Origin of the sequence: Rhodospira trueperi (assembly GCF_900101965.1) — a bacterium.
Classification (GTDB): domain Bacteria; phylum Pseudomonadota; class Alphaproteobacteria; order Rhodospirillales; family Rhodospirillaceae; genus Rhodospira; species Rhodospira trueperi.
Window position 1 is genome coordinate 1 of sequence record NZ_FNAP01000015.1, and the last position, 57,671, is coordinate 57,671.

At 62.6% G+C, this 57,671-nt stretch carries 53 protein-coding genes, 1 tRNA gene and 1 pseudogene (1 of these 55 running past the window's edge); 51 read left to right on the plus strand and 4 right to left on the minus strand.

The features are described 5' to 3' along the window. The first annotated feature begins 571 nt into the window (after positions 1-571). Genes hsdR through BLS85_RS15825 form a run of 7 tightly spaced genes read left to right on the plus strand, consistent with a single transcriptional unit; the run spans position 572 to position 8,681 of the window. The gene (gene hsdR / locus BLS85_RS15800; protein WP_092787710.1) at positions 572-3,025 is read left to right on the plus strand and encodes an EcoAI/FtnUII family type I restriction enzme subunit R; all 2,454 of its coding nucleotides are present in this window, start codon (positions 572-574) and stop codon (positions 3,023-3,025) included. 9 nt (positions 3,026-3,034) lie between these two features. After that, positions 3,035-3,562, plus strand: a complete 528-nt coding sequence (locus tag BLS85_RS18825; protein ID WP_143027225.1) for a hypothetical protein — start codon at positions 3,035-3,037, stop codon at positions 3,560-3,562. A 3-nt stretch (positions 3,563-3,565) separates the two neighbouring features. After that, on the plus strand, positions 3,566-5,014 hold the full coding sequence (locus tag BLS85_RS15805) for a type I restriction-modification system subunit M (protein WP_092787711.1): 1,449 nt from the start codon (positions 3,566-3,568) through the stop codon (positions 5,012-5,014). Between the two features lie 41 nt (positions 5,015-5,055). Next, positions 5,056-5,370, plus strand: a complete 315-nt coding sequence (locus BLS85_RS15810) for a nucleotidyltransferase family protein (RefSeq protein ID WP_092787712.1) — start codon at positions 5,056-5,058, stop codon at positions 5,368-5,370. Then, positions 5,363-5,734 (plus strand): HepT-like ribonuclease domain-containing protein, encoded by a 372-nt coding sequence (locus BLS85_RS15815; protein ID WP_092787713.1) that lies wholly within the window; start codon positions 5,363-5,365, stop codon positions 5,732-5,734. Before BLS85_RS15810 ends, BLS85_RS15815 begins: the two co-directional genes overlap by 8 nt. Further along, complete coding sequence (locus BLS85_RS15820) at positions 5,731-7,467, plus strand: restriction endonuclease subunit S (protein ID WP_092787714.1); 1,737 nt, start codon at positions 5,731-5,733, stop codon at positions 7,465-7,467. Before BLS85_RS15815 ends, BLS85_RS15820 begins: the two co-directional genes overlap by 4 nt. Beyond that, the gene (locus BLS85_RS15825; protein WP_092787715.1) at positions 7,464-8,681 is read left to right on the plus strand and encodes a phospholipase D family protein; all 1,218 of its coding nucleotides are present in this window, start codon (positions 7,464-7,466) and stop codon (positions 8,679-8,681) included. The genes BLS85_RS15820 and BLS85_RS15825 overlap by 4 nt, the downstream gene beginning before the upstream one ends. Positions 8,682-8,747: 66 nt before the next feature. Here the strand turns inward: BLS85_RS15825 and BLS85_RS15830 are convergent, their stop codons facing one another. Next, positions 8,748-10,025, minus strand: a complete 1,278-nt coding sequence (locus BLS85_RS15830; RefSeq protein ID WP_092787716.1) for a tyrosine-type recombinase/integrase — start codon at positions 10,023-10,025, stop codon at positions 8,748-8,750. A 236-nt stretch (positions 10,026-10,261) separates the two neighbouring features. Here BLS85_RS15830 and BLS85_RS18830 point away from each other — a divergent pair. Next, positions 10,262-10,441 (plus strand): annotated as a pseudogene (locus BLS85_RS18830) (transposase); the annotation flags it as partial. Between the two features lie 202 nt (positions 10,442-10,643). Here the strand turns inward: BLS85_RS18830 and BLS85_RS15840 are convergent. Beyond that, positions 10,644-11,456 (minus strand): IclR family transcriptional regulator, encoded by an 813-nt coding sequence (locus BLS85_RS15840; RefSeq protein ID WP_176793805.1) that lies wholly within the window; start codon positions 11,454-11,456, stop codon positions 10,644-10,646. A gap of 243 nt (positions 11,457-11,699) precedes the next feature. On the opposite strand from BLS85_RS15840, the gene BLS85_RS15845 reads away from it, so the two are divergent. The 7 genes from BLS85_RS15845 to BLS85_RS19180 all read left to right on the plus strand — a co-directional run bounded on the left by BLS85_RS15845 (position 11,700) and on the right by BLS85_RS19180 (position 18,481). Continuing rightward, on the plus strand, positions 11,700-13,241 hold the full coding sequence (locus tag BLS85_RS15845) for an ABC transporter substrate-binding protein (protein ID WP_176793808.1): 1,542 nt from the start codon (positions 11,700-11,702) through the stop codon (positions 13,239-13,241). A 99-nt stretch (positions 13,242-13,340) separates the two neighbouring features. Beyond that, on the plus strand, positions 13,341-14,258 hold the full coding sequence (locus BLS85_RS15850; RefSeq protein ID WP_092787720.1) for an ABC transporter permease: 918 nt from the start codon (positions 13,341-13,343) through the stop codon (positions 14,256-14,258). Between the two features lie 3 nt (positions 14,259-14,261). Continuing rightward, positions 14,262-15,146 (plus strand): ABC transporter permease, encoded by an 885-nt coding sequence (locus BLS85_RS15855; protein WP_092787721.1) that lies wholly within the window; start codon positions 14,262-14,264, stop codon positions 15,144-15,146. After that, positions 15,143-16,006, plus strand: a complete 864-nt coding sequence (locus tag BLS85_RS15860; protein ID WP_092787722.1) for an ABC transporter ATP-binding protein — start codon at positions 15,143-15,145, stop codon at positions 16,004-16,006. The genes BLS85_RS15855 and BLS85_RS15860 overlap by 4 nt, the downstream gene beginning before the upstream one ends. Then, complete coding sequence (locus tag BLS85_RS15865) at positions 16,003-16,812, plus strand: ATP-binding cassette domain-containing protein (RefSeq protein ID WP_092787723.1); 810 nt, start codon at positions 16,003-16,005, stop codon at positions 16,810-16,812. The genes BLS85_RS15860 and BLS85_RS15865 overlap by 4 nt, the downstream gene beginning before the upstream one ends. 54 nt (positions 16,813-16,866) lie before the next feature. Next, on the plus strand, positions 16,867-17,979 hold the full coding sequence (gene menC / locus BLS85_RS15870) for an o-succinylbenzoate synthase (RefSeq protein ID WP_218128460.1): 1,113 nt from the start codon (positions 16,867-16,869) through the stop codon (positions 17,977-17,979). A 283-nt stretch (positions 17,980-18,262) separates the two neighbouring features. Then, a complete protein-coding gene (locus BLS85_RS19180; RefSeq protein WP_092787724.1) occupies positions 18,263-18,481 on the plus strand; it encodes a hypothetical protein in 219 nt (72 codons plus the stop codon). A 154-nt stretch (positions 18,482-18,635) separates the two neighbouring features. On the opposite strand, the gene BLS85_RS15880 is transcribed toward BLS85_RS19180, so the two are convergent. After that, positions 18,636-19,622, minus strand: a complete 987-nt coding sequence (locus BLS85_RS15880) for a 2-hydroxyacid dehydrogenase (protein ID WP_092787725.1) — start codon at positions 19,620-19,622, stop codon at positions 18,636-18,638. Positions 19,623-19,900: 278 nt separating this feature from the next. Here BLS85_RS15880 and BLS85_RS15885 point away from each other — a divergent pair, with 278 nt between their 5' ends. Next, a complete protein-coding gene (locus BLS85_RS15885; protein ID WP_092787726.1) occupies positions 19,901-20,380 on the plus strand; it encodes an LEA/WHy family protein in 480 nt (159 codons plus the stop codon). 24 nt (positions 20,381-20,404) lie between these two features. On the opposite strand, the gene rnd is transcribed toward BLS85_RS15885, so the two are convergent. Next, positions 20,405-21,592, minus strand: coding sequence for a ribonuclease D (gene rnd / locus BLS85_RS15890; RefSeq protein ID WP_092787727.1), 1,188 nt, complete (start codon positions 21,590-21,592; stop codon positions 20,405-20,407). Between the two features lie 251 nt (positions 21,593-21,843). Here rnd and cimA point away from each other — a divergent pair, with 251 nt between their 5' ends. From cimA to BLS85_RS16065, 35 genes are all read left to right on the plus strand, one after another. Continuing rightward, complete coding sequence (gene cimA, locus BLS85_RS15895; RefSeq protein WP_092787728.1) at positions 21,844-23,463, plus strand: citramalate synthase; 1,620 nt, start codon at positions 21,844-21,846, stop codon at positions 23,461-23,463. A gap of 181 nt (positions 23,464-23,644) precedes the next feature. After that, positions 23,645-23,884, plus strand: coding sequence for a hypothetical protein (locus tag BLS85_RS15900; protein ID WP_143027226.1), 240 nt, complete (start codon positions 23,645-23,647; stop codon positions 23,882-23,884). Between the two features lie 62 nt (positions 23,885-23,946). Then, positions 23,947-24,023: transfer RNA gene (locus BLS85_RS15905), tRNA-Arg, on the plus strand. A 216-nt stretch (positions 24,024-24,239) separates the two neighbouring features. Beyond that, positions 24,240-24,716: a winged helix-turn-helix transcriptional regulator gene (locus tag BLS85_RS15910; RefSeq protein WP_092787730.1), complete on the plus strand. Its 477-nt coding sequence runs from the start codon at positions 24,240-24,242 to the stop codon at positions 24,714-24,716. A gap of 276 nt (positions 24,717-24,992) precedes the next feature. Next, on the plus strand, positions 24,993-25,940 hold the full coding sequence (locus BLS85_RS15915; RefSeq protein ID WP_092787731.1) for a Gfo/Idh/MocA family protein: 948 nt from the start codon (positions 24,993-24,995) through the stop codon (positions 25,938-25,940). Next, complete coding sequence (locus tag BLS85_RS15920) at positions 25,937-26,527, plus strand: acyltransferase (protein WP_092787732.1); 591 nt, start codon at positions 25,937-25,939, stop codon at positions 26,525-26,527. Before BLS85_RS15915 ends, BLS85_RS15920 begins: the two co-directional genes overlap by 4 nt. Before the next feature lie 8 nt (positions 26,528-26,535). Continuing rightward, positions 26,536-27,630, plus strand: coding sequence for a DegT/DnrJ/EryC1/StrS family aminotransferase (locus BLS85_RS15925; RefSeq protein WP_281242567.1), 1,095 nt, complete (start codon positions 26,536-26,538; stop codon positions 27,628-27,630). Between the two features lie 42 nt (positions 27,631-27,672). After that, positions 27,673-28,674 carry an NAD-dependent epimerase/dehydratase family protein gene (locus tag BLS85_RS15930; protein ID WP_092787734.1) on the plus strand — a complete coding sequence of 334 codons (1,002 nt, stop codon included), beginning with the start codon at positions 27,673-27,675 and terminating at the stop codon, positions 28,672-28,674. 85 nt (positions 28,675-28,759) lie between these two features. Further along, entirely contained in the window at positions 28,760-29,641 is an 882-nt protein-coding gene (locus BLS85_RS15935) for an NAD-dependent epimerase/dehydratase family protein (protein ID WP_092787735.1), read from the plus strand. A 43-nt stretch (positions 29,642-29,684) separates the two neighbouring features. Further along, positions 29,685-31,583, plus strand: coding sequence for an asparagine synthase (glutamine-hydrolyzing) (gene asnB, locus BLS85_RS15940; protein WP_092787736.1), 1,899 nt, complete (start codon positions 29,685-29,687; stop codon positions 31,581-31,583). Then, positions 31,576-32,580: a lysylphosphatidylglycerol synthase transmembrane domain-containing protein gene (locus tag BLS85_RS15945; protein WP_092787737.1), complete on the plus strand. Its 1,005-nt coding sequence runs from the start codon at positions 31,576-31,578 to the stop codon at positions 32,578-32,580. The genes asnB (BLS85_RS15940) and BLS85_RS15945 overlap by 8 nt, the downstream gene beginning before the upstream one ends. A 5-nt stretch (positions 32,581-32,585) precedes the next feature. Next, positions 32,586-33,344 carry a glycosyltransferase family 2 protein gene (locus tag BLS85_RS15950; RefSeq protein WP_092787738.1) on the plus strand — a complete coding sequence of 253 codons (759 nt, stop codon included), beginning with the start codon at positions 32,586-32,588 and terminating at the stop codon, positions 33,342-33,344. A gap of 74 nt (positions 33,345-33,418) precedes the next feature. After that, positions 33,419-34,216 (plus strand): methyltransferase domain-containing protein, encoded by a 798-nt coding sequence (locus BLS85_RS15955; protein ID WP_092787739.1) that lies wholly within the window; start codon positions 33,419-33,421, stop codon positions 34,214-34,216. A 212-nt stretch (positions 34,217-34,428) separates the two neighbouring features. Continuing rightward, complete coding sequence (locus BLS85_RS15960; protein ID WP_176793810.1) at positions 34,429-35,208, plus strand: polysaccharide deacetylase family protein; 780 nt, start codon at positions 34,429-34,431, stop codon at positions 35,206-35,208. Between the two features lie 5 nt (positions 35,209-35,213). After that, positions 35,214-36,050, plus strand: coding sequence for a methionyl-tRNA formyltransferase (locus BLS85_RS15965; protein WP_176793812.1), 837 nt, complete (start codon positions 35,214-35,216; stop codon positions 36,048-36,050). Continuing rightward, positions 36,047-36,577, plus strand: a complete 531-nt coding sequence (locus BLS85_RS15970) for a GNAT family N-acetyltransferase (protein WP_092787741.1) — start codon at positions 36,047-36,049, stop codon at positions 36,575-36,577. Before BLS85_RS15965 ends, BLS85_RS15970 begins: the two co-directional genes overlap by 4 nt. After that, entirely contained in the window at positions 36,574-37,281 is a 708-nt protein-coding gene (locus tag BLS85_RS15975; RefSeq protein ID WP_092787742.1) for a WbqC family protein, read from the plus strand. Before BLS85_RS15970 ends, BLS85_RS15975 begins: the two co-directional genes overlap by 4 nt. Continuing rightward, a complete protein-coding gene (locus BLS85_RS15980) occupies positions 37,278-40,070 on the plus strand; it encodes a YfhO family protein (protein ID WP_143027227.1) in 2,793 nt (930 codons plus the stop codon). Before BLS85_RS15975 ends, BLS85_RS15980 begins: the two co-directional genes overlap by 4 nt. An 89-nt stretch (positions 40,071-40,159) precedes the next feature. Further along, positions 40,160-40,462 (plus strand): hypothetical protein, encoded by a 303-nt coding sequence (locus BLS85_RS15985; protein WP_143027228.1) that lies wholly within the window; start codon positions 40,160-40,162, stop codon positions 40,460-40,462. A gap of 211 nt (positions 40,463-40,673) precedes the next feature. Further along, positions 40,674-41,375 (plus strand): winged helix-turn-helix transcriptional regulator, encoded by a 702-nt coding sequence (locus tag BLS85_RS15990; RefSeq protein ID WP_092787745.1) that lies wholly within the window; start codon positions 40,674-40,676, stop codon positions 41,373-41,375. After that, complete coding sequence (gene nusG, locus BLS85_RS15995) at positions 41,372-41,872, plus strand: transcription termination/antitermination protein NusG (RefSeq protein ID WP_092787746.1); 501 nt, start codon at positions 41,372-41,374, stop codon at positions 41,870-41,872. Before BLS85_RS15990 ends, nusG begins: the two co-directional genes overlap by 4 nt. 191 nt (positions 41,873-42,063) lie before the next feature. After that, entirely contained in the window at positions 42,064-43,008 is a 945-nt protein-coding gene (fcl, locus tag BLS85_RS16000; protein WP_281242570.1) for a GDP-L-fucose synthase, read from the plus strand. A gap of 164 nt (positions 43,009-43,172) precedes the next feature. Continuing rightward, entirely contained in the window at positions 43,173-44,240 is a 1,068-nt protein-coding gene (gene gmd / locus BLS85_RS16005; protein ID WP_092787747.1) for a GDP-mannose 4,6-dehydratase, read from the plus strand. Between the two features lie 250 nt (positions 44,241-44,490). Further along, positions 44,491-45,294: an ABC transporter permease gene (locus BLS85_RS16010; RefSeq protein ID WP_176793814.1), complete on the plus strand. Its 804-nt coding sequence runs from the start codon at positions 44,491-44,493 to the stop codon at positions 45,292-45,294. Then, positions 45,284-46,669, plus strand: coding sequence for an ABC transporter ATP-binding protein (locus tag BLS85_RS16015; RefSeq protein ID WP_092787749.1), 1,386 nt, complete (start codon positions 45,284-45,286; stop codon positions 46,667-46,669). Before BLS85_RS16010 ends, BLS85_RS16015 begins: the two co-directional genes overlap by 11 nt. A gap of 13 nt (positions 46,670-46,682) precedes the next feature. Continuing rightward, complete coding sequence (locus BLS85_RS16020) at positions 46,683-47,375, plus strand: class I SAM-dependent methyltransferase (protein WP_176793816.1); 693 nt, start codon at positions 46,683-46,685, stop codon at positions 47,373-47,375. A 1-nt stretch (position 47,376) separates the two neighbouring features. After that, positions 47,377-49,227 carry an asparagine synthase (glutamine-hydrolyzing) gene (asnB, locus tag BLS85_RS16025; RefSeq protein WP_092787751.1) on the plus strand — a complete coding sequence of 617 codons (1,851 nt, stop codon included), beginning with the start codon at positions 47,377-47,379 and terminating at the stop codon, positions 49,225-49,227. A gap of 12 nt (positions 49,228-49,239) precedes the next feature. Continuing rightward, positions 49,240-50,307 (plus strand): methyltransferase domain-containing protein, encoded by a 1,068-nt coding sequence (locus tag BLS85_RS16030; protein ID WP_092787752.1) that lies wholly within the window; start codon positions 49,240-49,242, stop codon positions 50,305-50,307. Positions 50,308-50,430: 123 nt separating this feature from the next. Continuing rightward, the gene (locus BLS85_RS16035) at positions 50,431-51,447 is read left to right on the plus strand and encodes an NAD-dependent epimerase/dehydratase family protein (RefSeq protein ID WP_092787753.1); all 1,017 of its coding nucleotides are present in this window, start codon (positions 50,431-50,433) and stop codon (positions 51,445-51,447) included. After that, positions 51,444-52,265 carry a GNAT family N-acetyltransferase gene (locus BLS85_RS16040; RefSeq protein ID WP_092787754.1) on the plus strand — a complete coding sequence of 274 codons (822 nt, stop codon included), beginning with the start codon at positions 51,444-51,446 and terminating at the stop codon, positions 52,263-52,265. The genes BLS85_RS16035 and BLS85_RS16040 overlap by 4 nt, the downstream gene beginning before the upstream one ends. Then, positions 52,262-53,011, plus strand: a complete 750-nt coding sequence (locus tag BLS85_RS16045) for a glycosyltransferase family 2 protein (RefSeq protein ID WP_092787755.1) — start codon at positions 52,262-52,264, stop codon at positions 53,009-53,011. Before BLS85_RS16040 ends, BLS85_RS16045 begins: the two co-directional genes overlap by 4 nt. 21 nt (positions 53,012-53,032) lie before the next feature. Then, positions 53,033-54,202 (plus strand): DegT/DnrJ/EryC1/StrS family aminotransferase, encoded by a 1,170-nt coding sequence (locus BLS85_RS16050; protein ID WP_092787756.1) that lies wholly within the window; start codon positions 53,033-53,035, stop codon positions 54,200-54,202. A gap of 66 nt (positions 54,203-54,268) precedes the next feature. Then, entirely contained in the window at positions 54,269-55,252 is a 984-nt protein-coding gene (locus tag BLS85_RS16055) for a lysylphosphatidylglycerol synthase transmembrane domain-containing protein (RefSeq protein ID WP_092787757.1), read from the plus strand. Continuing rightward, positions 55,249-56,940 carry an ArnT family glycosyltransferase gene (locus BLS85_RS16060; protein ID WP_092787758.1) on the plus strand — a complete coding sequence of 564 codons (1,692 nt, stop codon included), beginning with the start codon at positions 55,249-55,251 and terminating at the stop codon, positions 56,938-56,940. Before BLS85_RS16055 ends, BLS85_RS16060 begins: the two co-directional genes overlap by 4 nt. After that, positions 56,937-57,671 carry the 5' portion of a glycosyltransferase gene (locus tag BLS85_RS16065; protein WP_092787759.1) on the plus strand. Its footprint extends 405 nt past the window's final position, so the window shows 735 of its 1,140 coding nt (coding positions 1-735); it begins with the start codon at positions 56,937-56,939; its stop codon lies off the right edge, out of view. The genes BLS85_RS16060 and BLS85_RS16065 overlap by 4 nt, the downstream gene beginning before the upstream one ends.

The window sequence follows — 57,671 nt, forward strand, 5'->3', positions numbered from 1 at the left end:
CCTCGGCGCCCCTGTCGCCTCCCCCGTGCCGAACCTCGCCGAACTCGTCACAGCGCGCTGCCAAGCCTGACCGCCCGCACTTCTGCCCCGGTTACGATTTGCCCAGCGTCGGCTCGAAGTCGTCGCGCAAGATGGTGCCTCCCCAAAACACATTGAACATCAACGAACTACGGAAAGGCCCCTCCACGCCCTTCCCAAGCCTCTCGAAAAAATGATGTGCAGGCAAGAGGATAGCCTCTACATGGAGGCTTTCTTTTATCTTGCCTTTTCTCCATTACCCTTCACATTCTACGATCTAATACTCTCTTATCCGACTTGGCGATTTATAGGCAACCGCAGGAAATCGCGGCGGAAATGGCAGTCCTTGCCTTTTTGGATGCCTCAATCCGGAATGTGAGCGCTGGTCTGACGGTTGCGGAGAACGCTGAATCCTCCGAATATGGCGCGCAAGGGTTGGCGGAAATCACGTCATGGGATGGCCTGCCTCCTGCATCGCCGCCGGCCTCGACGCCCCTCCCCGTGTGGTGCATCGCTCCACGGGCGACCCACCGACTGGGGATGGCTGATCGGGATGAACACGCGGGACCTCTCCGAACGCGACATCTGTACTCAGTTCATCACGCCGGCCCTGTATCATGCCGGCTGGGACGGGCCAACCCAGGTCCGCGAAGAGGTGAGCTTCACCAAGGGCCGCATCATCGTGCGCGGCAAACTGGTGACGCGTGGGCAGGGCAAGCGCGCGGACTACATCCTGTCCTACAAGCCGAACATCCCCATCGCCGTCATCGAGGCGAAGGACAACACCCACAGCGTGGGCGATGGCATCCAGCAAGCGCTGGATTATGCCGAGACGCTGAACATCCCGTTCGCGTTCTCGTCCAACGGTGATGGGTTCGTCTTTCACGACCGCACGGGCATGAGCTGCCAGCCAGAAGAAACCCTGCCCCTGGACGGCTTCCCGTCCCCCGCCGATCTCTGGGCGCGCTATCGGGCCTGGAAGGGCCTGGACGAACAGGCCGAATTGGTCGTGCTGCAGGACTACTACCCCGACAGCCCTGGCAAGAGCCCACGCTACTATCAGGTCAACGCGGTCAACGCGGCGGTCGAGGCCATCGCCAAGGGCCAGGACCGGGTGCTGCTCGTCATGGCCACGGGGACCGGCAAGACCTATACGGCGTTCCAGATCATTTGGCGCCTGTGGAAGGCGGGCCGGAAGAGGCGCATCCTGTTCCTGGCGGATCGAAACATGCTGATCGACCAGACCATGGTCAATGACTTCCGGCCCTTCGGCGGGGCCATGGCCAAGCTGTCAACCAATGCCCGAACCATCGAGAGGCCGGACGGAAGCAAGGAGGACCTGACCCTCGCCCTCGACCGCAAGCGACGGATCGATACCGCCTACGAAGTCTACCTCGGTCTCTACCAGGCGATCACCGGCCCGGACGAGCGGCAGAAGCTGTTCCGCGACTTTTCGCCCGACTTCTTCGACCTGATCGTCATCGACGAGTGCCACCGGGGCAGCGCCGCCGAGGATTCGGCGTGGCGCGAGATCCTGGAGTACTTTTCATCAGCCGCTCAGATTGGTCTGACGGCCACGCCCAAGGAAACGAGGTACGTCTCCAACATCGGCTATTTCGGGGATCCGGTCTTCTCCTACTCCCTGAAACAGGGCATCCGCGACGGATTCCTGGCCCCCTACAAGGTGGTGAAGGTCCACATCGACCGGGATGTCGAAGGATACCGTCCGGAAAAGGGGCAGCTCGACCGCGATGGCGACGAGGTCGAGGACCGCATCTACAACACCAAGGATTTCGACCGCACGCTGGTCCTTGATGACCGAACCAAACTCGTCGCACGCAAGGTCACACAGTTCCTGAGGGAGAGCGGCGACCGCTATCAAAAGACCATCGTTTTCTGTGTTGACCAGGAACACGCCGCCCGCATGCGACAGGCCCTGGTCAACGAGAACGCCGATCTTGTCGCTGAAAATTCGCGCTATGTCATGCGGATCACCGGCAGCGATGCTGAGGGCCAAGCGCAACTCGGCAACTTCATGGATCCGGAATCGACTTGGCCGGTTCTTGTGACAACATCCCGCCTGCTCTCGACCGGAGTCGACGTGCAGACCTGCCGGTTGATCGTCCTCGACCGCGAGGTCGGCTCGATGACCGAGTTCAAGCAGATCGTCGGGCGCGGCACGCGGGTCCATGAAGACACCCGCAAATTCTATTTCACGCTCATGGACTTCAGGGGCGCGACCAGCCATTTCGCCGATCCGGACTTCGACGGCGAGCCGGTCCAGATCTACGAGCCGGACGACGACGATCCCATCGACCCGCCCGAGGCGCCGCCGACGGACGAGGACGGCGTGCCGCTGCCGGAGGACCCGGGCGACGACGAGACGATCATGGATCGCCCTGATCAGCCGGGGTTGCCGCTCAGGCCGCCAGACGGGCAGCAGAGGAAGGTTTATGTCGATGGGGTCGGCGCCACCATCGTGGCGGAGCGGATCGAATACCTTGACGAGAACGGCCGGCTGATCACCGAATCGCTGAAGGATTTTACCCGGAGGGCGTTGCGCAAGCGCTTCGCCAGCCTGGACGATTTCCTGAGGCGATGGAACGCCGCCGACCGCAAGCGAGCCATCATCGACGAGTTGGAGGCCGAGGGCCTGCCCCTCGACCCGATCCTGGACGAACTGGGCAAGGACCTGGATCCCTTCGATCTGATCTGTCACGTCGCCTTTGACGCCAAGCCATTGACCCGGCGCGAGAGGGCCGAGACCGTCAGGAAGCGTGACGTGTTCGCGAAGTACGGCGGCAAGGCCCGGGCCGTGCTCGACGCGCTGCTGGCGAAATATGCCGACGAGGGTGTACTGAACCTCGATGACGCCAACGTCCTCAAAATTCCGCCGCTGGACACGCTGGGGACACCCATCGAACTGGTCCGTACCTTCGGTGGTAAAGCCGGATACGATCAGGCTGTGCATGACTTGGAAGAAGCGATTTACCAAGAGATTGGTTAAGGAGGTACAATGCCAAATTACCAAGGGCAGCTAGACGGGCTTTGCGGCCCCTACGCTATAGTCAATGCTTTCGAGCATTGTGGCATAGATGCGCACCAAAATATATTCGAAACTGCTTGCGGCGCAATTTCACAAAAAAGATGGCCAAATGTTTTATGGGAAGGAACAACAATTGGAGATCTAAAAAGAATGATAAAGCGTTGCCGAGAGCGCATTGATGGTGCAGAACAAATAAAAACACGCTATCCATTCAGCCGGAACCCTCCGAAGAATAACAAAAAATATTGGGATAGATTTGACAATCTTTTCGAATCAAATGCCAATGTTCGGTGCATGATACTTGGACTGACTCGCCCTTCATATCACTGGATTGTAGCTTACTGCGGAGAAGGTACCCGCGTTAACTTTGTTGACACTGACCCAATGAAGCCTTTTCAACGAAAAAATCGCACAAGCCTGCATGCCGGTAGCCGGAACGGCAACCCAAACAAATGGATCATCGAGCCAAGAGAGTTAATCTTGTTTGAAAGTGAGTAAAAGTTGATCGTCCGCACCCTCGTCAAATCCATCCAGGACATCATGCGCCAGGACACCGGCGTCGATGGCGACGCCCAGCGCATCAGCCAGCTGTGCTGGATGTTCTTTCTGAAGATCATCGACGACCAGGACCAGGAACTGGAACTGCTGAAGACCGACTTCCGCTCGCCCATTCCCGAACGCCTGCAATGGCGCGCCTGGGCGGCCGATCCGGAGGGCATCACGGGCGAGGCCCTTCTGACCTTCATCAACGCCGACCTGTTCCCCGCCCTGAAAAACATGGCACCCACGACACCCCGCGCCCGCACGGTCCGTGATGTGTTCGAGGATGCCTACAACTACATGAAGTCCGGCCACCTGATGCGCCAGGTGATCAACAAGATCAACGGCATCGACTTCAACAACCTCAAGGAACGCCAGCACTTCGGCGACATTTACGAGCAGATCCTGAACGACCTGCAATCGGCGGGCAACGCGGGCGAATACTATACGCCGCGTGCGGTGACCGGCTTCATGGTCCGGATGACCGACCCGCGCCCCGGCGAAACCCTGTTTGACCCGGCGTGCGGGACCGGCGGCTTCCTGACCTGTGCCATCCGCCACATGCGCGACCATCACGTCCGCAAGCCGCACGATGCCTGGATGCTGGAAAACGGCCTGCGCGCGGTGGAAAAGAAGCAGCTTCCGCACATGCTGGCGGTCACCAACATGCTGTTGCACAGCATCGAAGACCCGTCGTTCATCCGCCGCGACAACACGCTGGCGCGGCCCTATGTCTCCTGGTCCAAGGACGAGCGGGTGGACATCGTGCTGACCAACCCGCCCTTCGGCGGCAAGGAAGAGGATGGCATCGAGGCCAACTTCCCCCAGCACTTCCGCACCCGCGAGACCGCCGACCTGTTCCTGGCGTTGATCATCCGCCTGCTGAAACCGGGCGGCCGCGCCGCCGTCGTTCTGCCCGACGGCACGCTGTTCGGCGAGGGCGTCAAGACCCGCCTGAAGGAACATCTGATGACCGAATGCAACCTGCACACCATCGTGCGGTTGCCGAACTCGGTCTTCCGGCCTTACGCCTCCATCGGCACCAACCTGTTGTTCTTCGAGAAAGGCCGGCCCACCCGGGACATCTGGTTCTGGGAACACCGCGTGCCGGAGGGCCAGAAGGCCTACTCCATGACCAGACCCATCCGCCTGGAGCACCTGGACGACTGCGCCGCGTGGTGGGGCGGCCCGAAACGCGAGGGGCGCGTGGAGACCGAGCGCGCCTGGAGGGTCACGGCCGAGGAGGTCAAAGGCCGTGGCTACAACCTCGACATCAAGAACCCGCATACGGTGGCCGAGGACCACGGCGACCCGGAGACCCTGTTGGCCGACCTGACCGCCGCCGAAGCCGAGGTGGCCGCCCTGCGCGGCCAGATCAAGGCCGTCCTGGCGGAGGCGCTGACGCGATGAGCGCGATCGGGTAACGTGGACCAGGATTTGCGGAGACACCCATGCATCCAGACCTTGCCGTGAAACAGTCCGAGATCCGGGACCTCTGCCGCCGGTACGGGGTGACGCGGCTGGAGGTGTTCGGCTCCGCCGCGCGCGGCGAGGGCTTCCAGCCGGGCCGCAGCGACGCGGATTTCCTGGTGACCTTCGCGCCGGATCGACGCGATGATCTCGCCGCCTTCGCCGACCTGAAGGACGCACTGGAAGCGATGCTGGGCCGCCCCGTGGATCTGGTCGAGCGCGAGGCTGTGGAATCGAGCCGCAATTTCATCCGCCGCCGAAGCATCCTGGCCGACGCCGAGCGGATCCATGGCTGACCCGATCCCGAACCGCGACGCGGCCCTGTTGCTGGACATGCTGCTGGCCGCGCGCGATGCGGTCGGGTTCGTGGGCGACCTTGACGAGGCGGACTTCGCGGCCAGCCGGCTGCACCAGAACGCCGTCATCCGCTCCCTGGAAGTGATCGGGGAGGCTGCTGGCAAGGTCTCCACGGAAACCCGCGCCACGCTAACCGATGTTCCGTGGCGCGAGATCATCGGCATGCGCCATCGCCTGATCCATGGCTATGCCGAGGTCCGGATCGACCTCGTCTGGCGCGTTGCCACGGAACGCCTTGCGCCCCTGATCGCGGTCATCGAACCCCTGATTCCGCCTCCGCCAGAGGACGGTGCGACGACATGAACGCCGACCGTCTGTTGACGCTCTATGATCGGGTGGCCGACGCGCCGGACGCGGTCGCACGCCTGCGGCGGCTGGTGCTGGACCTCGCCGTCCGGGGCAAACTGGTGGAGCAGGATCCGAATGACGAGCCGGCATCGGAGTTGCTGAAGCGGATCGCAGCGGAGAAAGCCCGGCTGGTCAAGGCGGGCGCGCTGAAGGCCGAACGCAAACCCAAAGAACCATCTGCGCCTTTAGAGTTGTTCGATTTACCGATTGGATGGGCATGGACCAACCTTCAATCCATTTGCCTTTCAATAAGCGACGGCGACCATCAGCCGCCACCAAAGTCAGAGAACGGCGTGCCTTTCCTCGTCATCAGTGACGTGAGAACCAAGACAATTAACTATGATGCTGCGCGGAAAGTGCCGCAGGAATACTTCGACGGACTTGACCCGATCCGCAAACCTCAGTCGCGTGATCTGCTCTATACCCTTGTTGGATCGTTTGGAATTCCGGTGCCAATTCGAAGCGATGAGCCGTTTTGCATTCAGAGACACATCGGCATTCTGCGACCGACAAAGCAGGTCGATGTGGAGGTCCTCGCCATCTTCTTGGAAAGCGAGTTCGCCTTTCGGCAGGCTGAAGCAGCCGCCACCGGAATTGCTCAAAAGACGGTCCCACTTGCCGGTCTTCGCGCAATGGCGCTCCCCCTCCCGCCCGTGGCCGAGCAACGGCGGATCGTGGCCAAGGTGGACGAGCTGATGACGCTGCTGGACCGGCTGGAGGCCGCGCGATCCTCCCGCGAGGCCACCCGAGACCGCCTGACCGCCGCCACCCTCGCCCGCCTGACCGCGCCGGAAATGGACGCTGAGGCCCTCGCCGACCATGCCCGCTTCGCCCTCGACGCGCTGCCCGCCCTGACCACCCGCGCCGACCAGATCAAACCCCTCCGCCAGAGCATTCTCAATCTTGCCGTTCGGGGCAAGCTGATGCCCCAGGACCCGACCGACGAACCGGCATCGGAGTTGCTGAAGCGGATCGACGCCGAAAGAATGCGACTGCTCATGGCGAGGTTGGTCCCTCGTCAAAAGGCGCCTTCAACTGATTCTGAACGCGAATTTGCGCCGTTGCCTATTGGCTGGAACAGTGTCGCGCTTGGCGATGTGATCAATTTCGTGACGAGCGGTTCGCGCGGATGGGCAGAGTATTACTCCGACTCCGGGCCGTATTTCATTCGGGCGCAAAACATTCGATTCGGGCGCTTGCTCCTCGATGATCTCGCCCACGTGGAACCGCCTTCGAACAGCGAGGGTAGCCGAACACAGGTTGCACGGGGCGACCTCCTAATCGTCATCACAGGAGCCGGCGTCACGAATCCGGCGGTTCTCGAAAAGGATATTGGCGAAGCCTACGTGAGCCAGCATGTCGGTTTAGTTCGCCCCACTGATCCGGCAATCTCCGAGTGGCTGCTTCTTTGCCTTCTGGCGGATTGTGGTGCTAGGCGTGAATTGGTTGAGCGCGCCTATGGTGCCGGACGACCAGGACTGAATTTGGACAACATTCGCTCGTTAACTATCCCCCTCCCACCCCTCGCCGAACAACACCGCATCGTGGCGAAGGTCGAAGCCCTCATGGCCCTCTGCGACCGGCTGGAGGCCGCGTTGACCGATGCCGACACCGCCCGCGCCCGCCTGCTTGATGCCCTGATCCATGAGGCCCTGGAGCCCGAAGCGGAACAGGAGGTAGCGGCATGATGGTCCGGCTGGTCGATGCAGGGTGGGGTATGGAATTGACCGATGCCCTGCGCGCGGACGCCAACGCGCTTCGGATCATCTGCCCGTTCATCAAGGCGGGCGCCCTGGAACGCCTGCTACGCCTGAAGCCCGCCCGGATTCAGGTCATCACCCGCTTCAACCTTGCCGACTTCGCCGAGGGCGTCAGCGATGTCCCCGCGCTTCGGATATTGCTCGATGCCGGGGCGCGGGTCCGGGGCATCCGCAACCTTCACGCCAAGCTGTACCTGTTCGGGGCCAGCCGGGCGATCATCACCTCGGCCAACCTCACCAAGGCGGCGCTCGACAGCAACCACGAATTCGGGGTGGTCGCCAAGGATGCGGCCGTCATTGGCGCCTGCCGCGCCTATTTCGATGACCTTTGGCAGCGCGGCGGAGACGACCTCACGGCCTCGCAGGTCGACTCCTGGACGGAAATCGTCAACCGCTATAATGCCCTCGGTGGTCGTCAGAGCAACCAAACACCCCTTGAGGACTTCGGGGCCCATGCAAGCGTCGATCCGGCGTTGCCCGTTCAGGTTCCGACGGGGGCCCCCGGCGTGCCTTTGCCGCCGGCGGTCGCTGACGCGCCCCAGGCCTTCGTCAAGTTTCTGGGAGAAGGCAACGATCGCAAGCCGCTTAACATTACCACCATTTCCGAGATCGAGCGCGCTGGTTGTCACTGGGCTGTCGCCTATCCAGCCAACAGGCGGCCAAGCGGGGTTCAGGACGATGCGGTCATCTTCATTGCACGGCTGACCCGTGACCCGAACGACATTCGCATTTTTGGCCGCGCCATCGGCATGAAATACCAACCCGGACGGGACGACGCGACACCGGACGACATTGCTCGCCGAGCGTGGAAAGAGAAATGGCCGCGATATATCCGGGTTCATCATGCCGAGTTCGTCGCAGGGACGATGGCGAACGGCGTGTCCCTGAACGCACTGATGGACACGCTGGGCGCGGACTCGTTCGCGCCAACCCAGCGCAATGCGGCGCGCGGGGACGGGAACACCAACCCCCGCAAAGCATATCTGCAACAGGCGGCCGTCGAGCTATCGAAGGAAGGACGCTCCTGGCTGGCTGAACGGCTTCAGGCCGCGTTCGACGAACATGGCGTGGTTCCCCGGGATACGCTCGATCCGTTGGACTGGCCGATGCTGCCGGATGTGACGCCAGAGGGCGGTGGCTGAGCATGGGCGTTTACATTGTTCGTGATCGTGGTTTCGGCCCCCGCGCCCGATTCCAAGGCAGCAGCATCACCGCGCCTCCGCCAGCATGACCACGGTATCGTCGGCCTCCGTGTTCTGGACCAAAAGGTTTATGTGGTTGGCCCATGCCGTCAGGGCCGCGCGCTTCTCCGGCCCGAACTCGTGGCGCTGATACACCGAGACGATGCCCCGGAAGGTCCCGGACGTATGGCCCAGACACCGCTCGACCACCTCGACGCGGACACCGAGGGCCGCCGCGCCGCTGGCGAAGGTCCGCCTCAGATCATGCAGCGTCCAGGGTTCCAGCGGGTCGCCTTTCATCTCCGTTATGAAACCGTCCAGGCGGGCCTTCGCCTTCGATATGCCGGACACCGGGCTGTTGCCGGTCGTGCTGAACACGTACCGGCACCCCTGGATGCGCGGCACCGACCGCAACAGGTCCGCCGCGTGCGGTGACAGGGGGACGCCATGTTCGACACCGTTCTTCGCGCGCCGGGCGGGGATCGTCCAGGTCGGGGTTTCCCCGTCCAGGTCGGACAGTTCGGACCATTCCATTTCCGCCACCTCGGACCGCCGCTGGCCCGTGAGCAGCAGCACTTTGAGCGGCACCGACCACGGGAAGCCCATGCGGTCGGCCGCAGACCAGAACAGCCGGATCTCGTCATCGGTCAGAACACGGTCGCGGGCCTCCAGCTTCGCCGGAGCCTTGACGGTGCGGGCCGGGCTGTCCTCCAGGATGTCCTTCTCCACGCACCACGACATGACGCGCTTGATGTGCTGCAGGACGCGGTTCGCCAACGCCGGCTTGCCGGCCTCCACCAGCGCGTCCACCAGGTCCACAACCTCGCGCTTGCTGATCTCCCGGATCGGCCGCCCCCGCCATCGGGGGGTGACGTCCTTGCCCAGCACACGCTCCGCCTCCCGCCATGAGCGGTTGCGGGGTTTCGCGTACTGGCGGATGAACCGTTCGACCACCTGGTCCCAGGTGTCCGGGTCCGGCTGTTGCGCCTGTTCCGCCGCCGCCTTCGCGGCCCGTTGTTCCTCGCGGGGGTCGCGCCCGCACGCCACCTGATCCTGCCATTCGCCAGCCTGCCGTCGTGCATCGGCCAACGACACGCCCGGCCCGTCCTTCCTGGTCTGGGCGCGCCCGATCGTCAGGCGGGCCTTCTTTCCGTTGATGCGGGTCAACAGGATGAACGTCCGCACCCCCTTCGCCGTGACGCGAAGACCGAAGGCGGGGAACGATGCGTCGAAATAGTCCGTCTGCCCCACCTCAGGAGGCGGAAGGCGGGCGACCGACTGCGCCGTCAAGCGGGTCGTGGGCATGGCGAGAGGGTCCAGCCGAAAGAGAGAGGGTCGCTCAAGGTACCAACTGAGGTACCACAACGGCCCGGTAGGGGGTGGTACCTTCTGAGATATACCCTACCCTATCGAATGACCTCACTGCAATGAATTGAAAGACTTATAGCCGTTCCGGACCTTCTCCTTTGAGACCCTGTGATAGGACCGGATTGCGACTGTTCAGTGATTTACACCGAGAGGGTCGGCGGTTCGAACCCGTCATCGCCCACCAACAAAAACAAGGAATTAGAAGGACTTTCGACGCGCAAAATGCGGCGCTCAAGGGCGAGAAGACGCTGGCCGAATTGGCGCAGCAGTTCGACGTCCACCCGAACCTGATCGCGGCGTGGCGCCCCCAGCGTCTGGAGGGCGCCACGAGCGTGTTCGGTGAACCGGCAGCGGGGGGGGCTCGGCGTCGGCCATGGTATGGGGAGGGGAGATGTCCCCGGAGGCCCTGGCCGCCTGATCATTACCCTCCGGGGCCCGTTCCGGTCGGGCTCCGCCCTCCCTGCCGGAGCCGGAGCCCAAGGGGCGATCCACCCACGGCAGGCGATCCACGTAAAATCCGCCCGACGCTATCGCGACGACTCCGGCCACCTCTGATTACCCGGCCGCCTTCGACGAAATCGCGCGGGCGGCCGCCGTGATGGGCGCGACCAGATCCCGGCGCACGCGGTCCTCGTCCCACTCAGGCATGTAGACCGGCATGCTGATGGCCGCCACGGCGGTGCGATCCGGCCCCAGGATGGGGGCGGCCACGGCGATTTCCTGCAGCATCACCTGCTGCACCGAGATAACGAAACCGTCGTGCTTCGCCTGGGCGACCCGCCTGCGGACAATCTCCGGATCCTGCAACGTATAGGGGGTAACCGGCTCGGGCAGCCCGGCCGAGAGCATACGGTCGAGAACGTCCGCGTCGGAAAACGCCGCGATGACCTGCCCGATCGCCGTGACCGGTGCCGGCTGCCGGACGCCGATCAGCGCATTGTCGAACGCCACCGCCGAATGCGGGATCCGGTATTTGTAAAGCACCTCCGTTCCATCCAGGACGCCCAGGTTCACCGCGATGTTCATCGCGCGACTGGTCTCGAGCATGCGCGGCAGCGCCCGTTCGAGCAGGTCGTCGTGAATCAGGTAGGCATAGGACAAGTCGAGCATCTTCAGGCCCGGCCCGTATCGGCGCGTGCGCTCATCGCGGTCCAGATACCCGAGCCCGTGTAGCGTGTAGGTGAGCCGCTGGGCCGCGCTTTTTTCGAGCCCTGTCAGGCGCGTGATCTCCGACAGGCTCAACCCGTCCTGGGTTGAACGGAAAAGACGAAGAATCCGTAGCCCCTTCTCCAGCGTGGAGGAGAGCACCTGAGGACGAACTGCCGAATATGTGGTCATTGCGATGCCGACTGCCTTTTCGAAATGCACTCTTGACATCCTACGACCCTAACATATTAAAATGTGCCCAACAATATCGAATAATGATATGTGCGGCCATCGCCTCACCCGTTAAGGACAGCGCATGGCGGCGGACAGGACTTTTGATGGCGTGGACGATACGGCCAGACCCAGGCCCCGCCCGACGACGCTGGACCGACCCGGACCAAGCGTTCGCGACAAGAACGCGCCAAGACAGGTCACCCTCCCTTCGAACAGATGGAGCGTCAGAGAATGTCCAAAACAATTCTTGGAGTGACAGGCACGGCCCTGGCCGTTTGTCTGGTGCTGGACTCACCGGCGATGGCCGGCCCCGCCGACAACAGTCTGGTCTGGGCCGGGCCCAAGGAGGTCGCCGCCGTCGAGACGTACTACGACACCTCGCGGGAAGCCGTGATCCTGTCTCAGCACGTCTATGATGGACTGATCTACTGGGATGAGGAGAACGAGGAATTCCTTCCGCTCCTCGCGACATCGTTCCGCCAGCTCGACCCGGTTACCTGGGAATTCGACCTCCGTGACGACGTGACGTTCCACGACGGCAGCACCTTCGGGCCGGAGGACGTCATCTACACCTTCACCTTCGTCACAGGCGACGACAGCGGCATCCTGAATTCCAGCGATGTCCGCTGGTTCAAGAGCGCCGAGCAAACCGGCGAGCACACCGTCACCCTGACGCTGACCGAACCCTTCCCGGCCCTGTTGTCCAACCTCGCCCTGGTGCTGCCGATCCTTCCAGACGGACACTATGACGCCGCCGAAGAGGGCGCGGACGGGCAGAAGCGGTACGCGGCCGTGCCCCCGAACGGCACCGGCCCCTATACGGTCGCCGACTTCGCCCAGGGCGAGACGGTCACAATGGTGAAGAACCCGGACTACTTCGCCGATGGCCCGAAGGGACAGCCGGAGATCGACACGCTCGTCTATCGCACCATCGCCGACAGTTCGACGCAGGTCGCGGAACTGATGACCGGCGGCGTGGATTGGATCTGGGGTCTCGGCAACGACCAGACGGCGGGCCTGTCCGGCGCGCCGGGCATCACCACCCTCAACGCCCCGACCATGCGGATCAGCTACATCACGTTCGACATCAAGGGCACGAGCGGGACCAACGTCTTCACGGACGCGGCGGTCCGCCAGGCGATCGGATACGCCGTGAACCGGGAGCGCATCGCCACGTACCTGATGGGCGAGAATAGCGTGGTCGTGAACGCGGCCTGCCATCCGGTGCAGTTCGGATGCACGGCCGACGTGGCCACATATGCGTACGATCCCGACAAGGCGCGGGCTCAACTCGCCGAGGCCGGATATCCGGACGGATTCAGCGTCGAGTTCTACGGCTACCGCGATCGTCCCGTCACCGAGGCCATCATGGACGACCTTGCCAAGGTGGGCATCACGGCCAACCTCCGCTGGATGAAGTACGCGGCGCTGCGTGACCTGATCGTGAAGGGCGAGGTGCCAATCGCCAACATGACGTGGGGCTCCAACTCGATCCCCGATGTGTCCGCGATCACCAGCTACTTCTTCGGCGGCGGCTCCGACGACCCGGCCAACGATCCCGAGGTGCAGGCCGCCATCCGCGAGGGGGACAGCGCCGCCGATCCGGACGCGCGGCTGGCCGCCTACGAACAGGCCCTGCGACGCATCGCCGAGGAGGCCTACTGGATCCCGCTGTTTACCTACACCAAGAACTACGCGTTCAACGAGACCTTGGAGTTCGTCCCGACCGCCGACGAAATCCCGAAGTTCTTCGCCTCATCCTGGAAACAGTAACCGTCTGGCTGCGTGGCGCGCGCCCGCCTCCCGGCGGGCGCGGCCGTCGGCCAGCGTGACGCCGCCGACCTGGGAAAACAGCTGCCGAGGATCTCGTGCATGCTTCAGTTCACGGTCAAACGACTGGTCGTTGCCCTGCTGGTGGCACTCACGGTGTCCGGCCTGAGCTTCGGCCTGATCTTCCTGTCGGGCGATCCGGCCGTGGCCATCGCCGGCGAAGGCGCCCAGCAATCGGACATCGAGGCGGTACGGCACCGCTTCGGGTTCGACCGGCCGGTGGTGGTTCAGTATGTCGATTGGGTCGGCGATGTCCTCGCGGGAGACCTGGGCGACAGCTTCTATTTCAGCCGTCCCGTGGCCGATCTGCTGGCCGACCGCATTCCCGTCTCCGCCACCCTGGGCGGACTGGCGATCGCCCTCGCCATCGGTCTGGCCATCCCGCTCGGGATGACCGCCGCCGTCTACCGGAACCGGCTGGCCGACCGGATCTCGCTCCTGATCGGCACCATCGGACAGGCGACGCCCAGCTTCTGGCTCGGCCTGATGCTCGTCTGGCTGTTCGGCGTCAAGCTGCGCTGGCTGCCGGTGTCCGGGTCCGAGTCGCTGACCCACTTCATCCTGCCGGCGCTGGTCCTGGGGTACTACGCCGTCCCGTCGATGCTGCGCCTGTGCCGGACGGGGATGATCAACGCGCTTCAGTCCGACTACGTGCGCACGGCGCGGGCCAAGGGGCTGCGTCCACGTCAGGTTCTGTTCGGCCACGCCATCCGCAACGCCATCCTGCCGGTCGTCAGTGTCGCGACCGTGGAGTTCGGATTCATCCTGGGCGGATCCGTGGTGGTCGAGAGTGTCTTCAGCATCAAGGGGGTCGGCCTTCTGGCCTGGGAAAGCATCGGCCGCAACGACTTCCCCACAATACAAGCCATCATTCTTCTGTATTCGATGATCTATGTCTGGCTCACGTTCTTCGCCGACATCATCAATGCATGGCTTGACCCGCGAATTCGGGTGAGTTGACCGATGACAGACGTTGACGCCATCGACGGACCGAGCCCGCGCCAACTCATGCTGCGCCGCGCCCGGACGCATCCCGGCTTCCTCCTGGGTGGGTCGATCGTCGCGGTTCTCATCGTTTCCGCCCTGACCGCGCCGGTGATCGCACCGCACGATCCCTATGCCCAGGATCTCGCGAACCGCCTGCTGCCGCCGGTGTGGGCCGAGACCGGCACCTGGGACCACGTCTTCGGCACCGACGCGCTCGGCCGCGACTATCTGTCGCGCCTCATCCACGGCGCTCGGGTCTCGCTCCTCATCGGGGTCTGCGCGGCGACCGGCTCGGGGGTGATCGGGACATTTCTGGGGCTGGTCGCCGGCTATTTCGGCGGCCGCGTGGACAGCGTCGTCTCGTTCATCATCTCGTCGCGCCTAGCCCTGCCGGTCATTCTCATCGCGCTCGCCGTCGTCTCGCTGTTCGGCGGGCACCTGTGGATCGTGATCACCGTCCTGAGCCTGCTTCTTTGGGACCGCTTCGCCGTGGTCCTCCGGTCGGCCACGCAGCAGCTCCGGTCGCAGGAGTTCGTCACCGCCGCCCGCGCCATGGGATGCAGCACGCCCCGGATCCTGCTGGCGGAACTCCTGCCCAACCTGGTCGGCCCGCTGGTCGTCGTCGCTTCGCTGGAGGTCGGACACGCGATCCTGTTGGAATCGGCCTTGTCCTTTCTCGGGCTCGGCGTGCAACCACCGACCCCCTCCTGGGGTCTCATGGTGGCCGAGGGGAAGGACATGATCTTTTTCGACGCCCGCCTGATCGCCCTGCCCGGCGCGGCGATCGCCCTCACGGTGCTCGGCGTCAATCTGGTGGGCGACGGACTGCGGGACATCTTCGCGCCGGAGGGGCGCGCATGATCGACGGATCCCCGGTTCTGTCCGTGCGGAACCTGCACGTGACCATCCCCACCCCGACGGCCCCGTTCGTTGCCGTCGAAGGGGTCGACCTTGAGGTGAAGGCGGGGGAGACGCTGGGGATCGTCGGCGAGTCCGGCTCCGGCAAGTCCGTCTCCGCCCTCGCGGTCATGCGCCTGCTGCCACCGCCGATCATGGTCGAGGCCGACGACCTCCGCCTGGGCGACCTGGACCTCTCCGGCCTGACCGAACACCGCATGGCCGACGTGCGCGGCGCCCGGATCGGGATGATCTTCCAGGAGCCGATGACCGCCCTGAACCCGGTCCTCACCGTGGGGCGGCAGTTGACGGAAACCTTTCTGCGCCACCGGGGCGGGCGTCGGTCGGCGGCCCGGGATCGGGCGGTTCATTTGCTGGAGCGGGTGGGCATCCCCCAGGCGGCGGACCGCCTGCGCGCCTATCCGCATCAGCTCTCCGGCGGACTGCGCCAGCGGGTCATGATCGCGATGGCCTTGATGTGCGGGCCGGACCTGATCATCGCCGACGAGCCGACCACGGCCCTGGACGTGACGGTCCAGGCGCAGATCCTCGACCTGCTCGCCGGCCTGCAGACCGAGCACGGCATGGCGATGATCTTCGTCAGCCACGACATCGGCGTCGTCGCCCGCATCGCCCACACGGTTCAGGTCATGCACGCGGGCCGGACGGTCGAGGCCGGCTCCGTCCACGACCTGCTGGCCCGTCCCAGCCATCCCTATACGCGCGCCCTGCTGTCCGCCATCCCGCGCCCCGGCATGCGCTGGGGGCGCGATCCGCTCGGAGCGGTGACCTGGACCGATGATGGCGCGGAGGCGCCGTCATGACCCCGCCCCTGATGGACGTGCGGCGGGTATCGCGGACGTTCCGGGTGAACCGGGGCCTCTTCCGGCCTTCGGGCACCTTGGAGGCGCTCCGGGACGTCTCGCTGACCCTGTACCGCGGAGAAATCCTCGCGCTGGTCGGCGAGTCCGGCAGCGGCAAGAGCACGTTGTCGCGGATCATGCTAGGCCTGGATCGTCCCACCGCCGGGGATGTCCTGCTTGATGGAACCTCGGTCGGCACCATTCCCCGGCGGCGGCTGGCGGCGCGCGTCCAGCCGATCTTTCAGGACCCGTATTCGTCCCTGAATCCCTACCGGACGGTGCGGCAGATCATCGAGATGCCGCTGATCGTCAACAAACGGATGAGCGCCCCGGCGCGCCGCCGGGCCATCGCCGACATCCTCGACATCCTGCGCATGCCCCGAAGGACGCTCGAGGCCTACCCGAGCCAGATGTCGGGCGGACAGCGCCAGCGGGTGGCCATCGCCCGCGCCCTGATCGCGCGGCCGGAGATCGTCATCTGCGACGAGCCCACCTCGGCGCTGGATGTTTCGGTGCAGGCGCAGGTTCTCAATCTGCTCATGGACCTCAGGGCAGAGTTCAACCTGACCTATCTGTTCATTTCCCACGACCTCGCCGTCGTCGAGTACATCGCCGACAGAATCGCGGTCATGAAGTCGGGGGAAATCGTTGAAGTCGACAAATACGATGGACTGCTTCGAAATCCGAAGACGGAATACACGCGGACACTTATCTCATCCACGCTTCCTGTCCCGGAAATGAGCGCGTTCGAGCAAACTTGTGTTTAAGCCGGCTCATTGCGCGTGAAGTCTGTTCGTCTTTTTTTTTCACGGGAGGTGTGTGTGTACGCGAGCATCCGAATTGACGGCGCAACCCTGGAGCTTCTGAAGCTGCCCCTCGCCGGGCCGTTCACAGTGTCCACCGGAACGACCCACGAAAAGATTGTTCCGCTGCTGACTCTCCGAAGCGGCGGCCTGGAGGGATACGCGGAAGGCGTCGCCGATCCCCATCCGGAGTTTTTGGATGAAACGATCTCAGGGTCCGTCGCCCTGCTGCGCGAGACGCTTCTTCCCGGGATCATCGGCAAATCATTCGAAAACCCCTCGGCGCTCGAACGCGTGATGGCGGTCTGGCGCGGACACCAGATGACCAAGGCCATGATCGAGATGGCGTTCTGGGATCTGTGGGCGAAATCCCTCGGCATGCCGCTCAAGACGGCGCTAGGCGGCACCGGCGACCGCGTGGACGTCGGCGTGTCCCTGGGCATCGAAGCAATCCCCGAAACCGTCGAGAAGGCCCTTGAGCATGACGCCCTCGGGTACAAGCGGATCAAGCTGAAGATCCGGCCGAACCATGATCTCGACCTCGTCGCGGCGGTCCGGGTCGTCCTGCCCCATGCGCATATCAGCGTCGACGCCAACACGGCGTATAGCCTGTCCGATCTCCCGCTGCTCCAGAAACTGGACGACTTCGATCTCGACTACATCGAACAGCCGCTCGGCTATGACGACCTGCACGACCACGCGGTGCTTCAGTCCGTCCTGATGACCCCCGTTTGCCTGGACGAGAGCATCCGGTCGTCGGTGCAGGCCCGAAAGGCCCTACAGACCGGCGCCACGCGCGTCATCAACGTCAAGGTCGGCCGCGTCGGCGGCTATCAGGAAGCGCGCCGGATCCACGATCTCACGGCGGCCTGGGGCTTTCCCGTCTGGTGCGGCGGCATGCTGGAATCGGGCGTCGGGCGGGCCCACAACATCCACCTCGCCACCCTGCCGAACTTCTGCAGGCCGGGCGACACGTCGAGTTCGAGCCGCTACTTCGCCAAGGACATCATTCAGGAGCCCCTCGAAGCCGTCGACGGACAAATGCCCGTGCCGCCCGGTCCCGGCATCGGCGTCACGCTCGACCAACCGTTCATCCGGACGGTCAGCACGTATTCAGAGACATTCTGCTAGTCCCAATCACGCGCGTCGTCACGACCAGCCTGAAGAAAATTGTGAAAAACGATCACCGACCGAAGTCCGCCTGCGGCCAAAGAAACTGGCCGTGATGATACGGTGCCTTCGGGAGAGGGGGCGCCGTCCAGTTTTGGTGGCACAAGTCTCCGGCAAAAAACGTGGCGCATGGGCCTGTGTGGGCTTGAAAGTGGTAACGCTCCTGCGGTGATCCTGATTGGAGAATTGGTTTCGTTCACATGGCCCAGCCCCTCTCTGCTCTGAAAGAGACGGAGGACATGCCGTGGCACGCAGCAAGACCGGGGCTCTGGCCCCGATCCACGCGGATGCAGGGACCATCGACATCGGAGCCACCCTGCATATGGCGGCCGTGCCTCCCGACCGGGATCCAGATCCGGTGCGGGCGTTCGCGACGTTCACCGGAGACCTTCACCGTCTTGCCGAGTGGTTCACCCGATGCGGTGTCAGGACGGTGGCGATGGAGTCCACCGGCGTCTCCTGAGTCCCCGTCCACGAGATCCTTGAGCAGCAGGGGTTCAAACCCGTCATCGCCCTCCAGCCCCCATCATCGGCCATCATTGTCGGCGCCAGGAGGCCTGTCCGCGCGCTTGCGTCGCGCGGCGCAACACCGCGACATACGCCTCCGACCGCCCTTTTCACATCAGATTCGGCAGCACCCGATCCGGCGGACGATGGCCGTCGGCGAAAGCCTTGATGTTGACGATGACCTTCTCGCCCATGTCGATGCGCCCCTCGATGGTGGCCGAGCCCATGTGCGGGATGGCCACCACGTTGTCCATGCCCAACAGCTTGGGATTGACCGCCGGGGCCCGCTCGAACACGTCCAGGCCCGCCCCGGCGAGGTCCCCGGCCGACAGCATGCGCACCAGGGCGGTCTCGTCGATGACCTCGCCGCGCGCCGTGTTGACCACGTAGGCATGCCGCTGCAACAGCTTCAGGCGCCGCGCCGACAGCAGGTGGTAGGTCGCCGGCGTGTGCGGACAATGAACCGAAATCACATCCATGCGGGCGAGCATCTGGTCCAGGCTCTCCCAGTAGGTGGCCTCCAGTTCGGCCTCGATGTCAGGATGGACCGGGCGGCGGTTATGGTAATGGATGGCCATGCCGAAGCCGCGCGCGCGGCGAGCCACGGCCTGTCCGATGCGGCCCATGCCGACGATGCCCAGCCGCTTGCCCCAGATGCGGTGGCCCAGCATGTGGGTCGGGGACCATCCGGTCCAGCCGCCCGAATGCAGCAGACGCTCGCCTTCCACCAGGCGACGCGGCACGGCGAGGATCAGGGCCATGGTCATGTCGGCCGTATCCTCGGTCAGGACATCGGGCGTGTTGGTCACGGTGATGCCGCGCTGATGCGCGGTGCCGACATCGATATGGTCCACGCCGGTGCCGAAGTTGGCGATCAGCCGCAGTTGCGGCCCGGCCTGGGCCAGCACGGCGGCATCGAGGCGGTCGGTCACCGTCGGCACCAGGACGTCGGCCTCGGCCATGGCCCGGACCAGATCCTCCCGGCTGAAGGGCTGGTCATCCTCGTTGAGGCGCACGCGGAACAGTTCCGCCATACGGGTCTCGATCGCCTCGGGCAATTTGCGCGTCACCACGACAAGGGGCTTTGACGTCGGCATGCGGCCTTTCCTCTCCGGTTCGGTGGGGCGATTGGCGCGGGACCGGCGATTCGGTCGGACGCGGGGCGTCGGGTCAAGGTTAGTCGGGTCAAGGTTATCTGTATCCGCCGGCCGGGGCGCCTGTCCAGGAAGCAGCAGCGGCGGCACCGGATCCGGTGTCTTCACCCTGCCCGACCGGCACCCCAATTTGACCATGATGTAGGGATCACATAGGGGGCCTGTCCAGGCGGCACCGTTCACCACCGCACCGTCTGTTTGGACGCTCACAGGAGGATGCCATGTTGTCGCGCCGCGCCCTGGTCGCCCTCGCTCTCATGACGCCCTTGGCAGCCTGCGCCACCGCCCCGAGCGGGCTGGCGCCGCCGGATGTCGCCCTGCGCGACCTGCGTCTCGTCGGCGCCGGCCTGCTGCAACAGGATGTGGACCTGCTTCTGTCGGTGACCAATCCCAACAGCCGCGACATGCCGCTGAACGGACTGCGCGTGGCCCTGGATCTGAACGGCCAACCGCTTGCCAACGGATATTCGAACGCCTCGATGAAGGTCCCCCGGCTATCAACGGTCACGGTACCGGTGCGGGCCTCGATCAGTTCCCTCGATCTTGTGCGGCGGTTCATGGACCTGGGCACGCGCGGCGGCCTGGACTACGCGTTGCGGGGTGAGGCCCTGCTGGATTCCGTGGGCGACACGACCCTTCCGTTCGAAGCCTCGGGAACGCTGGACCTGACGGCCGACGCGCCCCCGCCTCGAACCCAATAGGACCGGGAGGCCCCGAACGCGGGTCTAACCGGCTGTTCCCCCATCGTCATCCGCAACCTCGACGTCCAGGGGTTCCACCCGGCGCCCGTCCTCGGAAACGGCCAGCGCCAGCCGCCCGTGCTTCAGCGCCAGCGCGGCGTCCCCGAACAGCTCCCGACGCCAGCCATCCAGCGCCGGCACGTCGGCCTCGTCATCGGCGGCGATGCGTTCCAGGTCGGCGCTGGAGGCCACCAGCTTCTGCGCCACGCCGGCGGCCTCGCACTTCATTTTCAGCAGCACCTTCAGCAGATCGATGATCGGCCCCAGCCCGTGCGGCAAGTCCTCACGGGCGGGCGGTTTGGGCAGATCGGCGATCGGCCGCGCGCGACCGCGCTCCAGCGCGTCCAGAATCTCGCGACCGTGCCGTCCCTCCGCCTGACCGCGCGACATGGACCGGACCTGAGCCAGGGCCTCGACCGTCTCTGGGTTCTGCGCGGCGATGTCCAGCAGCGCCTCGTCCCGCAGCACCCGCTGTCGCGGCAGGTCGCGGGCCTGGGCCTCGTGCTCGCGCCATGCGGCCAATTCGATGACGGCGGCCAGAAAGCGCTGCGACTTGCCGCGCAGCTTCATCCGCCGCCACGCCTGTTGCGGATCGGTTTCATAAGAGGCGGGATTGGTCAGGGCCTGCATTTCCTGGTCAAGCCAGCCGGCCCGGCCATTGGCGGACAACATCGCCGCCAGCTTCTCGTACACCACACGCAGGTGGGTGACGTCCGACAGAGCGTAGATCAGGTGCTTCTGTGATAGCGGCCGGCGCGCCCAGTCCGTGAAGCGCATGGTCTTGTCGACGCGCGCCTTGGCCAGCTTGCCGGCGAGCGTCTCGTAGCCCACCTGCTCTCCGAAACCGCAGACCATGGCCGCGATCTGGGTGTCGAACAACGGGCGCGGTAACTCGCCCAGCATTTGGTGAAAGATTTCCAGATCCTGCCGCGCCGCGTGGAAGACCTTGAGCACGCTCGTATCGCGCATCAGGTCCTTGAGCGGCTCAAGGTCGAGATCATCCGCCAGCGGATCAATGCAGACGGCGTCCTCCGATCCGGCAACCTGAACGAGGCAGAGCTGCGGCCAATAGGTCTTCTCGCGCATGAACTCGGTGTCCACGGCGATGAAGCGTTCTCCGCGCAACCGTTCCCGGAATGCGGCCAAGTCGTCAGATGTCTGTATCAGGGACATTCTTGCGTTCTATCCCGCAAGGCTCGTAAAGGCAAGATGCGGTCAGGGAAAAAACAATACCAGCCCGAAATGACCGTCTTTGATCTGACAGACGAGCCCGGTTCGCGCCCTCCCCATCCGTCATTGCGCCACCGCGCGCTCGTGGTGCATTGTCTCAGGCAATCGGCGACCGTCGGCGCGTGGAACATTGCCGCTCGCCCGTGGTTTTCGATTCCCCGCCCCAATGTCCCAACACGGCAGGATTGCCCCCCATGAGTTCCGCCCGCGTCCATCTGTTTGACAGCACCCTGCGCGACGGCGCGCAAACCCACGGCGTCGATTTCTCCACACCCGACAAAGCAGCCATCGCCGTGGCCCTGGACGCAATGGGCATTGACTACATCGAGGGCGGATGGCCCGGGGCCAATCCCACCGACGACGCCTTTTTCGCCGACCCGCCAAGTCTGGGTCGGGCGCGGCTGTGCGCCTTCGGCATGACGCGGCGTGCCGGACGCAGCGCCGACAACGATCCCGGCCTGCGCGCGCTGTTGGAGGCCAAGGCGCCTGTGGCCGTGCTGGTCGGCAAGAGCTGGGACTTCCAGTGCAAGGTCGCGCTGGGCGTGGAGCCGGGCGAGAACCTGCACATGATCGCCGACAGCATCGCCTTCATGAGCCGCGAGAAGGCCGAGGCGATGTACGACGCCGAGCACTTCTTCGACGGCTACAAGGCCAACCCGGCGTATGCGACCGCCACCGTCAAGGCGGCGCTGGAGGCCGGCGCCCGCTGGGCGGTGCTGTGCGATACCAACGGCGGAACCCTGGCGCACGAGATCGGCGAGATCATCACGGCCCTGGTGGCCGACGGCATCCCCGGGGACCGCCTGGGCATCCATGCCCATAACGATACCGGCAACGCGGTGGCCAATTCGCTGGCCGCCGTGCGCGCGGGCGCTCGTCAGGTGCAGGGCACCCTGAACGGCCTGGGCGAGCGCTGCGGCAACGCCAACCTCGTCTCCCTGATCCCCTCGCTGATGCTCAAGATGGATCTGGATGTGGGCCTGTCGCCGGAGCACCTGGTGAAGCTGACCGAGACCTCACGGGCGCTGGACGAGCGCCTGAACCGGGCGCCCGACCGCCGCGCGCCCTATGTCGGCGAGTCGGCATTCGCGCACAAGGGCGGGCTGCACGTCTCGGCGGTGGAAAAGGATCCGCGTTGCTATGAACACATCGACCCCGCGCTGGTGGGCAACAAGCGCCAGATCCTGGTGTCCGATCAGGCCGGGCGGTCCAATGTGCTGTCGCGCCTGCGGGAGATCGGGCTGACCGTCGATCCCGACGACCCCAAGATCGCCCGCGTCGTCGAGGAAGTGAAACTGCGCGAGTTCAAGGGCTATGCCTACGACGGCGCCGGCGCCTCGTTCGAACTGCTGGCGCGGCGGCTGCTGCACCGGGTGCCCGAGTATTTCCGCCTCACCAGTTTCCGCGTCATCGACGAGCGGCGCTGGAACGCCAAGGGCGAACTCATCACCCTGTCCGAGGCCACCATCAAGGCCGATATCGGCGGCGAGCATCACATGGCCGTGGCCGAGGGCAACGGCCCGGTCAACGCGCTGGACGCCGCGTTGCGCAAGGTGCTGGTGCCGGCCTATCCGCACCTCGCCGGGCTGCGGCTGGTGGACTACAAGGTGCGCATTCTGACGCCGGAGGCGGCCACGGCCGCCGTGACCCGCGTGCTCATCGAAAGTGCCGACAGAGCCGGGAACCGCTGGACCACGGTCGGGGTCTCACCCAACGTCATCGATGCCTCGTTCAACGCGCTGCACGATTCCATCACCTTCGCCCTGCTCGGCGCCAACGTGCCGGCAGCGGAGACCGCCACGGCGGCGGAATAGGACCGACCGGCACGAAATCCGGGTGCGGAATGCTGGTCAGGGAGACCGACGGGACGTATATCAACGGTGATCCCGCCGTGCAGGCGGAGCCCGGCAAGCGGCTGGACAAGGGCGCCGTCGAGCACGACAGATCGGGAGCCGCGCGGGCGACGTGCGGACCGACATCGGAATGGGCAACGAGATGAGCGACCATCCTGAGTCCCAGACGGACAGCCGGGAGTCCGCCGGCAGGCGGCAGCCGATTGTTCTCGGCCGCATCGTGGCCATCCTAACCGCCGCGGCGATGCCGTTCTGCGGGTACGCCATCTATCTGGACAGCCCCTATGTTTCCGGGCTGGGCGTCGTTGTCGCCCTGTCGCTGGTGGGGTTGAGTCTGGCACTGTGTCTGCTGATGATCGCGAATATCGCCGAGAAGCGCTGACGCCCGCCCCCCGCTGGCCCACCTTTCCTTCCTCCGAGACTTTTGCTAGGGACAATGCTCAGGGCCCCGTAGCTCAACTGGATAGAGCAGCGGACTTCTAATCCGCAGGCTGCAGGTTCGAACCCTGCCGGGGTCGCCATCCCCTCGGATCAACAGTCCGGTCTCATGGGGGTATTGAGGATGTTGGGTCATGGCCACCGACGTCGCCGACCCTCATCGATTTTTGGGATTGAGCCATCGGCTCAGGTCCACGGTCTTCACCCGGGGCATGAGGGCCGGTTCAGCATGACCCCTGGCAGGACAACGGATTGGCCGTGGTTGACACACACGGGCCCGGGGCTTACACGTTCATGCCATGAACGCGAGAGGCGCCACGACTGCGGCTGGATCGGCGGCCGACACTGATCTCACCCTCAGGCTGTTGCGGGCGATCGAGGATGATCCTCGTCAGTCCCAGCGGAGCCTCGCGGCCCGGCTGGGCATTGCGGTGGGCCTGACGAACGCGGTCCTGAAGCGGGCCGCCGCAAAGGGCTTGGTCAAGGTCGGCACGGCGCCGGCGCGGCGGTATGCCTACTACCTGACGCCCCAGGGGTTCGCCGAGAAGTCTCGCCTGACTCTTCAGTATCTGGAGCATTCGCTCACGGTCATTCGCGACGCGCGCGAAGCCTTCGCGGCCGAATTCGTGGCCTGCCAGCGCCAGGGCTGGACCCGGGTCGCCCTTCTGGGAGGCGGCGAAACGTCTGGCAGAGGGCGGGTCACGGCGCTCTGGAACCTGCTGGGCCGCCAGATTCGCGTGACCACGCACCACCGCGCCGTCCGTCGGGTTGGCTGACTCCCCGCGCCCTTGGCGGCGGGCGGGGCGCGCCGCGTGGGCGGCGCAGATCTGTTCCATTGACCTCCGGGTGCTTTCACCCGGAGTGCGGTAGCTATTCAAGCACCTTGTTTCGGCAACCGAGCGGAACTCCCAAACGATCCGGGACGGATCGCAACGAGCATTTGCCTCACGACCAAATGGCTCGGGCGCGTCAACCGCGCGCTTTCCTGACGTTCCCGTTGCCGCGCGGTCATTTGCACACGCCATGAAAAGACTCTCGAGGACAATGGCACGATGAAGCGCTTCGCCTTGATTGGGGCCGCAGGCTATATCGCTCCGCGCCATATGGGCGCGATCCGTGAGACCGGAAATACGTTGGTCGCCGCGCTTGATCCCAACGATTCGGTCGGCATCATCGACAGCTATTTTCCCGAGGCGGACTTTTTCACGGAATTCGAGCGCTTCGACCGCCACGTTGACAAGCTGCGGCGCCAAGGCCACGGCATCGACTTCGTTTCGATCTGTTCACCCAACTATCTGCACGACAGTCACATGCGTTTCGCGTTGCGCTCCGGCGCGGATGCGATCTGCGAAAAACCCCTGGTCCTGAATCCCTGGAACATCGACGGCCTTCAGGAAATCGAGCAGGACACCGGCCGGCGTGTGAACACGATCCTCCAACTCAGGGTTCACCCAGCCATCTTCGGTTTGCGGGACCAAGTTTCGGCGGAAACCGCCGCACGTAAACACGAGGTGGACCTGACGTACATCACCTCACGGGGGCACTGGTACCACCAAAGCTGGAAGGGCGACGTCAAGAAATCCGGCGGCATTGCCACCAACATTGGCGTTCATTTCTTTGACATGCTTCACTTCATTTTCGGAAACCTGCAGGAGAACCGCGTTCATCTGCGGGAGGACTCGCGCGCCGCAGGATACCTGGAGTACGAGCGAGCCCGGGTGCGATGGTTCCTCTCTCTCAATGTCGAAGACGTTCCAGAAGCGCCGCGCGCCAACGGCCAGCGCACCTATCGGTCGATTACGGTCGATGGCGAGGAGATAGAGTTTTCGGGCGGGTTCGCCGATCTACACACGCGGTCCTACGAGGAGATCCTGGCCGGAAACGGTTTCGGGCTGGAGGAAAACCGCGTGGCGATCGAAACGGTCGCGCACATCCGTTCAACGCCGCTGTCGGCGATGGGAGACGAGACGCACCCCCGTGCCCGACGTGTCCACCCGTGACCTATAGCATTCACCCCAGCGCCATCGTCGATGACGGCGCCGAAATCGGCGACGGAAGCCGCGTCTGGCACTTCGTGCATGTCTGCGGCGGGGCGCGGATCGGCAGCGAGGTCTCGCTGGGGCAGAACGTCTTTGTGGGCAACACGGTCGTGATCGGCGACCGGTGCAAGATTCAGAATAACGTCAGCCTATATGACAACGTGACCCTGGAAGACGGCGTATTCTGCGGCCCCTCCATGGTGTTCACCAACGTGCGCAACCCGCGCGCCCTGGTCCAGCGCAAGGACGAGTACCGCGACACCCTCGTCCGCCACGGCGCCACGCTGGGGGCGAACTGCACGGTCGTTTGTGGCGTGACCATCGGACGTTTCGCCTTTGTCGGCGCCGGCGCGGTGGTAACCCGCGACGTGCCTGACTTCGCTCTGGTGGTCGGCACACCGGCACGGCGGATCGGCTGGATGAGTGCCCACGGCGAGCGCCTGGATCTGCCGATCGAGGGCGAGGGCGAGGCGATCTGCCCGGCCACCGGGCTGCGCTATGCCCTGCGCGGCGACACGGTAACCTGGAACGACGAGGCGGCAGGATGATTCCCTTCGTGGATCTCGCCGCCCAACAGGACCGCCTGAGGCCGGAGATCGAGGCCGGCATCGCCCGTGTTCTGGCCCATGGCCAGTACATCCTGGGCCCCGAGGTCACCGCTTTGGAAGAGCGCTTGGCCGCCTACACCGGGGCCACGCACTGCGTCACCTGCGCCAACGGCACGGATGCCCTGCAAATTGCCCTGATGGCCGTGGGCGTGGGACCGGGCGACGAGGTCATCTGTCCGGGGTTTTCTTTTATCGCCACCGCCGAGACGGCGGCTGTGCTGGGGGCGCGGCCGGTCTATGTCGATATCGACCCGGTGACCTACACCATGGACCCGGGCCGGCTGGCGGCAGCCATCACGCCGCGAACGAAAGCCATCCTTCCGGTTTCGCTCTATGGCCAACCGGCCGACTTCAACGCCATTAACGCCGTCGCCGCCCGCCACGGCGTGCCGGTCATCGAGGACGGCGCGCAGAGCTTCGGCGCGTCCTACAAGGGGCGCCGGTCCTGCAATCTCTCGCTGATCGGCTGCACCAGCTTTTTTCCGTCCAAGCCGTTGGGATGTTACGGCGACGGCGGCGCCATGTTCACCTCCGACCCCGAGCTTGCCAAGGTCCTCCGACAGATCGCCCGCCACGGTCAGGACCGCCGCTATCATCACCTCCGCGTCGGGGTGAACTCCCGTCTCGACACCCTCCAGGCCGCGATTCTTCTACCCAAGCTAGCTGTGCTGGATGACGAAATCTCCGCACGGCAGCGCCTGGCGGACGCCTATGACGCGGCGCTGACCCCGCTTTGCGTGACCACGCCGCAGATCCTGGAGGACCGGCGCAGCGCCTGGGCGCAGTACACCATCCGGGTGACCAACCGTGAAGTGGCCCAGGCCGCCCTGAAGGACGCGGGCATCCCGACGGCCGTTCATTATCCCGTGCCGCTGAACCGACAGCCCGCCGTCGCCGACCCGACCGCGGATTTGCCCGAAGGCGACCAGGCGGCCGATCAGGTCCTTTGCCTGCCGATGCATCCATATATGGAACAGCCTGTGTTCCAGAACGTTGTCGATGCTCTTGTGAAGGCCTGCGCCCAACATGACGGATCGCCTTAGGGTCAGATCGGATGTTCGAACGAAAGCAACATGAGGACTGGGATGGACCTGACGGGAAAACGTGTCGTTGTCATCGGCGGCGCCGGGCTAATCGGCTCGCATACGGTGGATCAACTCACCCGAGAAGACGTCAAGGAAATTGTCATCTTCGACAATTTCTTGCGCGGCTCGATGGGAAATCTAACCGAAGCCCTTAAAGACCCTCGCGTCAAGCTTTTTGAAGCGGGCGGCGATATCACCAAGACAGATATTGTTGCCAGCGCTCTGAAAGAAGGGGACGCAGTCTTTCATTTTGCGGCACTATGGCTCTTACACTGCCATGACTACCCGCGCTCGGCTTTCGAGGTCAACGTTGCGGGTACCTTCAACGTCATGGAAGCCTGCGTTCAACAAGGAGTAGAGCGCCTCGTCTATTCCTCGTCAGCCTCGGTGTACGGCGACGCCCTTCAAGAACCGATGACGGAAGATCACCCCTTCAACAACAAGAACTTCTACGGAGCAACCAAAATCTGCGGCGAAGCTATGTTGCGCGCCTTCCATCACCGATATGGGTTGAATTACGTCGGGCTTCGCTACATGAACGTTTACGGTCCGCGCCAGGATTACGAGGGTGCCTATATCGCCGTTATCATGAAGATGCTCGACGCCATTGATCAAGGCTCTGGCCCCACGGTCTTCGGCGATGGGTCTGAGGCGTTCGACTTCGTTGCGGTTGAGGACTGCGCGAAGGCCAATATCTGTGCGATGAAAGCCGATGTCGTCGACGAGTTCTATAACGTGGGCACCGGACAGCGGACCTCGCTGCGCGAAATTGCCGAAAAACTTGTCGCCCTTACAGGTACGACTCAGGACATCAACTACGCCCCGCGCAGTCAGGCGACGCTCGTGCGCAACCGCATCGGCTGCCCAAAGAAGGCAGCGAAGGACATCGGGTTCAGGGCCGAAGTCGGCCTTGACGAAGGGCTGAGGCGCCTTATCGCTTGGCGCGCGGCCCACAAAGGCGAGGTCGAACGCCGGCGCGGCAACGCCAGCCTGCCGGGCTGACCGGTCAGGGCAAGGGGCGCCAAGGTGAAGGGGCCTTTTCAATCGGTCGCTTGGCCGACCGCCATAAGCCGGCCCAGAGGACGACATGGCTAAGCCAATTCTTGTGACAGGAGCCGGTGGGCTGCTTGGCGACGCATTGGTGCGTCTCCTCGCGGACAGAGGCGATGCTGTTCATGCCTTGGTTCATCGGACCCGGCCCGATTTCCCGGCGTCGGTGACGGTGCATCACGTTGATCTGGCGCGCGCACCGCTTGACCTTCCAAGGGTCGAACCCGAATGCATTTTTCACCTTGCGCAATCACCGCACTACACCAGCTTTCCACAAGGTGCCAACGACGTCTTCATGGTCAACACCTGGGCGACGCAGGCGCTATTGGATTTTGCCGCGAGCCGCAACTGCTCACGGTTCGTTCTGGCCTCGTCGGGCGGCGTCTATGCCCCATCGCCAAGCCCCGTCTGCGAGGACGGTCAACTTGCCTCCGCCTGGACTCAGAACCACTACGTCGCGACCAAACTGGCGGCCGAAACGTTGGCACAGGCGTATCGCGACAAACTGGCTGTCTCGATTCTGCGGGTGTTCTTCTGTTACGGATCGCGCCAACGGGATACCATGCTGATTCCCCGTTTGATCAACAGCGTGCGCGATGGCAAACCAATCCACCTTCAGGGCCCGTCAGGACTATCCCTGAACCCCGTTCACGTGGACGACGCGGCCGAGGCCTTTGCCGCGACCCGATCCGCGGTCGGCCATCAGACGGTCAATGTTGCCGGCCCACAGGCCATTGACTTGCGGACCCTGGGGGGGGTGATCGGCGAGTGTGTCGGGCGCGTTCCGTCGTTTGAGGAGCGTCCAGGGCCGTCACCGCACCTGATCGCAGATATATCGAAGATGCAGGCCGAGCTCGCGCCACCAAGACTCGGCATCGCGGAAGGTTTGGCAGAGGTTATACAGAACACTCCACAATAATACCTTTCCGCAATCACATTAACTCAGGAATCAACAGGAAGTTATGTGCGGCCTAGCTGGCATTCTGAATTTCGACGGTGCGCCTGCATCCGAAACCGCCCTTAAGGCGATGACGGATATTATTGCCCACCGCGGGCCCGACGATTCCGGCAGCTTCATCGACGGCGCCCTGGGTCTCGGACATCGACGCTTGGCGATCATCGACCTGAGCCCCAGCGGCCATCAGCCTATGGTGAGCGCCTGCGGCCGCTTCGTGTTGGCCTACAATGGCGAACTCTACAACGCTTCCCCCCTGCGCGCCGCGTTGGAACGCAAAGGGCATCGTTTCTGCGGTCACAGCGACACCGAGGTCGTTCTGAACGCCTTGGTGGAATGGGGCCCCGATGCCCTGAAACGCTTCAATGCCATGTTCGCTCTGGCGCTCTGGGACCGAAGGGAAAAGACCCTCATACTCGCGCGAGATCGATACGGCATTAAGCCGTTGTATTTTACTGTCACAAACGGATCCTTGCTTTTTGGATCCGAAATCAAATCAATGCTGATGCACCCTGGCTTTTCTATCGCCCTAAACTATCCCTCTCTCTTGGAGTACTTTACGTTTCAGAACATTTTTACAGACAACACTCTGTTCAAGGGGGTCAAACTCCTGCCAGCGGGGACATGGGCACAGTTCAAAGCCGATGGGTCTGTGATCGACGAACGGCACACGTTCTGGGACTTCCAGTTCTTTGAGACCGATACCCTACGAACCGAAGAAGATTATCTCGAAGAATTGGACGAACTTTTTCACCAAGCGGTAAATCGACAGCTTGTTTCTGATGTCGAGGTGGGAAGCTACCTCAGTGGCGGAATGGATTCCGGTTCGATTACAGCGCTTGCCACGAGGAGCAACCCAAACCTTAAGACTTTTACCTGCGGCTTCGACATGACGTCAGCCTCTGGCATTGAGCTGTCGTTCGACGAGCGACAGAACGCCGAGCGGATGTCTTATCTGTTCGGAACAGAGCAATACGAGGTTATCCTTAAAGGCGGGGATATGGCCCGGATTATGCCTTCGCTGATCTGGCACCTGGAAGATCCCCGCATTGGACAAAGCTATCCAAATGCCTTTGCCGCGAGACTGGCCAGCAAGTTTGTCAAGGTGGTGTTGTCGGGAGCCGGTGGCGATGAAATATTTGCGGGATACCCTTGGCGTTATTACCGAGCATCAACCGCGACCGATTTTGACGACTACATCGATAAATACTACGTGTTTTGGCAGCGATTGATCCCAAATCGGCTCGTAAAAAGTTTGTTTGCTCCCGTGGCAAATGAAGTTGAGGGTGTGTGGACGCGCAATATATTTAGAGACGTCTTCCTGTCCCACGCCAACGACCTAAACACCCCGGAAGATTTCATCAATCACTCCTTGTACTTTGAGGCAAAAACATTCCTCCATGGCCTTCTTCTCATGGAAGATAAGTTGAGCATGGCGCATTCGCTTGAGACGCGCGTACCGTTCTTGGACAATGACCTCGTGGACTTCGGCATGCGTGTGCCGACACGGTTCAAGCTCGCGAACCTGCAAGACGTTCTGAAAATGAACGAAAACGAGGTCGGGGATAAGGGCTCCATGTACTTCCAGAGAACGCGAGACGGCAAACTGATCCTGCGCAAGATGATGTCACGACACATTCCCAATGAAATAACAGATCGGGCCAAGCAAGGCTTCTCCGGTCCGGACGGCAGTTGGTTCAAGGGTGACAGTATAGACTATGTTCGCGACACGCTCTGCAGGCCCGATGCGGAAATTTACAATGTGATGGATTATTCCGTTGTTAAGGACTTGATCGAGGAACATCTGAGCGGCAAGACCAACCGGCGTCTTCTGATATGGTCTCTTCTATCTTTTGAAACATGGTGTCGCATGTTCCTCAAGGGAGGCTACGAGGCATATGCCTGAGATCGCCGCCCCGCCGCCGCCGAAGCGGGATCGATCATCGACCTGGGGCCGCAAGGGTCTCGCGGTGCTGTGGCGCCTGGGCCTCTCTGTTCTGATCGTTGGCGTTCTTCTGCACTTCGTCGACTGGGACCGGATGGTCGCCGCGGCGCTTGACCTTGAGCCTTGGCGGTTGACCGCGGCGGCGGCCGGGCTGATCGCGCTTTCGCTGGCCGGCGCCGTACGCTGGTGGGGTCTTCTTAGGTTGAGGGGCTATGGCGCCACACTGTTATGGGTGATGCGGGTGCGTCTGATTGCTCAGGGCCTGAGCGTGGCCCTGCCGGGCGGGGTCGCGGGTGACATTTTGTCCGTGTTCTACGTCACAGAATACCCGAAAAGGACGGCCTCGCACACGCTGGGCACGGTCTTCGCCGACCGCGTTCTCGGTCTGGCGGCGATTGTGGCGACCTGCGCCGCCGCCGTCGCCACCGACCCGCTGGTGGCCGCCGTCCTGGGCGACGTCGCATTCAGCTTCGGCGGTTACCTGCCCTATGCCGCCGGAGGGGCTTTCGCGGCAATTCTGGTCATGATTCTTCTGGGGCGTCGCTTCGCGCGACGCTTTTACCTCGCGGCCGCCAACGCCGTTCGGATGCTGGCCGGGTACCGCCACCATGTCTGGGCCATGCTGGCCTTGCTCGGATACAGCATCATTTTACATTTGGCTGTGTGCGTTCTGGTTTGGTGGGTTGGGCGTGACCTCGGGCCGGTTGATTTGTGGTCGGTGGTGATGGCCGTCTCACTGACCATGCTGCTGTCGATTCTGCCGGTCTCCTATAACGGCTTGGGCATTCGCGAGGCGACGTTCCTGCTCTTCCTGGTTCACTCAGGGTTCCCCAGTGAAGCGGCCATCGTGTTGTCACTGGTCTGGTTGGCGCTTACGGTCACGTCGTTGGGGGCTGTCGGCGCATTGGCGGCCGCTTTCACACCGGCCCCTGACACTTCAAGAAAACTTAGGCATTAAGACACATGATCAATGCGACACCTCAGGAAAGCTGTCCCGCGCCGGCTCTCAGCGTCGTCGTTCCGGCTTACAATGAGGCGGAAAACCTGCGGCCGGTTATAGAGGAAACACTTAAAAAACTGAAAGATTCACCGGATCTACCATCTTTTGAAATAATTATTGTTGACGACGGCAGCACTGATGAGACGGCTTTTGTTGCTGAATATCTTGAGAGACAGCACCCAGAAGTTATGATTCGGAAACACCGTAATAATCAGGGCTATGGCAGCGCCCTAAACACTGGATACTCTGTATCTTCCGGCAGCTTTGTTACCACCCTTCCTGCCGATGGTGAAATTCCTCCAAGCGAGGCGCTGAGGCTGTACGCCCTACGGAGACAGGCAGACGTCATAACAAGTTCACGCTCGGCCGAAGACCCTACCATCGAACAAACTGTCCGCCCGCTGTCGCGTCGCTTCCTAAGCGCCGGACTTCGCTATTTGAGTATATTTGTTCTTGGGGTAGACCCCGTGGGCAAAGAGGGGCCGCTTCTGCTTCGTGGTGACTTGGCCCGGGGCACCGAACTCTGGTCAAGAACGGGGCTGGTGCAAATTGAGCTTATCCTCAAATGCCGAAAAAAGGGGTGTAGCTTTGGGTCCGGTCAAATTTTTTTCCGAAGAAGATTGAGCGGTTCTTCAAAAGTTGCCAATTTGCGGACCATAATACTGTATCTCCTTGAGATGTTAAAAGTAAAGGCAATGCTATTGCTTAATAAACCATTCTGACCTTTGTCGATTCCGGAACAATGTTAACAAGCGGACCCGGATGTGAGTTCTAAACGCTGAAAAGGAATAGATTGATGAACCTTGGTGCCATCCCTGTTGATTGGTTCGTTTGCCCGGTGACCCGCGAGACCTTGGTGCGGGTTGGTAATTGTCTGAAATCGAGTGTCGCTGATTACTGCCTAGACAAAAACGGATATTTTTTCGATTTCGTACCCGATCAAATTCCGGTCTTCGAAAAGAAAGATTGGCGGACATGGCAGACACTGCAGGACAATTCTGTCGTCAGTTACACAGAAGATCCTGAGAAGAACCTATTGGTGGGTCACCGGCCTGACGGTATCGCGTTTGCCGAGTTCGCGAAGTTTTCGGGTAAGATTCTTGATATTGGCTGTGGCCCACAGGAAATACCAACCCACATCCAGCATGGCGCGTCGACAGATGCCGTGTTTGTAGGAATTGATCCTCTTGTAGGCTTCCAACCGCGCGGCTTCTCGTTTGTTCGCGGTTTGGGCGAGTGCCTTCCTTTTCGTGATGGTCTGTTTGATCAAACTGTTTTTGCCACTTCACTTGATCACTTCATTGAGCCGATCGTCGCCTTGCGTGAGGCGAAACGAGTCACGAAAAAAGGCGGAGAGACAATCGTTTGGATTGGGGAAAAATCAAAAAACGCACCTAAACCGACGATTCGAAATGCGTGGTATGATGATCTAAAAATTCCGGATGGCGCTGAGGACCCCTTTCACTTCAAACGCTTCTCACCCGATGAGTTCGAAGCATTTGCAAAGGAAGCCGGACAAAAAGTATCAGATCATCAAGAACACAGAATTGATGAATACAAGTCAAGCCATTTCTATAGGCTAACCTCAGCATGAGTGCATATGAAGCAACAGCGGATTTTACGGAGATACACTACCGCCACCTTCTTAGAAAAGCGCTTGATTCATATACTTTTATCTCCTTCACCGATATATACCGCAAAGGACGCATTTGCCTTTGGCGCCATGACGTGGACTTTTCCGTCCATCGCGCCCATGCCCTGGCACGAATTGAAGCCGAGTGTGGGGCGTTTTCCACGTATTTCATCATGCTCCATAGCGAATTCTACAGCGTCTTGGAGCGAGGCATTCTCAACCGTCTGCGCGATATCGCCGCGATGGGGCATGCGATCGGTCTGCATTTCGATCCGACGTTCTACGGTCAGGAGATTGACAGCCGAGCGGACCTTGAGCGTTTCATCTCTGAGGAACGCGCGCTGCTGGAACGCCTGCTCCATGTCCGCGTCGAGACCCTGTCCTTCCACATGCCCGACACGGGCCGGTGGCAGGCGTCCGATGACGACGAGGTGGCGGGCCTGATCAACGCCTTTGGGCGCGGCGTTCGGGATCGCTTCGCCTATTGTTCCGACTCCAATGGGTACTGGCGCTTCCAGCGTTTGGCGGACGTCCTTGAGGCGGTTGCGGACGAACGGTTGCACGTTCTGACACACCCTTGCTGGTGGACGCCGGAACCGATGGCCCCACGACAACGGATGGCTCGGGTGATTGGCGGGCGGGCGGACTGGCTGGATCGGCACTACGATTCGCTGATTGCGGACAGTGGCCGTGTCAACCTGCGCCACGCGGATCAGGAGGCGTTCACTTGGCTTCTGTCATGGGACGAAGCGCTGGGCTATCTCGTTGAGGAGTTGATTCGCCGCCGGGTCCCGCACCTGGCCGAGGTTGAGTTGAGGCGACGTTTGGCTGATCTTGGCATCGGGGACGAGTCCCGCTTGGAGGAGGATCGGAACGACCATCAAAGCAACGCCACCATTGTCGCGCTGATCGGCCGGCTCAGGGGCGCCGTAACCGGCGCTGCCCCGCCATGAACAGGGTGCTGCTGTTCACCGATCCTTTTGGCGCGCGCTTGACCCTGGACTCGCCCGTCCGGAACCTGATCTGCGGCATCGTCGCATCGGCGCTCCGACCCGGCCAACATGACGCGCTGCGGGCCGCGGCGGGCGAACACGCGTTGCCCTTCCTCGTCCAGCCAAAGATGGGAAGCCCCGACTACGGTTCGTTCTCGCGGGCGGTCCGTCACCTCGCCCCGGACCTCATCTTCGTCAACAGCTACTCCCTCATGGTTCGCGGAGATATCCTGCGGGTGCCTCGGTTGGGCGGGATCAATCTGCATGGCGCTCTTCTGCCAGAGTTCCGAGGCCCCAATCCGATCCAATGGGCAATCCTGAACGGCGAAACGCAAACGGGTGTCACGCTGCACCATATGACGGAAACCTTTGATGCCGGCGATATCGTGGAGAGGAGGGTCGTGCCATTGCGGCCGGACGACGTTTGGCTGGACGTGATGAAGCGGCAGAGACCCGTAATGGCCGAGATGATCGCCGAAAACCTGCCGAAAGTCCTGCCCGAGACGGCCCCTCGTATCCCCCAGGATGAAAGCAAGGCACGCTCTTGGCCACGCCGCACCCCGGAAGATGGGCTGTTCGCGTGGTGTTGGCCGGTGCGGCGCATTCACGACATGATCCGGGCGCTGGTCGCGCCGCTGCCGGGCGCGCGCTATCAGGAAGGAAATGGGACGACCGTGGTGATCGACCATTACCTGTCACCGGCGCGGATCTGGGACCGAAAGCTGGCGCACGTCCGGACCATCGCATTGCCGGGACGCCCCGGGACCGATTTAGCCTTCCGCATCGGAGAGACGGTGGCATGAATGGATCAAGTTTCTCCGCCTCAGTTCGGCTCAGACCTGTCAAGCTTGAAGATTCGGACCTCCTATTTGAGTGGATCAACAATCGTGATCTAGTGGTTATGAATGCGCCATTTCGCCCTATCTCTGAAACTGAACATAAGAAATGGTTTGAGGGCATATCGTTACGGAAAGATGTTTCTTTTTTCATGATTGAGGACAGTGATAGCGGATTGGCAATCGGATCATGTCAGCTTACAAACATACATGATATTCACAGATCGGCAGAACTACAAATCAGAATCGGTCGCTTTGACTTCCAAAATAAGGGAGCTGGCAGTGCGGCTGTGCGTCTATTGGTCGATCACGGATTTCATACATTAAAGCTACACCGGATCATGCTTCATGTGTTTTCTACGAACCTGCGCGCCATTCATGTCTATCAAAAGGCCGGATTCAAGCAAGAGGGCTTATTGCGGGAGGCGGCTTTTATTGAAGGGCGCTGGCTAGATGTTCTTATTTTTGGCCTACTCCGCACAGAACGCTCATGAGTGTCACCATTGCCATTCACCAGCCCAATTTTTTTCCCTGGCTGGGCTACTTTGACAAAATCGTCCGCGCTGACGTTTTTGTGTTTCTCGACCATGTTCAGTTTCCGCTGAAGGGCGGAACATACATGAACCGCGTCATGGTCAGGTCAGGCAAGGGCGACGACTGGTTGACCGCCCCCGTGGAAAGAGGCCGGCCGCCGCACAACGCAATCAATCAGACCGTTTTCAAGCCGGGGTTCCCCTGGCGGCGAAAGGTGGCGAGCGCCCTGCGGACCTACTATGGCAAGGCGCCGCATTTCGACAGCGTTTTTCCGGTCCTTCTGGACCTGCTGGATCACCCTGCGAACAACGTCGCCGACTTCAATATCGCAATCATCACATCGCTTGTGGGCCGTTTGGGCATCGACGGCGCGCGATTGGTGAGGTCGTCCGACGTGGCCCCGGAGGGGCAGGCTACCGATCTTCTGATCGGCATCGTCCAACGCCTGGGCGGAGATACGTACCTATGTGGCGGCGGGGCGGACGGCTATCAGAATGATGAACTTTTTGCCGAGGCGGGGATTACCCTCGCCTATCAGACCTTCAAACACCCGACGTATCCGCAGTTCGACCGCAACACCTTCCGTCCCGGACTATCAATCATAGACTGTCTGATGAACGTCGGGTTCGCCGAGACCGCCGGTTTGAGTAAGGAACACCTATGACAGCAAAGGTCGCGATGGACAACAAAGCTGATCGATCCGCGTTGATCAGTTGGTGGCTGCCCACACTGTTGCTGACCCTGTTCCATGTCCCGGGCTTGTTTGGCGGCCACGTGCGGGTTGATCCCGCCTACGCTTGGTCCTTGGCCCAACCGGATGCCGCTCCCCTGAAGGCGTTCAACCAGGACATGGTTCAGGGCGCCTATCCCTATTGGTCGTTCGCCCATTGGGTGCGCGAGACCGGTGCGAGTTGGGAGTGGAATCCCTTCATGTTCGGCGGCGTCCCGCTGTGGCCGGAGGGCAGCTATCCGCTGGCGGGCCTGATGGCCCAGATCGCGCACCTGTTTGGGCCGGAACTGGGGTTTTCCGTGCTTCCGTTCGTGACAGGGCTGGCGGTGATCGCATTGGGCAACCTGATCCTGCGAACGCTTGGCCTCCCGGTCTGGGCGCGGACGGTCAGTGTCGTCCTGCTGGTGTTGACATATGATATGCTGGTTTGGCTTCAGACGCCTCACGCTGAAGTCAATCTCTGGCTTCTTGTGGGTGTTCTGGTCGGCTTACGGATCTGGCAGGCGTCGATAACGGCCGAAAAGGCCGCCTGGGCTCTGGGCGGGGGCGCCCTCGTCGGTCTGATGCACCTGGGCAGTCATGTGCAGTTTACCCTTCTGACCGCCATACCGTTCCTCGCCGTTTTCATGCTTGCCTGCGCGGTGTTGCGTCCGGATGGCCGCCTGCGGTGGCCTGACGGCCGAACCCTGCTCGCGGGCGCCGCCTTCTGCCTTGCGGCGGCTGCCGTTGGGGCCTGGGCTTGGCTGCCAACCCTCGAGGTGGCGTTTGACTCATACCGGTCGGTGACGCCGAAAGGCTCGAATATGCCGGTTTATGTCAGGTTCATGCCGCTGCCGTTCCCGCGCTACGAGGACCTCACGCTCGGGCTTCAGGCTTGGTTCTCGTTTGATAGCCTTGGATCCTATATCAACCAGATCTTTCCTCTCCGCCAGATCCCCGTGATTGGGTTCAACTTGGACGGTCATTACCTGTCCCTGACGGCCTATATGCTGTGCGTCCTCGCCGTTGTGGAGCCGAAAACGCGGCGTCAGGCCGCGCCGCTGTTGCTGAGCTTCGCCCTCATTTTCTTCGGGTACAATGCCCTAGCGCTCGCCGCCAAGGTACCGCAGATCGCCGCGCTGCTGAACGCGATCCCCTTGCTGGACGCCATCAACCTGCCCGGCGTGGTCATCCGCGCCAACGTGTTTCTTTGGCTGGGGGCCGGCTTCGGCTTGGTTGCGGTCGGCCGGTTGGCCTCGGATCGCCGATGGCGTTGGGCCCGGTGGGCTTGGGCAGGCGTCCTTGTCGTCGCGGCCTCGATTGCGATTTACGCCTCGTGGGCCATGCGGCGCCTGCTGGAAAGCGACCTTCAAGCGTTCCTGTCCGCTGGTAAGGCCGGCGTTCCAGAACACATTCCCCCGCTGGTCGCGGCACAGGTGGACCGTCTGATTGCGCGATGGGATCCGATGCCCTGGGAACTGGCCGCCGCGCTCGGTCTTCTCGCTATTGAATTCGCCCTGGTTCTAGGCCTGCGCGCTTATCCGCGCCGTCGGGCCGTCATGGCTGGAGTGATGGGCGTCTCCCTCGCCGTGACCGGCTATGTGTCCTATCACAACAAACTCGACTGGACCCTGGCGGACTCGCTGGTTCCCGACGTTCCCGCCATCGACACGATCCGCCAACAAACAGAACCGGGACGGGTTGTCGCGGTCAATCGTCCTGTCGACAAACAAGAACGGATCCGAAACTACCTGGAGACGGTCGACACCGTCGAGGATCTGGGAGCCGGACCGGTGGTCCGCATCAGCCGCGAAGTGCCCTTTGTCGGCGGCATGTCACTGCTTTACAGGGTGGAAGATATCCGCGGTGTTTCTGCCCTCAACGGCCGCGCCTACCGGATCTTTGTTGAAGCGGTCCAGGCTCAGCCGCCCGGCACCGACCCCACCATCCCCCAGATGTTGAGCGAGTTTTATTACGATCTTCCCCTGCATGCGCGTTCCTACGATTTGTTGAACGTGCGGTGGGTCCTCAGTGCCGCTGAACTATCGGTACCGCAATATGTCAAGCGCCAAGACGGCCCGATGAATCTTTACGAAAACGTGGGGGCGCAACCGCGCGCCTGGCTGGCAAGCGCGGTGGAGGTCATTCCGGAACGACGCGCGCTGCTGCGCCGGCTGACCGACCTCACCTTCACGCCAGATACCGTGTTGCTTGAGGTCGATCCGCGTACGTCGACGGCGCCCAGCGATGAAACGCGGTATGGCCTGCGGCCGGAGGCACCGCTCCGCGTCGGACACAACGTCTATGAGTGGCGTCTGGCGCCCAACCCTGTTGCCAGTCGACTGTACGGCAGCCTGCCGTTCGCCGATACGGCCCCGGCCCGTTGGGACATCGGCGCCGGGCCTTTGCCAGTCCCAACCGTGACCATGCCCGATCTCAACCAGCGTGTGATCGAGGTGACCACACCTGAGCCCGCCATGCTGGTGATCAGCGAGCCCTTCTATTTCGGCTGGGAGGCGCGTCTCAACGGAAACCCTGTGGACATCTATCGGGCGAACTTCGCCCTTATGGCGATTCCCATCTCTGCGGGCCACAACCGCGTTGAGCTCACGTATCAGTCTCGGACACGGTCCCTGGGCCTATCCGTTTCCATCGTGGTTTTCGGTCTTCTGCTCGGCGGCACCGGACTGTGCATCCTGAGCGCGCGGAAGACCCGCGCGGCGGCCGCGGGCGGGGCCTCATGATGCAAGGTCGGTTCAAGACCAAAGGACCAAAGACCGTCGTCGGCATCCTCTCGGTCGTGTTCTGCCTTGGATTCGCCGTCGGAGCAGGCATGTTTGCGCCAACAGCCGTGCCGCCGGAGATCAAGGCCGACACGGCCCCGGAGGAGCCTGCGCGCCCGGCCGAACGAACAGCGCCGCGCTCCCCCTATGCCTCCATCGATCACGTTCGTGCCCTGATCGACATCCAAGCCACGGACGACATTGCCCGGCTTCGAACAGCCGTGATCCGATCCATCTGGAAACGCGACCAGTTGCCGGCGCGCGTCGCCGATGAGGTCGTGCTGGACGTCGATGAGCCCAGCGTGGAAGGGCTCGCCTCCGTGGCGGCGGTGGACACTATTCCTTGTTGGTAGACGACACCATCGCCCGTCACGACATATCAATGGCCGCGGTTGACCGCCTCATCGCGAGTCTGGTCGAGCGGTTTGAAAACGGATGTTGAGCCATCGGCTCAGGTCCACGGTCTTCACCCGGGGCATGAGGGCCGGTTCAGCATGGCCCCCGGCAGGACAACGGATTGGCCGTGGTTGACACGCAGGGGCCCGGAGCGTAGACGTTCATGCCATGAACACGAGAGGCGCCACGACTGCGGCTGGATCGGCGGCCGACACTGATCTCACCCTCGGGCTGTTGCGGGCGATCGAGGATGATCCTCGTCAGTCCCAGCGGAGCCTCGCGGCCCGGCTGGGCATTGCGGTGGGCCTGACGAACGCGGTCCTGAAGCGGGCCGCCGCAAAGGGCTTGGTCAAGGTCGGCACGGCGCCGGCGCGGCGGTATGCCTACTACCTGACGCCCCAGGGGTTCGCCGAGAAGTCTCGCCTGACTCTTCAGTATCTGGAGCATTCGCTCACGGTCATTCGCGACGCGCGCGAAGCCTTCGCGGCCGAATTCGTGGCCTGCCAGCGCCAGGGCTGGACCCGGGTCGCCCTTCTGGGGGGCGGCGAGATGGCCGACATCGCGCTCCTGGGGGCGCAGGAGGCCGGCGTGCCTCCTCTTGCCGTGATCGCGTCGGCGCGCGCCGGGCAGGTCCGATCTGGCGTGGCCGTTGTGGCCGACATTGCCGCCGCCCGGGCGCTTGCGATGGGAGGCCAGTTGGATGCGATCGTCCTGACCGAGGTTCTGGAGGTATCCGCGCGGGTTCAGACCGCCAGGGCGGCTGACATCGCGACGGATCGCCTGTTGGCCCCGGCCTTCCTGCACCCGCATGGTCCTGCGGTGTCGGCCGAGCTCGGGCGTCTTGGCGACGGGAAGTGGACCGCCGCATGAGACGTTGGTATGCCGTCCATACCCACGCGCGAGCGGAGGAAAAGGCGGAGTTTCACTTGCGCCGCCAGGGCTATGAGGTTTATTGCCCTCGCCTGGAGCGAACGCGGCGGCATGCAAGGCGGGTGGAGACCGTGTTGCGGCCCATGTTCCCGCGCTATCTGTTCACACCCCTGGATGTTGAGGCACAACCTTGGCATGCGATCAACGGGACTTTCGGCGTCAAGCATCTGGTCGGTCGAGGGGAGCGCCCAACCCCGCTGCCCGGCGGCTTGGTCGAAGCGCTCATGGAACGAGAATCAGAGGCCGGGGCAGTCACAGTCCCGGTGCCCGCGTTCCATCCCGGAGAGGCCCTGGTCGTGGAGGAGGGACCGTTTAGGGATCTGGTGGCCCGCTTCGAGATCATGGCCGACAGGGAGCGGGTCACGGTTCTCTTGGACCTTCTGGGCCGCGAGATTCGTGTGACCGCGCACCACAGCGCCGTCCGTCGGGCGAGTTGACCCCCGCTCCCTTGAGGGCCGGCGGGGCGCGGCGTAGCGCGTGGGCGGCTCGGGTTTGTTCCATTGGCCTCCGGGTGCGTTCACCCGGAGTGCGGTAGCTGTGGCGAACCGCCATCTGTCTGTCAGGATGACCCCGCCGCTGGTGATGGGGTCGCGATCACGGGCTTCTGCAAACGCAAGGGAGAGCCGCTATTCTCAGTCTGGTGGGCAAGCGGGTTTGGGTTCCGGGGCACCGCGGCATGGTCGGCGCGGCCATCGTGGGCCGGCTGGAGCGTGAGGGCTGCACCATCATCCGGGAGAGCCGCGACCACGTGGATTTACGGCGCCAGGGCGAGGTCGAGGCCTTCGTCGCTGCGGAACGCCCCGACATGGTTTTCGTGGCCGCGGCCAAGGTGGGCGGCATTCATGCCAACTCCACCTTCCCGGCGGACTTTCTATACGACAACCTGATGATCGAGGCGAACATCATCAATGCCTGCGCGCGGGGCAGCGTCAGAAAGTTGTTGTTTCTCGGGTCGTCCTGCATTTATCCGCGCGAAGCGGCCCAGCCCATCTCCGAGGACGCCCTGCTGACGGGCCCCCTGGAGCCCACCAATGAATGGTATGCCATCGCCAAGATCGCTGGCATCAAGCTGTGTCAGGCGTATCGACGCCAGCACGGGTGTGACTTCATCTCCGCCATGCCCACCAATCTGTATGGGCCCGGCGACAATTTCCATCCAGAGAACAGCCATGTCCCCGCCGCGTTGCTGCGCCGGATCCACGAGGCCAAGCAGAGCGGCGCACGCGAGGTCACGATCTGGGGCACCGGGCGGCCCCGGCGCGAGTTCCTCTATGTCGACGATCTGGCAGAGGCTTGCGTGTTCCTGATGACGCACTACTCCGATGAGGCGCCGATCAACGTCGGCACGGGTGAAGACCTGACGATTACCGATTTCGCGACCGCCATCCGAGAGACCGTGGGCTACGACGGCGTCTTCCGGTATGACTCCACGCGTCCGGACGGCATGGCGCGCAAGGTGCTGGATGTCTCGCGCATCAACGGTCTGGGCTGGCGGGCGCGGACGTCCCTGCGCGACGGCTTGGCCCTCTATTACCAGTGGTTCCTGGACAATCTTGAACGTTTCCGATCCTAGAGCAAATCCCGAGCGAACCGGAACGAATCGCGACGGCGATTTGATGGAAAGAAAGTGACCAGGGTGCATTGCGCGATTCACACCTCAGACAACGCGGCCCCGCACGTGCGGCATCGAGAAAATCGTCAAGGCCGTATGAAGAAGACGGAGCGGAGCGCAGCGACGTGACGGAAAAAACCGCGCTTATCACCGGTGTAACAGGGCAGGACGGCGCCTATCTTGCGGAATTTCTGCTGGAGAAGGGCTACATCGTCCATGGCATCAAACGGCGTTCATCGTCCTTCAACACCGAACGGGTCGACCACCTGTATCGGGACCCGCAGGAACACGAATGCCGCTTTTTCCTGCATTTCGGGGATTTGACGGACGCAACCAACCTGATACGCCTGATCCAGAAAGTCCAGCCAGACGAGATTTATAACCTGGCCGCCCAAAGCCATGTGCAGGTCAGCTTTGAAACCCCCGAGTATACCGCGAATGCCGATGCGCTCGGGACCTTGCGCCTGTTGGAGGCGATTCGCATCCTGTCCCTTGAATCCAGAACGCGGTTTTATCAGGCCTCGACCTCGGAATTGTTCGGCAAGGTTCAAGAGACGCCGCAGCGCGAAACGACCCCATTTTATCCTCGCTCTCCTTATGCCGCAGCCAAACTTTACGCCTACTGGATCACCGTTAACTATCGTGAAGCCTATGGCATCCATGCGTCCAATGGCATTTTGTTCAATCATGAAAGCCCGATCCGCGGCGAGACTTTCGTCACTCGCAAGATCAGCCGCGCTGTCGCCGCGATTTCGCTCGGCCTTCAAGACCGGATCCGGCTCGGCAATCTCGATGCCAAGCGCGACTGGGGACATGCACGCGACTATGTCGACGGGATGTGGCGCATTGTTCAGGAAGAGACGCCCGACGATTACGTCCTGGCCACGGGTGAGACGCACTCTGTGCGGGAGTTCGTCGAGCGTGCCTTCGCGGTGATCGATCGCAGCATTGAGTGGCATGGCCACGGCGTGGACGAGGTCGGACGGTGTTCTCGCACCGGGGCCGTTCTGGTCAGTATCGATCCTCGCTACTTCAGGCCGACGGAGGTCGATCTGCTGCTGGGCGATCCGACCAAGGCGCGGGAGCGTCTGGGCTGGCGCCATACCACTGGTTTTGCAGAGTTGGTCGCGGAGATGGTGACCAGCGATCTCAAGGCGATGCGCGTCCGCCCCGCCGTGCGCAACGAGACCTGACGGCCCTGTCATACCTGACCACCGGCCCGCCTTAATCGCGGTTTTCGCCAGTGGCCTCTCAGAGACTGTTCCCGCCGGGCGCCAGCGCGTCCTCCTACGCGAGCGTTGGGGTGTTCGGCCGAAACCTCCCGTCAACGACCGAGACACGGTTGCGACGCGGCGGATTGTTGCCGTGTTGAGCCTTTGGGCGAAACGAGTCTATGTGGTCTGTTCCTTCGGGTTTCCTCCCGCATTGCTGGAAAGGATGGAGATGACGCTGGTTCCGAACGCACGGGCGCGGTTCGAAGAGACCGGCCTGCGACAGCAATGGACACTGTTCCGTACGCTTTGGATCCGCGACTTCAGCGCCCAATATCGGCGCGCGAAATTCGGAATCGGCTGGGCGGTCATCCAGCCTCTGTTCTATATGACGGTCTTCATCGGCTTGCGATTGTTCCTAGACATCCCGAGCGAGGGTCTGCCGTATCCGGTCTTCGTCTTCAGCGCCTTGATGCCATGGCTGTACATCAGCAATGCCCTCAATCGCTCAGGGGCGAGTGTCGTATCTAACGCCGACATCATCAAGAAGATCAGCGTCAATCGCTTTATCTTCCCGCTGGTGAGCGCGTCCTTGCCGCTCGTCGACCTCACGGTGATGGCCTTAGGCATGTTTGGTCTTATGATCGCCTTCGGCGTACCGCTCGGGCCTCATCTGCTCTGGCTGGCGCCGTTGTTGCTGCTTCTGACGGGCTTCGCCGTCGGCCTCGGTCTTCTGATCTGCGCGATCGGAACCTTCGTGCGCGATATCCTGGTGGCCCTGCCGGTCGTGCTACAGGCCTTCCTGTTCGTCTCGCCGATCGTCTATCCTATCGACATCGTGCCCGAAGCCTTGCGCGGCATCTATATCCTGAACCCTTTGGTCGGGTTGCTGGAGTCCTTCCGATCCGTGTTGGGTCGCGGCACCGCACCAGACATGGAGATGTTGATCAGCCCCGTCGCGGTGACGATCATCATGTGGATTATCGCGGTTCCCTTGTATCAAAAACTGTCGAGATACTTTTCCGATGTCCTTTAATGCCGTGCCAGAGCAGCCAAACAGCAAGCCGGTTGCGCGATCGGTGGCGTGCGCCAACGAGAAGCCCGCAGAACCCGACCGTCCTGCGGACATAAGCCTCGACGAGGGTCACACGCATGCTGAAGATGAGACTCCGGAGGTCATCCGTGTCGACGGGCTCTGGAAGTCTTATGGCCTGCCCTTTGGCTTGTCGCCGCTTTACTGGGCCAAACGCGCGGTCCACAGGCTTCGCGGACATGAGCGAGGTCTCGGCCCGGGCCCATTCGCCATCCAGGACCTCAGCTTCTCCCTCAGGCGCGGCGAGACGCTCGGTATTATGGGACGCAACGGGTCGGGCAAGAGCACCCTGCTGAAGGTGCTCTCCGGCGTCTCGCCGCCGACGGCGGGCGATGTCCGGGTTTCCGGACGGCTCTTCCCGATGATCGAACTGAACGCTGGTCTCAATCCCGACCTCAACGGTTTGGAGAACGCCCGCACCCTGTCCGCGATCATGGGGCTCAGCCAGACCGAGATCGCGGCCAAGATGCCCGAGATCGAGGCCTTTTGCGAACTCGACGAATGGTTCCGCCGGCCGGTGCGAACCTACTCCAGCGGCATGATGGCCCGGCTCGGTTTCGCGGTCGCAATGCATGTGGACGCGGACGTGCTGCTGATCGACGAGGTCCTGGCCGTCGGCGATTTCGCCTTCCAGAAGAAGTGCATCAGCGCCTTCTCAAGGCTGCGCCATGCCGGCGTGACGACCGTGTTCGTCTCGCACAACCCCTACATGATCGAGCGGATGTGCGACCGTGTCATCGTGCTGCAGGAGGGGCGCACCGTGGCCATGGGCGACGCCACGGAGGCCGTTGCTGAGTACTTTCGCATCAACGCACCGAAGACGGCGCAGAGTGCCCAGCCCTCGGGCGACCAGAGCCTCGAGCAACGCAGCGGCACCGGCGATATGCGTGTGACGAAGATCGAGGTGCTGGACCTGAACGACCGGCCGCTCGACGAGGTGCGGACCATGGAGCCGCTGAAGATCCGGCTGCACTGCAGCGCGCGTGAACCGATCCACGAGCCGAACTTTGGTCTGCGTTTCGTCGACGAGAATAACACCGTGGTTCTCTCCGTCGCTTTCACCAACCACCGCCGCGGCGTCAGTGTCGACGGCCGGGCGGTGTTTGACTGCACGATTCTTGAGTTTCCACTGCTGGCCGGCCGCTACGCTATGCAAGTGAAGGTCACATCCGACATTCTGCTCGACATGATAGAGATTGGCGCAACACTGAATGTTAAGGCGAGTGATCGCATAGCGCTTGAATCCGCCGGATTGGGTTTTGTCTATACGCCGATCGAGTGGGCGGTCGATGATCGCCCTATGCTGCGGCAACGGTAATCGAGGTTCCTCCATGGCGAACGCCGAGAAGCCCTGGCTCTTTACCCCCGTGCACGAGAACACAGCCGCACACGTCTTGGAAGCTTGCGGGATCTCACGCGACATCGTGGGTCCAGAATTCCGTGTTCTCGATTTCGGCTGCGGATCGGGTCGTTACATGGAAGTATTCGAACGGTGCGTACCGCGCGCTAACGTGCAGGGGGTCGATGTCGATGCCGAGGCGCTGGAATCTGCCCGGGAAAGTGGTCTCAACGTTTCCGAGCTCAAATCATCTCAGCCCAAGCTGCTGTTCCCGGACCGCTACTTCGATGTGGTCTTCTCCTCAAATGTGATCGAGCACATACCGCGCTCTGTCTACTTGGGATATGTCGAAGAAATTGCCCGGGTCATTAAGCCCCACGGGATATTTGCGGTCGGCGCACCGAACTATCCCATTAAACGGGCCTTCGACATGTTTACGGCCCTACGTCACCGCGACCAATTCCGTTACTACTTCTTCGACGATCCCACGCACTGCAATCGCGTGCGCATCCACCAAGTCGAAAGCGATCTAGCCCCTTGGTTCACCGACATCAGACTGATGCCGACGGAACTACCGCTTGAGCGCTGGCTGCCATTTATGCGGCGCACAGAGGTTCGGCACCGGCTGCGCGCACTCGGTTACAAGTTCTTCGGATCAGCCCGGCGAAGGGCCGACGAAATCTGAAATGTGCGGCTTGGTCGCGACCGTTCACGCCGGCCCTTTGGCGGACGAACAGAGGACAGCTCTGGACCGTTTGGCGCACCGTGGTCCCGATGGGACCGCCTGCTGGCAATCGGTTGATGGCAGCGTCTGGCTGGGGCACCGGCGCTTGGCCATCGTGGACCTGAGCGAGGCGGGCCGCCAGCCCATGGTGAGCCCCTGCGGCCACATCGCGATGGCCGCCAACAACGAAATCTACAATGCTCCGGACCTGCGGCGCGAACTGGAGGACGGGGGCTTCGCTTTCGCGTCCGAGTGCGACAGCGAGGTCATTCTGCACGGCTACCGGGCCTGGGGTCCCGGGGTCGTCGAGCGCCTGGAGGGCATGTTCGCCTTCGTTTTGTGGGACGGAGTGCAACGGCGCCTGTTGGCCGCCCGCGACCGCCTGGGCATCAAGCCGCTCTATCTCGCCGAGACGAGCGCCGGCTTCGTGTTCGCCTCGGAGGCGGAGGCGGTGCGAGCCCTCCTGCCGGAGTCGCCCACGGTGGCCCCAGAGGCCCTCGCTTACGTCATGACGCTCGGCTACGTCCCGGCACCGCTGTCGGTCTGGCAGGGCATTGAAAAGCTGGAACCGGCGACGGTACTGACTTGGCAGCCCGGCGAACGGGCACGGCGTCGACGCTACTGGGAGCCGCCGGCCGCTCTGGACGGCGCGGACTCGCCGACGCGCTTCGCCGCGCTGTTCGAGGCAACCGTGGCCCGGCACCTCATGGCCGACGTGCCGGTGTCGCTCCTGCTGTCCGGCGGCATCGACTCCACGGCCGTTGCCCTGGGCCTGACGCACCTGGACCGGACAGGAATCGAGGCGTACACGGTCGACTTCGGCGGAGCCGACGAGGAGGCCGAGATCGCTGCGGAAACAGCCGCGCACCTGTCCTTGACTCACAGGCCGATCCGGCTGCCCGGAGTGGATATCGACAGCCTCGCCCACTGCGTGGCGCGTGATTTCGACGAACCCCAAGGCTACAGTGCGTTGTTGACCATGCACCGGGTCAGTGCAGCCGTCGCCGCCAAGCATCGGGTGGTCCTCGCAGGCGATGGCGGCGACGAAGTCTTCGGCGGCTACCGTTGGTACGACGAGGCCGAGACCGACGCCCGCAACTCGCCCTCCCCCGGAGGCCCGCGCCCTCCCTGGTACGCCCGCTTGGCCGCCCGCGCGGTCGGGCGCGTCAACCGACCCGACACCTTGGCGAGACGGGACCCGGCCGCGGCCTGGCGCGCCTTCGCCGCGCGGTCCCCGCTGCATGCCCATGCCTCGCGACTGTTCCCACGGTTCCTGCCTGAAGAAGCCGAGGCGCTGTTGGCCCCCACCGGGCTGCGCTTCGACGAGGAACGCATGCTGGAGCCCCTGCGGCGCCATTACCGGTCGAACCTGCCGTTGCGCCGCGCGCTGCAGCGCGTCGATCTGATGACCTTCTGTACCGACAGCATCCTCGCCAAGGTCGATAGAGCCAGCATGGCGCACTCTCTGGAAGTCCGCGTACCCCTGCTCGACCATCGGGTCGTCGAATATGGGTTGTCCTTGCCCCTCATGGCAGAGGAAGGGCAGGCGTCCAAACCAACCTTGCGTCGCTACCTTGAGGGGCAGGTGCCCGCTCGCGTGGCCGGGCACCCCAAGCGCGGCTTCAGCCTCGCGAGCAACGAGGGCATCGATTGGGACGCCGCCCGCAGCGATGTGCTGAACGCGTCCCTAGTGCGAAAAGGCGTTTGGTCGCGCCGGATCGGCGCACTGCTGGACGCGGATCACCCGTACAAACCAGCGCGGCTCTTGACCCTGGCGGCGATCGCGCGCTGGAGCGACGCCCATCGGATATGAAGAGGATGTTTCATGCTTAAGAACGCCCTGGACATTCTGCGCTGCCCCGTGGACTTTGAGCGCCTCGTCCTGGATCGAGGCGAGCCAGAGGCTGACGGACATATTCTCGAAGGCGATCTAAGGTGCGAAAGTTGTGGCGCAGGATATCCGATCCGGAAAGGCGTACCGCATCTTGTTCCGGAAGATGCCGCGATCGTTGACGGTGCGGACATGGGGGCGCTGCAGGAGCGAACCATCGAGCGGTTCGGGTGGGAATGGCAGACTTATGAACAATGGGGATGGCTTCCTGACTACCCCGACGTCGCGGAGGCGCAAGAGAAGTTTTACGGTGGCTTGATCGAGCACACCCACGCTGCCTTCTGGGGCAAGTCGCTTTTCGAAAAGGAAGACCTCCGACCTGGCGATCTCGTTCTCGATGCAGGCTGCGGCAACGGGCGTTTCTCGAAGTGCGCCTCGGAGATGGGAGCCACTGTCGTCGGAGTGGACCTAGGATGGGGCGTCTATAGCGCCTTCAATAATCTGCGGCACAAGAAAAACGTACACATTGCTAGGGGAGACATTTTTAGGCTGCCGGTTTCAGATGGTACGTTTGACCGGGTCTTCTCGATTGGCGTCCTTATGCACACAGGCAACGCCAAATTGGCAACGCAGAAGATTTCAATGAAAGCCAAGACAAACGGACTGGTACTTGCGCACGTCTATGGCAAGGGACTGCCGACCTATGAATTTCTAGACAAGTCAATTCGGTATGTGACGACCCGTCTCTCAATTGATAGTCAAGTCCGTTTCGCTCGCAATATGGCAAGATTTTGCCGCTACCTTAAGCGTGAGCCCTGGAAATTCCGCCTTTATCAGAAGATTTTTCCCCATCTTAATCTTCTGCCTACGGAGCACCACATGTATGACTGGTGGTCTGCACCTATAGCAACCCACCACACGCTCGGTGAGGTTGGGGGTTGGTTCAATGAAGTCAACTGTAACGTCGTTCGTTCCAATCCAAACGTTGACGACGCCGCCAGTGACCGAAACCGCCGCCATCAGCACGCCGCAGTCACGGTCCTGGCTCGACGGAAACGCTAGAAGAAGACTTCGCGAAGGGCTGTTTTGCGCGCCCAACCAAAAAACGGCTTTGCTCGGCGAGGCACGATTGGCTAACAAGGCCTGCGACGTCCTAACGACCAGCCGTTCACGACAGGATCTGCCATGAAGACCGCGATGATTACGGGCGGTATGGGATTTATTGGCTCATACATAGCACGCGAACTCATACAGGACGGCCATGTGGACCGCGTTGTCATTCTCGATCATTTCGGGCGCTACGTCAGTCCCTATCGCCCGGAGTTCACGGACTATCGGAAGCTGCGGCTTGAAGGGATCGCTGACCGCGTGGTGATCGAGCGCGGCGAGGCCAAGCATGTCGGCGTGCTGTTTCAGCTATTGGACCGTCATCGGCCGGATCTGATTTTCCACCTGGCCGCCCTGCCGCTCGCCAAGTTGAGCAATTTGAACGTCGAGGAGGCCCGCGAGGGCAGTATTGATTCGACCGCCTTCATCTTCGAGGTGATCGGAACCCTCACGCAGCGCGACGGCTGGCTGCCCGAGCGCGTCGTCTACGCTTCCTCGAGCATGGTCTACGGCGACTTCGTCACCGATCCAGCCACGGAAGAACACCCGACGAAGCCCAAGGAAATATACGGGACGATGAAGCTGGCGGGCGAAAGGATCGCCGATGGCCTTGGCCGCTTCTACAACGTCCCGGTGGCCATTGTTCGGCCATCGGCCGTGTACGGACCGACAGATATGAACCGCCGTGTCAGCCAGATCTTCCTGGAAAAGGCGATCGCCGGCGAGATGATCGAAGTTGCGGGAGAGGACGAGACGCTCGACTTCACCTACGTCAAGGACGTAGCGCATGGCTTCGTGCTGGCTGGAACCCATCCGGCTGCCGCTGCCGAGACCTTCAACATCACCTTCGGTCAAGCGCAACGACTGGTTGATTACGTCGAGGCCTTGAAAACGCACTTTCCGGGCCTTCGCTACACCATAAAGGAACGCGATGCCTTTCGGCCCCGACGGGGCACGTTGTCGATCGAAAAGGCGCAGCGTCTGCTCGGCTTCGAGCCGGTCTATTCCCTGCAACGTGGCGTCGACGAGTACGTAGACTTCGCGCGGCGGCACAACCCCCTTTTCGCGCGGGTGGCTGAGACGAGCAAAACATGACGTCCGCAGAGCGAAATGCCGGAGGAATCCCGCGCGATTTTTCGCGCGGCGGGGCGACATTGGTGCTCGACAGTTTCCTGTCGGATATCATGGGCAAGCCGGCCTATGACCTGAAGCTCGCTCCTACAGAGGCGACCGCCACTGCGGCCGACGCGCCGCTTGAGGCGCTTCTGGCTAACTTCGGGGTTGATGGGACACCGGCCCTCGTCAGTTGCCGACTTCGCGCGGATGATGTGAATGGAATCCAGGCTCTCGAAGAAAGCGGATTTCGCATGATCGAATGCTACTTGGATTTCGAGATCAACATGAAAGCGACGGCCTCCGACGAACCCGACGGTCCAACGCACGGCCTGCGCCTCGCGGGTGCAGCCGACCGCTCGGCGCTGAAAGCCATCGCGTCTAGCGGTTTCACGAGTTCCCGCCTGCATCTCGATCCCGCCATCCCCAAGGCTCAGGCCGACGAGTCCCGCAGGCGCTGGCTGGCGAACTCATTAGATGGACGCGCGGAAGCGGTCTATTGCACGGTTGATCCCGAGAGAGGCCCCAGTGGCTTCGTCGCCTGCCGACGCCTGGACGGGGCCGAACCCGGCGGGCGGCTGGATCTGATCGCTGTCGCTCCCCACGCGCGTGGCTATGGGCATGGGCGAGCCCTTATCGGAGCTTTCGTGCGACATTGCCGGCGCGCCGATTATCGGTATGGTCGCGTAGGAACGCAGGCACACAATCTTCCAGCGATTCGTCTTTATGAATCCCTTGGTTTTCGGCTCGACGCAGCCTTCATGACGCTTCACCTGCACCGGTCGGAGCGTCGTCGATGACGGAGCGTCCTGACGTTTCGATCGTGATCGCCTTTCACAACGAGCGGGACTCGCTCCCACAACTACTCGACGAACTGAAGGCTGCCCTGACGGACTTTCCATTGACCTGCGAGACGCTTCTGGTCGACGACGCATCGACGGACGACGGCGCGGACATGGTCGAACGCTTCGCGGCGTCGCACGAGGGTTTTCGCCTGCTCAGACTGGCGCGCAGAGGCGGTCAGACGGAGTGCTACCGGAGCGCGTTTGCTGCCGCGCACGCGCCGTACATCATCCGAATGGATGCAGACCTGCAGGACTCTCCGGCCGACCTCGTGAAATTCGTCGAGCCAATGCGAGAGGGCGCCGATCTTGTCATGGGACTGAGGGAGTGCCGACGGCACAGGCGACTGCTTCGACTCGCTTCCGCCGTGTACGACATCATGATCATGCTGATCTTCGATACGCCGCTTCACTCCAATAGTGGCAGCTATGTCTGCTTCCGCACTGCCTTGGTAAAAGACGTACCGTTTCGTAAGAACGACCACCGCTACCTGCCGCTGATCGCGATGCGGCGCGGAGAGGGGCATGTACGCGAGGTCCTCGTCAGGCATCGAAGCCGGCGATACGGAGAGTCGAAATACCGCCCCTTCAAAAAGCTATTGCTGGGCCTGCCCGAGGTGATCCGCTTCCTATTCCGACTGAAGCGGGGGTACTACGATCTTGTGCGGACTCCGTCTGGTAGCTCGGCGCGTTCAATTAGATGATAGTTGCAGGAGACGCCCCCTATGGCCGTCAATAGCTCTCGCGACACAGTGGACGTGCAGCACGTACCGCTCTGTCGTCCCAGTATCACGGAGACGGAGATCGCGGCGGCGACGGAGGCCATGCGGAGCGGTTGGCTGGCCCATGGCGCGTTTAACCAGCGCTTCGAGGAAGCGTTCTCGCAACTGACCGGCGCGCCGCATGCGATCTCGCTGAATTCGTGTACATCGGCGCTTGAACTGGCGCTGAAGGCTCATGGCATCGGCGGAGAAGTCGTGACTCCAAGCTTCACGTGGGTGGCTACGGCCAATGCCATTGTGACCAGCGGCGCGACACCGCACTTCTGCGAAATCGACCCTGCCACCCGGAACGTTACGGCTGAAACCGTCGCGGCTGCGATTACGCCGCGAACGGAAGCAGTCATCGTGGTTCATTACGGGGGCCAGCCCTGCCAGATGGACGGGATCGTCGAACTTTGCAGCCGCCATGGCCTGCTTCTGATCGAGGATAGTGCCGAGACGCTTGGCGCCACATGGCAAGAACGGTCTGTCGGCTCCTTCGGGATCGGCTGCTTCTCGTTCTTTCCCACAAAGAACATCACAACGGGCGAGGGCGGGATGTTCACCTGCTTCGACGCAGGAACTGAACAACGTGCCCGTGCCATCGCGTCACACGGCATCGCGTCGACGACCCTGGCCCGCGAACGCGCGGAGCGCCCCTGGCTGCGAGCGGCCGAGCGGGCCGGGCACAACTATCGTTTGTCCAATGTCCTGGCTGCCATCGGATTCGAGCAGTTGAAGCGCCTGCCGGAGATGAATCGCCGCCGGTGCGAACTGGCTGAGCGGTACGATCAGCGCATCGCAGAGTTCGACGCCATGGTCGAAACGCCCGCGGTGGCGCCGGGCGCCACTCACGTCTACCAGACTTATTCCGTTCGCATCCCGGCGAACCGACGAGACGGCGTGCTCGCGCGTATGCGCCGCGAAGGCATCGGGGCCAGCGTGCACTTCGATCCGCCGGTACACAAGCAACCGTATTACCTATCGCGCCGCGATCCGCGAACCGATTTGCAGGCCACGGAGAGCCTTTGTTCCAGCCTGATTTCATTGCCGCTGTTTCCCGAGATGACCCTGCAAGAGCAAGACCGCGTGCTCGACTCTTTGCACGGCGCCTTGACGCGGGTGGTCACCTAGGGTGGCCAAGATCGGCGATATGGTCTCGGCCTCGGTCATCACCGTGAGTGAGATAAGGAAGTCCTCGTGCGAAGACTGATCATAGCCGTGATCGTGTCGAGTGCGGGGCTGTTCGCTGTCCTGTCTTTGACGACGTTCAGCGAAATCCAAACGACGTTGCAGGCTATGGCCCCGTTGAGCATGGCAACGTTCTTCCTTGCATATCTGCTGGTGAATTACGCGCGATCAGTTCGCTTCAGCGCCCTGGTTGGGGGCGAAGCGATAAAATCTATGTCTCTGTTCCCCGCTACCCTTGCGCACAACGGTCTTACCCAAGTCGTGCCCTTTCGGCTCGGCGAACTGACTTGGCCTTTTCTCCTTCGCCAGTGTTTCGGGCGTCCGGTGAGCCACGGTCTGAGCAGCCTCTTGTCAGCACGACTCATGGACCTGTTGGCCGTCGTGCTCTTCGGCGGCACAGCGCTCCTCGTCCTACGGTTTCGCGAATCCATGGATACGACGATCAGCACCGTCGCTCTCACGGCGTTGATGCTCGCTGCTCTGGTGGTTCTGATTCGAGGCGGCACGCTCATTCGTTTCGCCCAGCGGATGCTCTCAGCCGTTCTGCCCGCATTGCCCGCCAAGCTGGGGCCGCTGTATGATCGGATGATGGTCGTTGCCGACGAGGCGGCGGCACATCTGGAGGACGTTGCCCGAACGAACGCGATCATGCGCGCCGCACTCGCCACCTGTCTGGTCTACGGCGGAACTGTTTTCTGCCAGGCCATCGTGCTTGTCGGTGTGGGGGTCGAAACGGCGATCCTGACCATGGCGGTCATGGTCAGTCTTGTCCTGATGACGTCCTGGATTCCGCTTTCGATCAGCGGGTTTGGCATCGTTGAGGGAAGCTGGACGCTGGTTCTTGTTTATGTCGCCGACGTTGATGTGGGGCGCGCCGCAGCAACCGCAATCGCGCTTCGCGTGCTCCAGTTAATCGCTGCGATGGTGACTGGCTTGGTTGGGCTCGCCGTGATTTATGCGCGTCACTACGCCCTCCAAAGGAAAGAACAATGACAATGGCACCGACGCAACAACCGGACGCGACCGTGCGAACATGGTCTGTATTCGTCTGCATTCTGTTGCTCACGGTTGCTGCGATAGCCTTGCGTGCGGCGGATCTGGGGCTCCCGGGCCTGCAGAACGACGAGACGGTCTGGCACGAGCGGTCAATGCGCTACGTCGTCAGTCTCCTGGGGCCCTTTGCCCCGGCTCAGGTCGAGGCGCTTCCCGTCTTCTGGCAGCCCACCTTTGTCGACCTGCGCGGGGAACCCTGGACTCTGTCCGGGTGGCCTTTCGATGTCGTCATGCCCGCACCTCATCCCGGGGTCGTCCCAGCGCTCACGATGGGGCTGTCGCAGATCCTGTTGGCGGACGGCGCCTCCTCGTGGAGCGTCGATCTGTTGAGTCGGATTGAGGCGGCCCGTGTGCCAGGAATTGCGTTCGGGCTGCTGATGATAGGCTGCGTTCTCGCGTGGGGACGGACTCTGGTCGGGACACAAGCCGTCCTGTTCGCGGCGGCTATTCTTGCCGTCGAACCGATCGCGGTCGGGTTCAGCCGTCTGGCCCGCATAGACCTTGCCGCCGTGACCCTGATAACCATCGCGGTGCTCGGCTATCTGCAGGGGCGCGTGACGGGCCGCCCCCTGCCGAGTGTCCTCTCGGCTGTTGCGTTTGGCGCCGCCTTGGCGACAAACCCCTATGGGCTCTTCGCGGTCCCCGCGATTCTGACCGTTCGGCTGTTATATGGCCCTCCCGTGAGGCTACCTGAGCATCGACCCCGCTGGGCGCTCTGGCATCTCATTGATCGTTCGGATTGGATCTGGGCTTGCGTGGCGCTGACCTTTTTCCTGGTCAGCTATCCGAACCTCTGGCCAAATCCTTTGCTCGGCCTCGTCGAGATTGTCAAGACGGTCCTGGCCACGCCGCATGTTCAGGGAGAAGCCGGCACCCGCATGCCGGTCTCCCACTGGTTCTATCTGCTGCGCAGCCCGCAGCACCTGACGCCCTGGGTCTTGGCATTCGCCTTGGTCGGCATTGCGCTGCTCTGGCGTCGGGATCGGCGCGCGGCGCTCGTTCTGATCGTCTGGGGGGGCGTTATCCTGCTGCTGCTCAGCGTTCCCCCGGGGCGCAAGAACCTTAAGAACTTCCTCTTCGTGCTGCCGGTCGTCGCGCTCTTCGCCGGGGTCGCCGTCAGCGCCCTGACCGACTGGATCGCCCGGCGCGTCAACGCGCGGGGGCGCCTGCGGGTATTGGCCACCGTCGTCCTGCTGTCGGCGGGGGGGGCCACAAGCCTGATCTGGTGGCCCTACCCGGCGATGTACCTCTGGCCCTGGGTCAGTGATCCGCAAGAGTCGAGCTTCCGGGAATTGGTGGCCGAGGGCGAAGGCGTGAAGGAAGCCGTCCAGTTGATCGTCGAACGAACCGGCCCCGATGCGCGGATCGGTATGTTCACGGGCGAGAATAATGCCATGTACTATCACCCGAGAGAACACCTCGGCGCGCCCGTTTCGCCGGAAGACTTGGTGGACTACGACTGGCTCGTGTCCCTGCCCAAACTGACCTTCGGCGCGCCGGACTGGCACCCTCTCGTGGCGTGGGTGCGCGAGACGGAACCGGACATCATTCTGCGTCACCATCAAATCGAGATGGTCAGGCTGTACCGCCTGGACGGCGGCCAGTCCGAGGGCGGGGCGGAGCAATGACCGCCGCGTTGCTCGTTGCCGGCGGTTTTGAAGCAGGCTCTTCTCTGGCGCACGCCATCAATACGGTGAAGATGGCCGAGGGCTTCGCCCGGCTGGGTCACCGGGTCGTGATCGGGTGCGTCTCCCCACCGGATGGACGGTGTGAGGAAGCGGCGCTCAACGAGGTGTATGGCATCTCCTCACCGGTGACATGGCTGCAGACGTCGGCCCGGTTTCGAGGTCGGCCCGTGGGGCACCGCTGGGCCTTCGCCCTGCCGACGCTTGCCGGCGGGCTGCGCCGGGGCGCGCGCATGGTCTTTGCCCGAAACTATGTGCTTCCGTATTTGAGCGCGCGCCTGGGCTTACCCACCATGGTCGAAAGCCACGCTCACCCGGACAACGAAGACCCTGACTTTCTGGCGCTCCTGGGGGCGACCAACCGTCCGGCCCTGCGCGGTTTGGTGACCATCTCGCCGGTCCTTGCCGAGAGCTATGTGGGCAAGGGTGCGCTGGCCGGCAAGATCATCGTCGAGCCGGATGCAGTGGACGAGCGCCTGTTTCGGCGGCCGCCCCGCCTGCCCGCGGACCCTCTCGCCTGTTGGCCTCGTCCGCGGGTGGTCTATACTGGCCACCTCTACCCCTACAAGGGCACCGACGCCATGCTCGCCGCCGCCGCGCGTCTTCCGCATGTCGGGTTTCACCTGGTCGGAGGGCTTCCCTCGGATCGGGAGCGCTTGGCCGCGCAGATAGCT

Excerpts from the sequence above, each read along its gene's own strand:
- rnd (WP_092787727.1), bottom strand. The coding sequence starts at position 21,592 with ATGTCCCTGATACAGACATCTGACGACTTGGCCGCATTCCGGGAACGG.
- BLS85_RS16050 (WP_092787756.1), top strand. The coding sequence starts at position 53,033 with ATGGCCGTCAATAGCTCTCGCGACACAGTGGACGTGCAGCACGTACCG.
- BLS85_RS15970 (WP_092787741.1), top strand. The coding sequence starts at position 36,047 with ATGAATGGATCAAGTTTCTCCGCCTCAGTTCGGCTCAGACCTGTCAAG.
- BLS85_RS15845 (WP_176793808.1), top strand. The coding sequence starts at position 11,700 with ATGTCCAAAACAATTCTTGGAGTGACAGGCACGGCCCTGGCCGTTTGT.
- nusG (WP_092787746.1), top strand. The coding sequence starts at position 41,372 with ATGAGACGTTGGTATGCCGTCCATACCCACGCGCGAGCGGAGGAAAAG.
- BLS85_RS15930 (WP_092787734.1), top strand. The coding sequence starts at position 27,673 with ATGGACCTGACGGGAAAACGTGTCGTTGTCATCGGCGGCGCCGGGCTA.
- BLS85_RS15910 (WP_092787730.1), top strand. The coding sequence starts at position 24,240 with ATGAACGCGAGAGGCGCCACGACTGCGGCTGGATCGGCGGCCGACACT.
- BLS85_RS15950 (WP_092787738.1), top strand. The coding sequence starts at position 32,586 with ATGATCAATGCGACACCTCAGGAAAGCTGTCCCGCGCCGGCTCTCAGC.
- cimA (WP_092787728.1), top strand. The coding sequence starts at position 21,844 with ATGAGTTCCGCCCGCGTCCATCTGTTTGACAGCACCCTGCGCGACGGC.
- BLS85_RS15985 (WP_143027228.1), top strand. The coding sequence starts at position 40,160 with ATGTTTGCGCCAACAGCCGTGCCGCCGGAGATCAAGGCCGACACGGCC.
- BLS85_RS16035 (WP_092787753.1), top strand. The coding sequence starts at position 50,431 with ATGAAGACCGCGATGATTACGGGCGGTATGGGATTTATTGGCTCATAC.
- BLS85_RS15865 (WP_092787723.1), top strand. The coding sequence starts at position 16,003 with ATGACCCCGCCCCTGATGGACGTGCGGCGGGTATCGCGGACGTTCCGG.
- BLS85_RS15935 (WP_092787735.1), top strand. The coding sequence starts at position 28,760 with ATGGCTAAGCCAATTCTTGTGACAGGAGCCGGTGGGCTGCTTGGCGAC.
- BLS85_RS15850 (WP_092787720.1), top strand. The coding sequence starts at position 13,341 with ATGCTTCAGTTCACGGTCAAACGACTGGTCGTTGCCCTGCTGGTGGCA.
- BLS85_RS15855 (WP_092787721.1), top strand. The coding sequence starts at position 14,262 with ATGACAGACGTTGACGCCATCGACGGACCGAGCCCGCGCCAACTCATG.
- BLS85_RS16015 (WP_092787749.1), top strand. The coding sequence starts at position 45,284 with ATGTCCTTTAATGCCGTGCCAGAGCAGCCAAACAGCAAGCCGGTTGCG.
- BLS85_RS16060 (WP_092787758.1), top strand. The coding sequence starts at position 55,249 with ATGACAATGGCACCGACGCAACAACCGGACGCGACCGTGCGAACATGG.
- BLS85_RS15915 (WP_092787731.1), top strand. The coding sequence starts at position 24,993 with ATGAAGCGCTTCGCCTTGATTGGGGCCGCAGGCTATATCGCTCCGCGC.
- BLS85_RS15810 (WP_092787712.1), top strand. The coding sequence starts at position 5,056 with ATGCATCCAGACCTTGCCGTGAAACAGTCCGAGATCCGGGACCTCTGC.
- BLS85_RS16045 (WP_092787755.1), top strand. The coding sequence starts at position 52,262 with ATGACGGAGCGTCCTGACGTTTCGATCGTGATCGCCTTTCACAACGAG.
- BLS85_RS15945 (WP_092787737.1), top strand. The coding sequence starts at position 31,576 with ATGCCTGAGATCGCCGCCCCGCCGCCGCCGAAGCGGGATCGATCATCG.
- BLS85_RS15960 (WP_176793810.1), top strand. The coding sequence starts at position 34,429 with ATGCTCCATAGCGAATTCTACAGCGTCTTGGAGCGAGGCATTCTCAAC.
- BLS85_RS15885 (WP_092787726.1), top strand. The coding sequence starts at position 19,901 with ATGTTGTCGCGCCGCGCCCTGGTCGCCCTCGCTCTCATGACGCCCTTG.
- BLS85_RS18825 (WP_143027225.1), top strand. The coding sequence starts at position 3,035 with ATGCCAAATTACCAAGGGCAGCTAGACGGGCTTTGCGGCCCCTACGCT.
- BLS85_RS16010 (WP_176793814.1), top strand. The coding sequence starts at position 44,491 with ATGACGCTGGTTCCGAACGCACGGGCGCGGTTCGAAGAGACCGGCCTG.
- BLS85_RS15860 (WP_092787722.1), top strand. The coding sequence starts at position 15,143 with ATGATCGACGGATCCCCGGTTCTGTCCGTGCGGAACCTGCACGTGACC.
- BLS85_RS15900 (WP_143027226.1), top strand. The coding sequence starts at position 23,645 with ATGAGCGACCATCCTGAGTCCCAGACGGACAGCCGGGAGTCCGCCGGC.
- BLS85_RS15815 (WP_092787713.1), top strand. The coding sequence starts at position 5,363 with ATGGCTGACCCGATCCCGAACCGCGACGCGGCCCTGTTGCTGGACATG.
- BLS85_RS15990 (WP_092787745.1), top strand. The coding sequence starts at position 40,674 with ATGAACACGAGAGGCGCCACGACTGCGGCTGGATCGGCGGCCGACACT.
- hsdR (WP_092787710.1), top strand. The coding sequence starts at position 572 with ATGAACACGCGGGACCTCTCCGAACGCGACATCTGTACTCAGTTCATC.
- BLS85_RS15975 (WP_092787742.1), top strand. The coding sequence starts at position 36,574 with ATGAGTGTCACCATTGCCATTCACCAGCCCAATTTTTTTCCCTGGCTG.
- BLS85_RS15820 (WP_092787714.1), top strand. The coding sequence starts at position 5,731 with ATGAACGCCGACCGTCTGTTGACGCTCTATGATCGGGTGGCCGACGCG.
- asnB (WP_092787736.1), top strand. The coding sequence starts at position 29,685 with ATGTGCGGCCTAGCTGGCATTCTGAATTTCGACGGTGCGCCTGCATCC.
- BLS85_RS15955 (WP_092787739.1), top strand. The coding sequence starts at position 33,419 with ATGAACCTTGGTGCCATCCCTGTTGATTGGTTCGTTTGCCCGGTGACC.
- BLS85_RS16040 (WP_092787754.1), top strand. The coding sequence starts at position 51,444 with ATGACGTCCGCAGAGCGAAATGCCGGAGGAATCCCGCGCGATTTTTCG.
- BLS85_RS16020 (WP_176793816.1), top strand. The coding sequence starts at position 46,683 with ATGGCGAACGCCGAGAAGCCCTGGCTCTTTACCCCCGTGCACGAGAAC.
- BLS85_RS16030 (WP_092787752.1), top strand. The coding sequence starts at position 49,240 with ATGCTTAAGAACGCCCTGGACATTCTGCGCTGCCCCGTGGACTTTGAG.
- BLS85_RS15825 (WP_092787715.1), top strand. The coding sequence starts at position 7,464 with ATGATGGTCCGGCTGGTCGATGCAGGGTGGGGTATGGAATTGACCGAT.
- asnB (WP_092787751.1), top strand. The coding sequence starts at position 47,377 with ATGTGCGGCTTGGTCGCGACCGTTCACGCCGGCCCTTTGGCGGACGAA.
- BLS85_RS15830 (WP_092787716.1), bottom strand. The coding sequence starts at position 10,025 with ATGCCCACGACCCGCTTGACGGCGCAGTCGGTCGCCCGCCTTCCGCCT.
- BLS85_RS15980 (WP_143027227.1), top strand. The coding sequence starts at position 37,278 with ATGACAGCAAAGGTCGCGATGGACAACAAAGCTGATCGATCCGCGTTG.
- BLS85_RS15880 (WP_092787725.1), bottom strand. The coding sequence starts at position 19,622 with ATGCCGACGTCAAAGCCCCTTGTCGTGGTGACGCGCAAATTGCCCGAG.